Below are 54,674 nucleotides of genomic sequence, written 5' to 3'. Positions count from 1 at the left end.
AGCTGTCCTACACTCTCACTGTCGCAACCGTTGGTGCGGGCGATACCGTCTCTGAAGTAGCATCAGTGACCTTTAAAAAGTAGCTATTGGAGCGTCCCAACTGAGTGTTGAACCTTATGCTGTGCTGCCCCTACGGCACTCTAAGTGGCTGTGTAAGCGCCTTTTCCCGTCCACTTCTGTAGAAGTTGTTACCTCACGCACAGGCTCCTTGAGCCTAGGTGATGGATGGAAGTCCCTAGGCTTTCGTATGGCTATTATGCCAGGGTAGAACTCTGCCCGTAGGGACTAATTGCGTTGGAGAAACGTTGGCGATCCAGTCCAACGTCGAAAGGTTATTAACGTCATGTTTCGGTGGACTAATCTCTTGGGGGTTTGCTTGCTGCTCCTGCTCTCCAACCTCCCTCCTTCCCGAGCTCAGGCACCAGAGCGGCGGCGCACTGTTGGCTTGGCGTTAGGAGGAGGCAGTGCCTTAGGGATTGCCCACGCGGGCGTACTGCAGTGGTTGGAGGAACACCGGATTCCCGTAGACTATATCGCGGGCACCAGTATGGGGGGGTTAGTGGGGAGTGCCTATGCGACGGGAATGTCCGCGGAGGAGATCCGTAGCCTGTTGGAAGGGCAAGACTGGAGTTCCACACTCGCAGCGGGAAGTGGTTACACGAACCTCACTTACCGGCGCAAAGAAGACCTTCATGACTATCCCTCCGATATTCGGCTGAGTCTGAGCAAGGTGGGCCAGTCTGCGAGTGGAATCAATCCCGTTCCACGCGTTGCCCTGTTCCTTTCGCGGATCGGAGCACGCGCTGGCATCCTCAGCGACTTTGACCGTCTTCCCATTCCCTTTCGCTGTGTCGCAGTAGATCTGAGAAGTGGTGACACGGTGACGCTCTCTCGTGGAGATTTGGCGACGGCATTGCGCGCCACCATGGCACTTCCAGGATTGTTTCCTCCTGTGGATCGCGAGGGGCTCCTGCTAATTGATGGTGGGGTGGCAAACAATGTCCCCGCAGATGTCGCGCGTTCCATGGGGGCGGACACGGTCATTGCCGTCGACGTAGGAGATGGGTTTGCACGCCAGGAACAGTTCGGTGGTCTTATAGATATCCTAGGGCGAACCCTCAGCGTCCTGACGAACAAGTCGAACCAGAAAGGAATAGCGACTGCCGACCTTGTTCTTCACCCCGACTTAAAGCCCTACACTGTTTTGGACTGGATTGCAGCACCGGAGCTGATTAAGCGCGGGTGGGCGGTGGCTGAGGCGAACAAGGAGAAGCTGCTTCTGCTTGCACTGAGTGAGGAGCAGTGGCTGGCGCATTTGGCGGCACGTCGTGCTAGGCTTCCTAGCGGGATTTTTATCCCACGTTTCTTTGAGGTGACTGGTACTAGAAGCACACGCCAAGCCCGTGCGCTCCAGCACTATCTTACGCCACTCGCAGGTCACCCTTTAGACCCCGAGGCTCTGGAAAATGCTCTCTCCCTTGCCAGCGGCAACGGCTTCTTCGCCAGCCTGACGTATGTCCCCGTTCAGAAGAACGGAAGACTTGGCATTCGTGTTATCGCTCAGGATAATCCTAGTGCCCCCCCCTCTTTTGTTTTGGCACCAATTATCAGTAGCAACCAGCCGCGCACTGTGACAACCCGGCTAACAGGTCGCATCACGCTAAGTGACCAGGTTATCCGAAACAGCGAAACCCGGCTTGATTTCGGCGTGGGGAGTACGCAGTACTATGCAGCTGAGTATTTTCTCCCCTCCGCGGGGTTCTTGGCACTGAAGCGGGCACAGGTATTTGTCGCACCGCGCACCTACTACTACGATACCTCCCAATCTCTCTTCGTGCAGGGAACCCGTACTGCGGATTACCTGGTTCGCACCTCCTCAACAGGCATGGACTTTGGCTTTATTGAGGGACGCACCCGTGAGCTACGTTTTGGCTGGGAACAGGGCCATCAGGGAGCGAATGTTCTAGTTGGTGCGCTGGAGTCTCCCAATCTCACCGGGTCAACCCGACAGTTCCATGTCCGCTACACCTATGACGGTCAAGATGCCCCCGTCCTGCCACGGAATGGTCTGCGAGCAAGCGGTAATTTCGAACGGATCTATAGGGCACCTGGCGCTGCATCGTCGTACGACCGGATCGAGGTTACCTCCAGCTGGTTCACCCCCCGCTTAGCGAAAGACACTCTCTTTCTGGGGGCATCCGCAGGAACCATACTAGGCAACAGCTACTCCCCACTTTCCGAGTTTTCTCTCGGGGGCCTGATGCGGCTCAGTGCGTATGAACCGAGTGAGTTCGTGGGGCGCCGCTACTACTTTGCTTCAGCGGGCTACCTGCGACAGGTCGCCCCTGGAAACTTTCTATTTGGCGGACGTACCAGCCTGGGAACGTGGATTGAGCTGGGCGATACCAGCGGTAGCCAGGTGGTACGAGCTAGTAGTGCCTATCCTTTCTGCCTGTCCACAGGTCTCGTCGTTGAAACCGCTTTGGGGCCAGTGATCGCGGGAGCCAGTCTCGGCCACAGGGGAGAAACCCGAGCGTTTTTCTCCATTGGGCGGTTTCTGTATTAACCACATCTTGCCGTCAGAAAGGTAAAGAGATGAGTTGAACCAAATCGGGCAGTCGTGCTTTAGCCCTCCTGCCTTGTGCTGAATTGAATCCTCGACCGGCTCCTATTAAGGCAATGGCTTGATCACGAGATTTGAGACAGGAGGAAAAGCTTTACTGAAATACCCCGCCCACATCGCTGAAGATGGGCAGGTAATCGCGCCAGACGGCGTGGCGGGTGCCGGAGACGTACTTGTTCAGCGCGATGTAGGGCGTGTAGCGCGGACGGCGTGGCTGGCGCGTGAGCTTCATCCCGCACTTCTCCAGCGGCTTGTCGCCCTTGCGCGTGTTGCAGCGACGGCAACACGCCACTAGGTTCTCCCAGCTCATCGGGCCGCCGTTGTGCTTGGGAACGACGTGGTCAATCGTGAGCTCTTTGCTGACCTGGCCGCAGTACTGGCACGTGTAGTTGTCACGCGCGAAGATGCTACGCCGGGAAAGCTTCAGCTCCGGGAGAGGGCGACGGACATGCTGGCGCAGCTTGACGACCGAAGGGTGCGCGATACTCTGGCCCTCAGCGGTAAACCATGCCTCTGCCGTGCGCATGTCTTCCTCACCGTGCGTGTGCAAAATATCGGCCTTCCCTAGGTAGACCAGCACAATCGCCCGGCGGACGTTGCAGACATTCAGCGGCTCGTAATCGCTGTTTAAGACCAGAACCTCTTGACCCATTTCGGTAGACACTCCTCTCGTGAAACAAAAAAGCCCGCTTGCTCACGAAGAAGCAGGCGGGCTCAGAGACAGCAAGTGACCGGGCGCGTGTAGACCATGTGCCGATGCAGGCACAGGCCATCCACCCCCCGCTGTAGATGCCTCTCAAAGCCGACCCAATACTGCCGATAACGATACATGTAAGGGTATGATAACGCGAGACGATTAATCCGTCAAGGACAGATAAAAACGCCATGACCGCTATCCCTTCTTGGAACCTCACCGACCTGTTCCAGAGCCCGGACGATCCCCGGCTCCTGGACACACTTGCCCAGATCACCCGGGCCGCACAAGACTTCGCGGCGCACTACCAGGGCAAGATTGCCACCCTGAATGCCGCCGCGCTAGCCGAGGCACTGACAGCCTACGAGCGCCTGCTACAAGAAGGTAGCAAGCCCGCGACCTACGCGGGCCTTCGCTTCGCCGCCGACACCGCTCCCGAAAATGGAGCACTGGTTCAGAAGCTGCGTGAGAAGACCACCACGGCACTCCTGCCGGTTCTCTTCTTCCCTATCGAGCTGGCACGCCTCGATGGTAAACAACTGACGGAATTTGCTGCGACGCCCGAGCTGGCGAACTGGCAGCGCTACTTGCTCCAGGCCGCCCGCACCGCCCCGTTCATGCTATCGGAAGGGGAAGAGAGAGTTCTCGCACAGAAAGCGAACACGGGCAGCCGGGCCTGGGTACGGCTTTTTCAGGAGCTAACCTCCAGCCTGCGCTTCGCCTACGATGGCAAGAGCCTCAGTCTGTCGGAGATCTCTGTCCTCCAGTACGATCCCGACCGTGATGTGCGTCGCCACAGCACCGAAGTTCTCACGGAAGGCTTACGGCCCCATGCACGGACGTTGGCCTATATCTACAATACGCTCATCCAAGATAAAGCCGTTGAAGACACGCTCCGTGGCTACACGCACCCCGAGCAGGCACGGCATCTAAACAATGAACTGACAGCAGAGATCGTCGCCGCCGTCACCGACACCGCCGAAGCGGGCTACCCCCTGGTGGGCCGCTACTACCGCGCCAAACAAAAGCTACTAAGGCTAGACTCTCTAATGCACTACGACCGCTATGCCCCACTCCGCAGCGACGAACCCACGGTCCCTTTCGCAGCGGCGCGCGACGAGATTCTCACCGCGTTTGAGAGTTTCGAGGGAGGCTATGCTGCCGCCGGGCGCGCCTTCTTCGAGGAGGGCTGGATTGATGCCGCACCGCGCCCGGGCAAGCAAGGTGGTGCCTTCTGCTCCTACATTACCCCGGACCTGCATCCCTACATCTTCCAGAGCTACCTGAACCGTGCCACGGATAAGAACACCCTGGCGCACGAGCTCGGCCACGGTATCCACTCGTTTCTCTCCCGGGGCCAGAGCTACCTGAATTTTCACGGCACGCTACCCATGGCCGAAGTTGCCTCAACCTTCGCGGAGCTACTGGTCTTCGAGCAGGAGCAAGCACAGGTCACAGGGGAAGCGCGGCGCGCACTCTTTGGGCGGGTTCTGGAGGACTCTTTCTCCACAATTCACCGCCAGACCGCGATGTATCGGTTTGAGCAAGCCGTCCACGCAGAGCGTAAGCAAGGCGAGCTCTCCGTGGAGCGTCTCAGCGCACTCTGGCAAGAAAAAGTCAGTGCGATGTTTGCGGGTGCGGTAACCCTCGGTGAGGATCATGCGCTCTGGTGGAGCTACATCCCTCACTTTATCGGCACCCCGTTCTATGTCTATGCGTATAGCTTCGGGAAGATGCTGGCACTCGCCCTCTACTTCCGCTACCGCCGAGAAGGTGCCCCGTTTGCCCAAAAGTACGTTGCCCTGCTCTCGCGGGGCGGCTCGCAGTTCCCAGCGGAGCTCGTGGCCCCGCTTGGGGTGGATTTAAAGGATCCTCACTTCTGGCAAGGTGCCCTGGATATTCTGGAGGACTGGGTGACGGAGTTTGAGGCCCCCCGCTAGATTTACCTGATTTACACGGTGCTATGCAGTGCGGCACGGGGCTTGCAATTTCCCACAGTGCACGAGAAACACCTTAATATTGCCCGGCACGGCGAAAGCGCGTTGTCCGGGCATTTTTTTTGCGTTCCGCCCCCTGAACGGAGCGAGCCTAAGGTGCCCAGATTTCGTCGGGGGTGAGCGAGGCGCAAACCCGTGCAAGAAGCTCCGCACAGGCATCGGCATCCGCGAGCGAGATGATCTCACAGGGCGTGTGCATGTAGCGCAGCGGCACCTCCACCAGCCCGGTACAGACTCCCGCGAGCGCGATCTGCATGGCATTGGCATCCGTACCCGTTCCGCCTGGAGTTGCCTGTAGCTGCACAGGAATGGCAGCAGTCTGCGCCACTTCCACGATCCGATCCGCGAGCTTGCGGTTGGCATTGGCACCGCGAAGTACCCCCGGACCGCCCCCGAGCTTCATCGGGCTTACTTTGCGCTTGTCCATTGAGGGAAAGTCGGTTGCGAAGGTCACATCCACCGCGATTCCAATGTCGGGATTGACACCGTGGGTGGCCGCGTGCGCTCCTCGGAGGCCGATCTCTTCCTGCACCGTCGCAACGGCAAAGACCGCCGCTTGTGGGTTGAGCGCTTTCACACGCCGCAGCGCCTCCGCGACAACCCAGGCTCCCACGCGGTTATCCATTGCGCGGCCCGCCACGCGATCGCCCAATAAAGGCTGCCAGCCATCGGCATAGACCGTCGGGTCCCCGATCTGCACACCGGCATCGAGCGCCTCTTGTTTGTTCGTGACGCCCAGATCAATCCAGAGGTCTTCGAGCTCGATCTTCTTGCCACGCTCATCTGCTGTGAGCAGATGAACAGGCTTCTTACCAATAACACCGTGCACGGGTCCCTTGCGGGTCTGCACCACCACGCGCTGGCCCACGATATTCACGTTATCATGACCACCGATCGTCCTAAAATAGCAAAAGCCCTCATCGTTGATGTAGTGAATGAGAAACCCGATCTCATCAATGTGGCCTGCCAACATCACGCGCGGGCTGCCCGTGGGATTCACGACAGCGATTACGCTCCCGAGGGGATCTGTAGTCACTTCATCTGCAAAGGCGGAGACATAGTCACGAAAATTCTTCGCATTGGGTTCCTCAAACCCGGAGGGTGAGGCGGTTGTAATCATTCGTTCAAGAAATGCAAGCGCATTATCAGTAATCATCGCGAGCTATTCTACCCCAAGCGCTTCCAAAATTGTATGGATCGCCGCCACAACCTCAGGGTGCGTGACATCGCGTGGGCGGGGCGCTTTTAGCACCAATTCCTGCTGAATAGTCGCCGGGCGCTCCGAGAGTACCAGAATACGGTCGGCGAGCTGGGCGGCTTCCTCAATATCATGGGTCACGAGAATGGTCGTGCAGGGGCGCTCCGCCAGTAATCGGGCGAGCTCGGCACGCAGCTTCAGGCGAGTGAGATAGTCCAGCGCGGAGAACGGCTCATCTAGCAACAGTACATCCGTCTCCCCGGCCAGAGAACGGGCAAGCTCGGCACGCTGGCGCATGCCTCCGGAGAGCTGGCGCGGGAAGTACTGCGCAAACTCCGCCAGCCCCACCAGAGTGAGCAGCTCCGTCACCCGTGCCTCGCGCTGGCTTGTGGGCAGCTCGCGCACGCCCAGCGCAATATTTCTCCGAACCGTCAGCCAGGGAAGCAAGCCATCGGCCTGGTAGACCATACGCGTCTTCCCGCCCCGCTGGATCCCCCCCTCGCTTGGAGGGAGTGCTCCCGAGAAGAGATTGAGCAGGGTGGTCTTTCCCGCCCCGCTGGGCCCGACAATCGCGACAAACTCCCCTTTTGCCACACGGAGCGAGACTCCCGAGAGAACTTCGGTTGCATCGTAGCGCAAGGTGACATTCTCAAGCTCGATCATCGCTCGTAGCCCCAGCGCACGGCGGGCAGGCGGCCCAGTAACCCGAGCAGCCGATCCGTCAGGATCCCGAGGGTGCCGATGGCTATAATCCCCACAATGGCTAAGTCAAGCATCTGGCCATTGCGTGCATCGTGGATCAGAAAGCCCAGCCCGCCCTCGCGCGAGACCATCTCCGCCGCGACAATCACCACCCAGGCCAGCCCCGCCGTCACGCGCAGTGTTGTAAAAACCTGTGGCAAGATCGCGGGCAGCGTGATCGCAAACGCACTGAGGCCGTAGTCGCGGCCCACGCGAAAATAGATCTGCGGCACGGCAAGAGTCGCCGCCATTGTCCCCAGCACGAGCGGCGGAAAAGTCGCGCCAAAGACTAAAAAAATCACGGGCGGATTCCCCAGGCCAAACCAGAGAATGGCGAAGGGAATCCAGCTTAAGGGCGAGACAGCACGCAGAAAGTTTACCACCGGCAGCAGCGCCTCCCGTAGCGGTGCCACGCGTCCCAGCGCCACGCCCAGTGGCAAACCTAGAAAGGCTGCCAGTCCGTACGCGACGACCACGCGCCAGAGCGAGGTCCAGGTTTCTTTCAGTAGCTCCCCGGAGGAGACACTCCTCATAAATGTCTTCCCCACCTCCAGAGGCGTCGGAAACGTCTCGCCGCCGGGTAGCCTGCGCGTGAGGGCCGCCAGCAGAAAATACAGCGCCCCCGCCGTCACCACGGGGAGGACAACCGCGCGCAGACGGGCTGTTGGGGAGGAGTTTTGCATGCCGGGAAAGTATATCGCCCCCAGCCCACCTGGCCGACGCCTCGCCGCCCGAAGGCAGGGAGGATTTTCTCTCTCCGAAGCCGTATACCCAAGTGTGAAGCGATCTTATCTCAGTATCCTTTCTCTCTGTGCCCTGATCCTGGCTCTCTCTGCCCTGCTTATCGGCACCGGCTGCCCGGGTGGCGGCTCCAGCGATCCCAGCGCGGCGATCTCCCCGTTTTATGTGGGCACGCTCGCGCTCCAGACCGGTGAGAAGAACCATCCGATTCCGAGCCTGGAGAAGGCGCTGAAGCTCGCGCCCGACGAGCCCGCTATCGCGGCCAATCTCGCGCTGGCCTACATCCGCAACAATGAGTACCCTAAAGCGGTCGAGCCTCTGGCGCAGGCCAAGAAAGGTGCGCCGGACGACCCGGGGATCGCGGCCATTGAGGGCCTACTACTCGAAAAACAGGGTAAGTTCGCGGAGGCGATTGTCGCCTACCAGAGGGCGGTGGACAAAAACCCGCGCGATGTCAAGACGCTTTATCTGATTGCCGAGCTAGCACTGCGCCAGGGTGGCCCCGAGAGTGAAGCGGCGCACCGAAAAGCCCTGGAGACCCTTCTTGCCGCCGCGCCCAATAACCTTGTGACACAGCTTCTCCTGGCGCAGGCACTTGCCAGGACGGGCGATGCTCCGGGCGTGGCCCGCCTTCTGGCGCTGTTCGAGCTGCGCAAGAGCCGCTGGACCCCGGAGACTCAGGCGCGCCTTACCCAGCTTAAGGCTTTGACGGGCAGGAACCAGGCTATTGCGCTTATCAAACTGGCAAATCTTCTAGGGCGCACCCGTGACTACTTCACCGGTGTCTTCGATCTGCACAACTTCCAGGTCGCTCCCGGTGATCCCCTCCAGCGTTTTCTCAAGCTTGCCAATCCGCCTGCCACTCCTGCTAAGCCCGATACAGGACTTAGCTACGGCGCTCCGACGAGCTCTCCTGGGACGCTCGCTCTAGCCCTGAGTGCCGAGAGCAAGCCCGTTTTGTTTCCGCTGCCCGCCGGAGCCACGGCGGTGGTCGCTTTCGATTTCGACACCATGCGGGGGAACTTCGAGGGGGAGGAGAAAGTGGGAGCAAAGCACCTCACCGACGACCAGCGCGACTTTCGCGTCGAGCTCGCCGCCGCCGGGCCGGGCGGGCTCAAGCTCTACGAAGACGGTAAACCACTGGCGACCAAGCTTCCGCTGGGCCCCTGTACGGGAGTCTGGGCAGTGGATATCGAGACCGACGGTGATCTTGATCTGATCGTCTCGCCGCCATCCGGCAAGCCCTACGTCTTACAAAACAATGGCGACCGGACATTCACTGTTACGCCGCCCAAGTTCGAGGGGGTCGCCTGCTCGATCCGCGCCTTTGCCTGGGCGGACTTCGACGGCGATGGCGACACCGACCCGGCGTTTATAGATGCCAACGGTAAGCTGGTGCGCTACACCAACGAGCGCTCGGGTTCGTTTGTGCTTGCCAAGAATCCCGAAGTCAGCGGTCTTGTCGCGCTGGCCGTGGCCGAAACAAACGGCGACACGGTTCTGGACTTGCTCGCTCTGACCAAAGACGGGCAAGTTGTTGCCTTTGCTGAGGGCAAGCAGACCACGCTGCTCAGCGCGAAGCTCACCGATGGCCAGGCGCTCTTCACCGCAGATTTTGATAACAACGGCGCGACAGATATTCTGATTGCGGGCAAGAACGAGAGTGAGATCTGGCTCAGCGACGGCCCGGGGAAGTTCGCCAAGGAGCCTCTCCCCATCCCGCTCAGTGTCACCAGTATCGCGGATCTCAATGGCGATGGCCTGCTCGATCTGGTGGGAACGGTGGCAGGTAAACCCGTTCAAAGCCTGGCGTCCGGGAAAGCGGGCTATGGCTACCTAACCATCAGTCTCAAGGCCAAGCAGCCCGACAACCCCGCCGATAAGATCAATAACTTCTGTGTGGGTGGCGCGTTTGAAGCTCGGGCGGGGCTACTCTACCAGAAAGTTGCCGTCACCGGCCCGCAGATGCATATCGGACTGGGAACGTACGAAAAACCCGAGGTCGTTCGGATGATCTGGCCTAGCGGACGGGCGCAGAGTGAGTTCGCGGAGAAGCTCGTTGCAGGCAAGCCACTTATCGCGGATCAGGCGCTGGGCGGCTCGTGTCCGTTTCTGTTTACCTGGAACGGCAAGGAGTTTGTCTTTGTGACGGACTGCATCTGGCGCTCGCCCCTCGGGCTGAAGATCAACGCGCAGGACACGGCGGGTGCGACCCAGACCGAGGACTGGGTGAAGGTGCGCGGCGAGCAGCTTGCGCCGAAAAATGGCTTCTACGAGCTCTCGATCACCGCCGAGCTCAACGAGACACACTACTTCGACCACCTCTCGCTAGTGACGGTGGACCATCCCGAGAACACCGAGATATTTATTGATGAGCGCTTCAACCCGACCCAGCTGCCGCTGCTGAAAATCATTCCGACGGGCCCGACGCGGCCTTTTGAAGAAGTGCTCGGCTGGAAGGGTCAGGACGTAAGCGAGGTGGTGGCCGAGCGCGACACGCGCTATCTGGATGACTTTGGGCGCGGCAAGTACCAGGGAATCGCGGGCGACCACTGGGTGGAGCTGGTGCTGCCCGAGAGTGCGCCGCGCGGCAAGCCGCTGTACTTAATCGCCCACGGCTGGCTGCACCCCACTAACACGTCGCTCAATGTCGCCATGAGCCAGGACAAGACTCAGGGGCCACCACAGGGGCTCTCACTCTGGACACCCGATAGCAAAAACAACAAAAACAAAGAGAACAACAAAGACGGCTGGGCCAAGCGCCGCGAGGCTCTGGGCTTTCCGGCGGGAAAACTCAAGACCATTGTGCTACGCATTGACGATGTCTTTGCGGCCTCGGCACCGGGTACGCCCCGTCGAATGCGCCTTCGGACGAACTTGGAAATCTACTGGGATCAGCTCCAGTGGGCTGAAGCCCACCCCGATAGCATCCTAAAAACACAGCGCCTGAGCGCTCAAGAGGCGACCCTGCGCTACCGGGGGTTCTCGGAAGTCAAAGCCGTGGATGCCTCGTCGCCGGAGCTGCCCACCTCCTACGCGAATCTCGCCGGACTCGCTCCGCGGTGGCGCGATCTCACGGGCTATGTGACGCGCTTTGGCGATGTCAAGCCACTGCTGAGCCGTGTGGATGATCGGTACGCCATTCTCAACGCGGGGGACGAGCTTTTCTTCCGGTTCCCTGCAAAGACCGCGCCCCAGACGGGATGGAAGCGTGACTACGTCGTGATCAGTGATGGTTGGGAGAAAGACGGCAATATCAACACGACATTTGGAAAAACAGTCGGCCCCTACCCGCTCCATGCTCTCAAAGACTATCCGAGAAGCTACGAGCAGCTAGAGGCCGATCCGGCCTTCAAAAAACATCCAGATGACTTTGCCATCTACCACACCCGCTTGATCACCACGGAGGCTTTCGAGAACGCCTATCTACCACCCCGCTAAACCGAACACGTGTCGGCTATCTTTTCTTCTTGACCGGAGGAGCGACTTTTGCGGGGCGACGCACAAAGCGTACGACATCGCCTATCTTAAACTCAGTCCCCTCAGTTGGGACGGCAACAGAGAACGACTGCAACGGGGGTACGGACTTGATCCGGCACTGCCCCACGTGTTGTTCGTCGCGCCCCAGAAGCTTGCCGCTCACCGGATCGCGAACCTCCTCGCCTAGCCGAAAGACCTCTAAAACATCGTCAGGCTCCAGGCCGGTCCGGGCACCTTCCGTCAAAAAGAGCGAGAGGTTCTCCCCCTCACCACTCACCCGAGCGACCCGTGCTTCCCAGGGTGAACTATCAGTCTGCTGACAGATTTTCACCACCGCGTTGCGGATTGCAAGTCGCACTGCCTGACCAAGCGGGTTCTCATCCACTTTGGTTGTGCCAAAGTTAGTGACATCTTTTATGGTCAGGTTTAAGAATGATTTCGAGGAGGTCACCCGTCCCTCCGCCTGGTAAGCCGCCACGACCTCCCCCGTAACACTCTCGGTGAGGCGTATGTCTAAGCGCACAATGGCTTCTGTCTTTGCCCGACCTCCCTCAAACGGGCTAGGCGGTAGTCCACCCTGCCCCCCCCCGCCAAGTGCCTGCGCGGAGCTACGGAAAGAAAGGGTCGTGATCGCTCCCCGTACCTGAGTTCGGGAAGGAGGGGGCAGAAGCTGTGCCGCCGGTGGTGCGGCGGCGGCGGCGGCTGCCGCCGCTAGCGCTGCTGCCTGCGGGTCAACAGGGGGGGGATTCCCCGTAGGAGGAGGAAGATTCCCTCCAGGTACGGCACCGGGAAGCAGCTCTGCCGCAGAGGCTTCCAGCACGACAAAGCGCCCGGTCTGGAAGAGTTCCGTGATGAGCACCTCCGTCAGCCCCGCACCGAACTCACTAGGCAGATCAAGCGGTTTCTCCTGAGTTGCCCCCGAAGGCAGCGGGATCTGAATACTGGCCTTCGTGACTTTAATATCTATCCCCATCACCACCACGGGTTTTTTGGGGCCAACGTAAGGGGCTAGCTTCGTCAGAGGATTCGGAGGGCCCGTTTGCTTGTCGTCGCCCCAAACCCCGGTCAACACCCCAACTGTGAGACTGCCAACAAGCAGACCACAGCGCATGCTCCGTACAAGTTTATGCATATCGTTTATTCTCCTCGACGAGTTTTATCGCCGTGTCCCTAGTCCAAGCAGGACAACCGTCTCCGGCTTGCTCCCTGGCCAGAAGCTACGGTCAGGCACGACCAAAGTGAAAGTTAACTCCTGATCACTACGCAGGCGCATCCCCCCCTGGAGGGCATAGCGCCGAATTATGGGACACTTATCCTGCCCAACAGCGGGCCCTGTACCCCCTCCCTGAGAAAAAATCAGGGGACGCGCTCCATCCACCCGAGTCTCGACACCGAATCGCAGGACATCAGTGGGGTTCCAGTCCACCCGAATATTCCCCTGCCAGGGCGAGACATTGGAGAGAGGGAGACGCGTCGCCGCCTCACCCTCTGTCTCACCACTGGTCTCCGCCAGGGTTCCCCGTGCTTCCTGCCAGCGTACAAAGCTGCTCAAACGAACCCCTTTTTTCAGTGCAAGGGCAGCACTTGTCTCCAAGCCACTGGACCGGGTGCGCTTCCACGCAACAAGATCCAGCGAGGGCTCAATACGCGGATCGCCCGATACCGTCCCCACATTGCGCAGCTCACGGTGAAACGCCGTGGTCTCCCAGGTCAGGCCGTGCTTGTCGTCCTGGCGCAGTCCGATCTCGTAGGCAACCCCTTGTCCACTGGGGCCGTAGTAGAGTGTTCGCGCACCCAGCCGGTTGCCCGTCGCATCCATCCCCTGGAAATTGCTATCAGCATCCAGCACGCGCGATGAGTCTCCGGGCTGGAAGACCGCCGCTGTCGAGCCGACCTGCGGGGTCACGGAGACGCGCAGTGTCTGTCCTGCTCGGGTGGGGTAGGCCCAGTCCGCGTAGGGTAGAAACGCGCCGGAGTAGGAAGGCGTTGTGACGCCTACCGCGCGCGTGCGCTTCTTGCTCGAAAAGAGCAACCCGGGTGCTCCCGCCTGACTTCCAAAGACCGGTCCAAATGTCAGTGTCCGCCCCAAAACGGGGTAGCGCAGCAGCGCGTGTGTGGTCCACAAGCTCGTGGTGCCCGCAGAAAAGACCTGATCAAAAGGCTGGTTGGGTGCGAAGAATCCCGCGCCCGCCAGGTCCGATCCCGGCGGTGGCGTCCCCTGAGTTCGCTGGTTCTGGAGCCACGATCCCCCCACCTGCAAAGAGAGCTGGGGGGTTAGTCCGCGTAGCCACTGTGCCTCACCGCTGAGCTGCTTGTCGTTGAGAGGGCTGTAGCGTGCCCCGGATGTCTGAGAGCGCAAATCGGTGTCACTCTGTCGCCAGCGTCCCATCACGTGCAGCTTTGATGTCGGGGAAAAGCGTGTGTTGTGCAGCAGATCCACCTTGGTCTGCCCCCGCCCGGTACGCCCCGTTAGCCCCAAGGCGAGACCACGGGTATCCTGCTGCTCGCGCCGCATGGCACTGAGCAGCGAGTCACTTTTCTCCGTCATCTTTCCCACGACCAGCCGGGCCTGGTTCAAGCGCTGATCGGCTTTCGTATCTCCCTCGACACTACCCACATCTCGAAGAATCTGGAAGTTCCCCCCGATCCCTGCCTTAAACCCTTGGCCACTGAGTTGCTGCCAGTTATCACGCCCTCCCCCGCCGACACTGGGCTGCAGATGCCCGGAATCAAAGCGGAAGGCGTTTGCGACAAACCCATTCTGCGCGAGTGCCTGGAGATAGTCGCGCTCTGCCTCTAAGAACTTACCTTGCTGCTCATGCACCTGAGTACGAACAAAGGTTGCGTAGCCATGGCCCGGCTCAAGCTCCAGTGCCCGGCGAATGTACTCCTCCGCCTGTCGTGTGTTCCGTCGCCGCAGGCTGGCCTCCGCGAGCGTGGCGTAGAGATTGGCATTTCGCGCACCATAGACCAGCGCGACACGCCCGATCTCGTCGGCTTTGCCCGGCTGCTGTTTCGCCAGCCAGACCAGGGCGCTATTGGCCCAGGGTGCCCCCCACTCAGGCTGGAGTCCTGCGGCTTTATCCAGAACTTCCATCGCCTCTTGTGTCTTGCCCTGAAGCAGCAAGACCGCTCCAAGGTTGTTCCATGCCGATGCCTCGCCAGACTCCAGGCTGAAGTGGACACGCAGCTGCCCTAGCTCCGTAGGTAGTGTCTCTGTCGAGGCAGCGAACGGCTTCCCGGCACTCTGTTGTGCCATTTGCCGCAGTGCCAGTTCGGCTCCAGGAAGGTCTCCCTTTGCCGCAAGCAGTAGCCCTTCCAGAAGCGACTCAGGCTTTGGCATCGGTACCACAAGAGCAGGAGCGACCATCGGTATGACAAGAAATGTGAACATCAAGATTATCCTTAAATTCGGGAGCGATTCCTGAAAAGATACTACCAGAATGTTTTCCCGTATGGGGATTTTAACACAATGTTTTGTTGATACAAGCAGTGCTGCTCAAAAATGTCTCTCATTCTCCTCAGAGCGCTCTTCCTCGCGCTGACGGGCTATGGCGGCAACAAAATGACGGCAACCAAACGCGATAGCTTAGAGCAAAATATAGAGTCCTTGCCCGGCACGCGCGGCGGCTTGGAGCATTGTCAGCACGGGGTCAATCACATCGGCCTTCTGGCGATGCTCCGCCCGGAGCCGCTCTAAAATCACGACACTCTCCGCGACATAGCCTGCGGACTGAAAGTAGCCCTCGGGAACCCCGAGCGAGCCGCCACCTACAAAGACACGGCCCTCGGGGTAGAGATCCATGAGTGCAAAGCGGCACTTCTGCGCACTACTGCCCAGTCCGGTATTTGCCGTCGGGTCGTAGAACGCCGTCAGCGCCAGCGCCGCTCGCCGCACAACCCCCTCGTTCTCCGGTTCCTGACGCCAGCTCAGCTCCAGTGCTGTCCCCGTCTCAGGATCACGCAGCCGTGCCCGATGATCGTTGATAAAGCTCTCCAGTGCTGCGTCCGCCTGCCGATCCAGTAGCGGAGCCAGCTCACGCCGAAACGCGCCCTCATCGAAAACAAACGCCCGGTGAAGATTGCTCATAGCGAATTCTATCCCATCATCCGGCGACTTGGAGTTCCGCCTCGCCTCTTCCCCACAGAGTATAATCCCACCATGAGTTTTGCTACTCCCGCCGAACACGCCGCGTGGCTACGAACCGAGCTTGCCCGCCACAATATTTTGTACTACATCCACGACTCGCCCGAGGTCAGCGATGCGCAGTACGATAAGCTCTACCACGAGCTGGTAAAGCTTGAGACTGAGAACCCCAAGTTCATCACCCCTGACTCCCCGACGCAGCGGGTCGGGGCGATTCCCGCCAGTGCGTTTGGTTCAGTGACACATAAAAAACCGATGCTCTCGCTAGGCAATGCCTTCTCCGAGGACGGACTACATGAGTTCGACACTCGTGCCAAGCGGCACTTAGGGCTTGCAGAAGACACGGACGAGAAAATTACGTACCTGTGCGAGCTCAAGCTGGATGGGCTTTCCGTCTCGCTCACCTACGAGAACGGCGTCTTTGTGCGCGGTGCAACCCGAGGCGATGGCACAACCGGCGAGGAGATCACGCAAAACCTCAAGACCATTCCCTCGATTCCGTTACGGCTTGTTGGGGAAAATCTTCCGGCACTGATCGAGATTCGTGGCGAGGCTTTCTTAACCCACAGCGAGTTCGCCCGCATCAATGGCGAGCGTGAGGCCAGCGGCGAGGCGACCTTTGCCAACCCACGCAACGCCGCCGCCGGGAGCCTGCGCCAGTTGGATCACCGCGTGACAGCCTCACGCAAACTCAAGGTCTGGTTCTATGCCGTCGGGGAGGCATCCGGCTGGGAGCCTGAGAGCCAGCTCGGGTGGCTGGAACAGCTCAAGGCGTGGGGGCTGCCGACCAACCCGGAGCGCCAGCTCTGCGTGGATATCAATGAAGTCGTGGCGACCGTGGCGGCGTGGTCCCAGAAGAAGAACACCCTCGATTATGACACGGATGGAGTCGTGGTCAAAGTGAATGACTTCACGCTCCAGCGTGAGCTAGGCCAGGTGAGCCGCGCCCCGCGCTGGGCGATTGCCTATAAATATCCCGCGTTACAGGTCGAGACCGTCGTGGAGGAAATTCTCGTGCAGGTGGGCCGCACCGGTGCCATCACGCCCCTGGCACGCCTGACTCCCGTCTCCGTGGCCGGGGTTATCGTGAGCCGCGCGACCCTGCACAACCAAGATGAAATTGACCGAAAAGATGTGCGGGTCGGCGATACTGTGGTGATTCAGCGGGCGGGCGAGGTGATTCCCGAAGTCGTACAAGTAGTGACAAGCAAGCGCCCCGAAAACACTCTACCGTTTAAATTGCCCGCCGTTTGCCCGTCGTGCGGCACCCCAACCCTTCGAGCGGAGGGCGAGGCGGTCACACGCTGCCCCAACACCCAGAGCTGCCCGGCGCAGCTCCAGACCCGCTTAGAGTACTTCGTCAGCCGCAACGCCCTCAACATAGACGGTCTCGGAGGCGAGAGATTAGCACAATTTATCGAAGCAAAACTGGTCACCGATGCCGCCGATCTGTTCACGCTCACCAAAGAGCAGATCTTGCCTCTGGAGCGCATGGGCGAGAAACTGGCCGCGAATTTAATTGCCGCGCTGGCGGCGGCTAAAAATACGACATTGGCGCGCCTCTTGGTGGCTGTGGGCATTCGGCACGTGGGCGAAGGCGGCGCCTCCCGGCTGGCGCAGGGCTTTGGAACACTGGAGAAGCTCCGTGAAGCCACCGTCGAGCAGCTCGCCCAAGTCCCCGATGTCGGCCTGACCACGGCCCAGAGTGTCTTTGACTGGCTAGCCAGCAACACGGCGTTTCTAGACAAGCTGATCGCAGTCGGTGTGGTCGCGCAAGGCGATGATGCCGCGCCCCTCTCGGATCACTTCGTAGGCAAGAGTTTCGTCTTCACCGGAGGACTCACCCTCTTCACCCGCGAGGACGCCGAAGCGCTCGTGAAACGCCTTGGCGGGCGGGCGACGGGCAGTGTCAGCAAGCAGACCAGCTATGTTGTCGCCGGGCCGGGTGCGGGTAGCAAGCTCGCCAAGGCGGAGCAGCTCGGCATCACGGTGCTCACTGAAGACGAGTTTGCGGCGCTGCTCCCCCCCTCTGCCCCCGCTTCGCGGGAGGGAGAAGCCGTATAATAGTCGTATGGCTCTCATCTCCCTTGTCTTCCCGATCTTCAACGAGGAAGCGGTGCTCCCCGTGCTTATTGCACGGCTGGAGGCGCTCCTGCCGACACTGGAGCTTAACGGCGATCAGATAGAAGTGCTCTTTATCAACGATGGCTCCCGTGATGGCTCGCTCGGACAGCTTCGGGAGCTGGCACAGACACGCTCCTGGGTGCGGGTGCTCTCGTTCTCGCGCAACTTTGGACACCAGGTGGCGGTGACAGCGGGGATGCACCATGCACAGGGCGCTGCCGTGGTGCTGCTAGATGCGGATCTTCAAGACCCCCCCGAGCTGCTCCCTGAGATGATCCGACTCTGGCGCGACGAGGGCTGGGAGGTGGTCTATGGCAAGCGCCGCAGCCGTGAGGGAGAGACCGCCTTCAAGCTCCTGACCGCCGCGATTTTCTATAAAACACTCCAGCGCCTCACCAGTGTGGCCATCCCCGAGAACACTGGGGATTTTAGGCTCATGGACAGAAAAGTCGTGGATGCTCTCAACACGATGGGCGAGCAACATAGATTTCTGCGGGGAATGGCTGCCTGGGTGGGGTTTAAACAATACGCGCTGGAGTACGACCGTCCGGCCCGTGCGGCTGGGGAAACCAAGTACCCGTTTCGTAAGATGTTCAAGCTCGCAATGGACGCAGTCACAGGTTTTTCCTACGCCCCTCTCAGGCTCTCCCGTGATTTAGGGATATTTATCGCCCTCGCGGCAATTGTGTATGGTGTCGTCCAGGCCGTGCGCTACGCGATCGCCCCCAATAGCTTTGAGCCTGGCTGGACCAGCATTATCGTCGTGCTCTCTCTGCTCTCAGGGGTACAGCTTGTCACCCTAGGGCTCATCGGGGAGTACATCGGGCGCATCTACGATGAAGTAAAGGGCCGTCCGCTCTATCTCCTCTCGGAAAAACTCGGCTTCCGTGACGAAGATCCGAGTCTGAGTCAGAGCACGAATTCCAAGCCGTCGTAGGCGACCGAGATCCCGTGGGGTTCGCAGCGCTCTTCCATTTCCTCGTGCAGGAGCAGGCCCGTGTGGCAGATGTGGGTTAAGTAGACCGGTGCGCCAGGTGCCAGTCGGAGCTTGTTCTTGAAAGCGATGCACTCCTCAAGGCTTAAGTGGCCGTCGTAGGGATTGGCCGAGATACCTTTACCACACTCGATAATGGCACCGTCCAGGGAAACGCCCTCCAGAAACTCCCAGGTGGGGGGGGCGTACCAGCCCGTGTCCGAGGCGTAGAGCAGATATCTCGCATTCTCGGCCTGCCCCTCACGAAAGAGATAGTTCAGGCACAGCTCATCGGTTTTATGGTGCGCCGTGAGGGGTGTCACAAAAAGATGCCCGATCGGCACTTCCTGAAACGGAGTCAGCGGACGGCAGCGCAGTGGTGGCTCCTCAAAGAAAGACTCCAGCTGTGCCTGAAGTTTGGTCAGCGCATAGTCTGTCGCCCAGACCTGAAGCGGCTGCTCCCGATCCGGCGCGAAGTTGCAGGAGAGATACTGGAGCTCACGCACGGCGAAATGATCATCGTGGGTATGAGTGAAGAGCAAGTGCTCAATTGCCGTCAGATCACGCTCCGGGTACTTGTGCACCTGTGCCAGCGCATCAGGACAGAGATCCACACGAAGGGTCTCATCCAGTAAGATGCCCGAGCGCAACCGCAGGTTCTTCCCCCCACGGCGAAGCGCTTCTTGATTGATAGGAGTCCGACTAAACAGTGCGGGAAACCCTTCTGCTGCTCCGGATCCTAGAAAAAAAACTCTCACCCAACCACTCCCACTTTGGATTATAACCTCAAGACATTTTCCTAGCAGTAGTATCGGTAAGATTGTCTATAAATTCTCACCCTCTCTAACACAGGTACAATAGCCAGTAGATGACGATTCGTGAGATCATGGTGGGCTACCCGGCCTCCAAGGACATCAACCTCCACCCCTACTACCAGGGGCGGGCGGGGCAGTGGGTCTGGCGTTTCTATCACTTTCGATTCACTCGGGCAGGGCGCTGGTTTCTGGGGCTGACGGGCACGATTTTTTTTGTGATCGCTCTTTTCTGGAGCTTGGACACACAGACTGTGCCCTTGGCACTCTATGCCTCAGGGCTCTGGTGTCTCTCCCTGGTGGCTTTTTTACCACTTGGTGTCCAGACCCAGGTGCGTCATGCGGAGCGGATCACCGCCGGTGAGACTCTCATGGCCGAGGTCACCGTGACCAACTCCGGGCGGCTACCGCTAGTGGATCTGACACTCCAGGGCTGGGGGCTCCCGCTGCAAGTGGAGGCACTCCCCGAAGAGGGAGTGCCCGTGGGCAACTTGCAGCCCGGAGAGAGCCGCCAGGTTGCGTTTCCGCTGCACTGTCGAGACCGAGGTGCTTTTATTTTGGGAGGCTACCGGCTCCTCAGTGACTTTCCCTTTGGGCTTCTCCAGGCCTATCGGATTCAGCGCCAGCCCAGCCGCCTGATTGTCCACCCCAGCTTCCGCCCCCTGACCCGCTTCACGCTACCCCGTGGGCGACGGTTCCAGCCTGGGGGGATCGCGATGGCGTCCCAGGTGGGCGACTCCTTTGAGTACCTAGGCAACCGGGAGTGGCGCGACGGCGACAACCCGCGCGATATTGACTGGCGCTCCACCGCGCGGCTTGCCGGAGCGGCGGGTGCAGCGCTGGTGGTGCGCGAGTGGCGCGAGGAGTACTTTCTGCGAGTCGGCGTGGTGCTTGATACCCACGTTCCCGCGCGAGGCTCCACTCTTGCCCGACAGGCGGCTCTGGAGCGTGCGGTCTCTCTCTGTGCTGCTGTCAGCGATGCACTAGCGCGCGAGGACTATATCGTGGATGTATTTGCAGCGGGGCCGATGGTCTATCATCTCACCGCGGGCCGCAGCCTGGCGTACCGGGAGCAGATCTTAGATATTCTAGCCTGCGTCGAAGGTAGCTCCGAGGAGCCGCTCGCGGGTATTGCCCCGCGCCTCCATGAGCAACTAGACCGCCTGACCACGGTCGTCTGCATTGTCCTAGACTGGGACGAACGCCGTCGCCACTTTGTCGAGAACCTTCGCCAGCGCGGCGTCGGGGTGAAAGTGCTCTGGGTCTCCGAGGCGGAAGATGCCCCGCCCACGGACGGGGACATGCAGGTTCTTCCTCCTAGCGCCTTTTCCCAAGGAGGAGTGGACACGCTATGAAGCCGTCCTCCCCTCCACTTCCTATCCCCGTCGCGCTTTTTGCGCTGGTCTGCTTACTTGCACTTTTTCTCACGTCCGGCGGTACCCTCTGGCTCGCCGCGGCTCTGGGGGTGCTGGTGCTGGCCTCGTATGTCCTGAACCTGCGGCTTCCGACGGCCTGGCTCCCGAGCCTCCTGTTTGGAGGGATCTTGCTTGCCCTGGCGATCCTTAGTACGCCACAGGATGGCCCCGGCTCCCCTTCGACCGTCATTCCCCCGCGCCCCATCTTTCTCTTTGGCCAGGCAGCAGCAATCCTGATGACGCTGCAGTTCTACCGCCCTACCCCCAAAGACCCCACACGCCCTCGCCTTTTCACTCTCCTGGGCGGCGTGCTGCTTCTCATCGCCGCCAGTAGTACTTTTGAGGAAGGTCGTCTGGGGCAGCTCATCCCTATTCTGGTTGTGCTGCTTGGGATCTCACTACGGACACTGCGGGGCAGGCTGACACCCCATCGCCTGACTTTTGTCGTACTGGGCAGTGCGCTTCTGGGCTCTCTGGGCGTGGGCTGGCTGAGTGTCAAGGGGATTCGCGACAACCGGGAAAAGATCACGGAGTGGGGCAATCGCCTCATGAGCGAGCACCCTCCCCTGGAGCAGCTCGGCATGTCCCAGCAGCCCACTCTGGGCAACACGTTTGGTGCACGCGGCTCAAACGCCCGTGTGCTCCGCCTGGAAGGGGCGCTACGTTCCCCGCACCTGCGTGGCGCTGCCTTCGATACCTACAGCGAGAACCGCTGGGGGCCTCCGCTCAACAGCCGTACCTACGACTCTATTGAAGCGCCCCAGCTCAACCTGCCACTCCCCCTTGGCATGACTTCCCACTCGGTCTCGGCCACCCGCCTGCAAAGTGGTAACCCCGTGGTATTTTTCCCCCTGGAGACTTTCAGCCTGGAGCTGGGTGATGTAGAACAGACAGGGTGGGCACGGGATGACAGCGGCCCTATACGGGTGCGTGCGGCGCAGCCCTACACCTACGCTTACCGGGAAAGCACAGAGGGGGCGCAGGGGCTCATGGCGCTTCCCGGGCTCCGCAGCGCGGCAGAGAAAGAGCGCTATCTCCAGCTCCCGGAAAACCTCCCGAAACTGCTGGTTCCCCTGGCAAAGAAAATCACGAAAGACGCCGCCACGCCCGCCCAGAAAGTTGATGCCGTCACGCGCTACTTGCTGAAGAACTATCCCTACAGCCTGACCTTCGATGCGGGGTTTCTCTTTCCCAAGGATGCTAGCAACAACATGCAGCGTTTTGTGGAGGGAAAGCGCTCGGATTTCATCGCCCGCTTCCTGCTCTCCGAGCCAAAGGCAGGGGCACACTGTGAGTTTTTCGCCTCGGGAGCAGCGCTCCTGCTGCGCTGCGTGGGAGTGCCGACGCGTTATGTCACGGGCTACTTTGCTCATGAGCAAGAAGGGCCCGACACGCTGCTCGTCCGGCAGCGCGATGCCCACGCCTGGTGCGAGGCCTGGGTGGAGGGCAAGGGCTGGATAACGGTCGAGGCCACTCCCCCGACAGGCTGGCCGGAGCAGAACAAGACCCCGCTGGAGCCCTGGCGCCGTGCCTGGGAGTGGCTAGAAGACCGCTGGCTCGGGCTACTGAGCTGGCTGGCGGAGGCTGAGCCCACTCAGCTCGCCCTGGCACTCCTGCTGCCGTTTGGGGCAATCGGCCTGGGAGCACTCTGGCAGTACCGCAAGCGCCCGTCTCGTGTTGTTCTCACAATAACAACGCTCGCGCCACCGCCCGAGCTGGCCACACTCGCTAAGCGCTTCGAGGCCGCTCTGCACAAGAACAACCTGCCCCCCGCGCCGTCCCAGCCCTGGTCGGAGCAGCTTGCCGCCCTCCCCGAAGCCGCCCAGCCCGCCGCCCGTCAGTTTGTCATACTCTACCAGAAAGCACGCTTCGGGGGGGAAAGTGCCAACAGAAATACCCTGGAGCAAGCCCTTCAAACCATCGAAGAGGCACTGACGAAGCACCACGCATCGCGCTGAGCTTATGGCACAACACATAGCGAGAGAGCGCCCGAATAGACCATGCTATCGCTGATGAACCTGCCCAACCCCGGCGAGTAGTAGCGGTTTCTGGCGTAGACAAGCCCTGATGCGTCGTGCTCAAGACCCGTGAAGCCGTACGGTTGACCGCCGAAGCCGTTGGAATTCACCGACGAGATAACCTGACCGAACGGGTCGAAGCTGTTCTGCTGAGCGGGTGCGCCCGAACTGTTGAGAAGTGTGACCACGCTGCCGAGGTGGTCGGTGACGGTTGCGTTGCCGCCTAAACTCGCGTGGTTGTCTACGCCCGTGGTCTTCGCAAACACGCCGCTGCCCGTGCCGCCGTGACTGCTCCAACCAGACCACTTGTAACTTCTCGCATTGCCGCCACTCACATTTTTGGAGATGCGCCGGTTGTACAGATCATAACCAAACGTGCTGCTTTGACCACCGGAAGTCATGGAGGCAAGCTGACCGCGCACATTCCAGCCAAGGTAGTCCGAGCCAAGACGCGTCATGTTCCCGTTCGCGTCGTGATCCGCCGTTAAAGTTCCACTGCCGCTGGTCATTGAGGTCAGGCGGTTGGCCCAGTCGTAGGCGAACGCACGGGTGGACGTGGCATTGTTCGTGAGGGTCTCGCCAATGCGGTTGTTGGCATCATCATAAGAATAATCGTAGGTACTACCGCCCCGAACGGCCTTAGTCAACCGCCGGAGGCCATCATACGTATAGCTCGCCAACACCTGGGAGCCGTCTAGATTCTTCTCCTGGGAGATCGCTCCGCTGGCATCGTAGCTATACTTGCGCCCACGAACCAGGGTGCCATTGAACTTGGTCTGCGTCGTCTCCGCACGCCCTATGGCATCGTAGCCTGTTAGTTGCTCCAGCCCGTTAGGCTTCGTCACTTTGGTAGTCTGTCCCAGGAAATCGAACTCCATGGTAGTGTCGCCCACAACCGAGTTCTCCGTCTTCCAGATACGCCCTAGATCATCGTAGTTGTAGAGAGTGGTCTCGGTGCCGTCCTCGACAACGCGCTTGAGGCGGTCAAGTGAATCGAACTCGGCGTAGTTCTTGGTTCCCAGCGGGGTGACAATAGTGCGAAGACGGTGGACACTGTCATAGCCGAAGTGGTAGAGCTGCGGGGTGCCGGTTGCGGGTGGCAGGTCGCTGATGTCGTTTAACTGGTACTTGAGCTGGGGATCGTAGGCATAGCTCGTCGAGGAGACAATAGTGCCCGTCACATCTTTGTAGGTTGTCTGTGCAAGCCTATCCCCGGACATGTAGCTATTCGTGAGTACCTGACCGCGTGCATCCGTGGCTGCTTTGAGTTCCCCATTGAATCCCCAGAGACTATGAGAAACCTGGCTGAGTGGGTTGTATGTCAGGATAGCGCGATCCATCTTGTCATAGCCAAACCACCAGCTATACCACCGACCATTCTTATATCGAAATCAGAACTATAATCAGCGTAATCTGAAACACTATCAGTGAAATCAGAAAGCTTATCAAAAAAATGGGGAACTTTTTCAACAAAATAATAGGTACTGTCAATATATCAAGGAATGATCTCAGCAGATCAAGGAGATGAAAAATGGATACACTAACCTCTGTCGCGCCACGCAAGCGTGGTGCCCTCAATAACGACATCCTCAAGAGCCTGCAAACCGCTCTGACTATCGCACAGGCCGCACAGCGCGAACCCTTCGTCCTGCAACTGACCGAGATGCAGCTCCCTGCGGTTTTTATCAGCTCGCTCCTCAGCGGTATTGCAGAGTGCCATGCAACACTCGATACCGCTTTCGATGCCGATCAGGAAGTGAAGGGGAGTACGCAGGCGGAAGGCACGGCACGGGGCCGACTCAAGGCCACGATTCGACGGATTCAGGCCGCTGCGAGTCAGAAGTACGCCCGTGACCCGGAAAATAAGCACAAACTTGCCCTCTTTGGCATGGGGATCAACCTCGATGCCAGCCGTGCCCTGCTTGCCCAGCACGCACCGGGGATTCTTTCACACCTAAGCGACGACTCTTTGCCGGGCCTCAGTGCGGCGTTCCAGGGAGAGGCGGCGCAGGCACTCGCCGACTGGACTGCTGCCGACAGTGTGCAAGCTGCCGCCCAGCAAAAAGCGACCCAAAAACGCTCAGAGGCCGAGGTACAGTCCAAAGCCATAACAGACCGACGGATTCAGGTGCAGTACGCCATCGAGGGGCTTTATCCTCACACGCTCTCGGAGAATGCGGCGGCGCGGGCGGCGTTTCTCTTGCCCAAAACACGGCCTTTCCGGGGCTAGGTGCGCTGGGCGATGCCGCGTGCAATCCGGCCCACATCGGCACCGGCGAGGTTGGCCAGGACAATCACCGCGCGGTCGCTGTCGAGCTCGCGCCAGAAGTGGGTGGCGAAGCCGGGGCGGCTCCCTCCGTGCTCAGCGATGCGCTTGCCCGCCTCGCCCGAGAGGTTCCAACCCAGGCCGTACGGGTGGGGTTTGCCATTGTTCAGAATCACGGGTTCGAAGAGGCGAGCACGGGTCTCGGGTTTGAGAAGCTGGTCACTGCGGAGCAGCGCGTCCCACTTTGTCAGGTCTTGCACCGTGCTCAGCAAGCCGCCGCTCGCAAAATCGCGGCTCCAGGACGCCACATTGACCGTGGTATCGGACTCAAACGCGTAGCCGTCGGCGCGGTTCATAACAACGGTGCGCAGGTTGTGGCGACGGGTCGCGCTCATTCCGAGCGGCACAAGAAAGCGGGCAGTGAGAAACTCATCCCAGCGCTGGCGCGTGATCAGGCGGATCACCTCACCCAGGAGCAAGTAACCAAAGTTGCAGTAGCTCCACTTTTCCCCGGGCGCAAAACGTAGCGGCAAGGGCCGGGCGGCGGCGATGGCATCGCTCTCGGTGTAGGTGCGGCTTAGCTCCAGCGGCTCATCCGTCACCAGCCCCGACGTGTGGGTGAGCAGGTGCCGTAGCGTGATCTTCTCCCAGCTCGCGGGCGTGTTCGGCAAGTGCTTGCTGAGAGGATCCGTCAAGCTCAGCTTGGCCTCTTGCTCCAGGAGCAGAATGCAAGTGGCAATCACCTGCTTTGTCACCGATGCGAGCTGATACACCGTTTCGGGCGTGGCGGGTGTCTTTGTCTCCAGGTTCGCCAGGCCATAACCCGCCGTCTTGAGGGCTTTGCCCTTGCCCACTAAGGCGATCGAGAGACCCGGAATCCGCAGCAGGCTCCGCTCCTGCTCCACATAGCTATCAATCGGATCATCAAAAAAACGCGACATGGCCTATCTCCCTTCCCGGACGATCCAGCCCAGGAGCCCGGCCATTTCGTCCCAGGCCAGCGCCGCTGCACCGGGCTCACCCCGCTGGCAAATATCCACGCGCTCACGGGCCGTTGTCCTGCCAAGCTCCGCGTAGAACGGGTGTGCACCAGTCATTCCCACCCAGTAGCGCGTGTTGCCCCAGTCGCCCTCGCGCCGATGGACAAGCTGATGGATGTAGTTAGCCGTGCTATCGTCCTCATGCACCTGCACGAGCTTATGCGCCGCGTCGAGATCGTCGTTGAGCAGGTGGAGTAGTGCCCGGAGATTGTAGGAGCCCTCGGTGACTCCCAAGAGCAATGCGGGCTGCCAGGGCACTTTGGGGCAGAGCGAGGCATCGGTGCGCGCGAGCAGAGTCGCGGTGCGTGCAGAGAGCGGATGGTTTTGGGGAAGTGGGTTCATGAGGGTAGGTATCCAAAGAGGCGCACGGAGCCGTGGGCCAGGGAGTTCGCCGGAAGCGGCGCGGCATCTTGCGGCGAGGGAACGGCCAGCTCCAGCACCAGAGTCAGCTCGGAGGTATGCAGCACCTGAGCGCGGTAGACAGCCAGCGGCAGCTCACCCCAGGTATCCGAACGCTGACTGAGCAACCGCCCAATCACCACGTAGTCATTTTCAAGCTGCCCCTCATGCACCAGAGTGACGGTATCAGGGGGCACTTTATCGGCATCGCGGAGCTGCTCCTGCATCGCCTCCACCCCACCCGGAGCCAGAGTCGCCAGCCCGTAGAGCGCCACCTCGATGGTCTTGCCAATCGCGGCTTTGTAGCGCTCACCGTGGATTGCCTGATCTGTGGTGCAGAAGACAAACCGCTGGCTACCGACTCCCAGTTCCGCCAGCGGCAAGCCCTCCTGTGGATCGCGCCAGAGCCGCCGCAGTGTCCCGGTGAGCCGTAGCTCCGTCCGTAGATCCGGCAGCTCAGCGCTATCCGAAGTGACGGTTGAGAGAAACGCCTTGCGCCGCTTGACACTGCGCACGACCAGTGCTCCAAAGCCCCCCAGAACCAGCAACAGCGCAACCGGCAGGAGGGTTTCCACGCCGCCCACAGCCGCTACCGAGCCATCTTGAGGCGGTTATTGACCTCGTCCCAGTTCACGACATTCCACCACGCCTTGAGGTAGTCAATCCGCTTGTTCTGGTACTTCAGATAGTAGGCATGCTCCCAGACATCGTTGCCTAGAATCGGGACGCCGCCCTCAAGCAGCGGGGTGTCCTGGTAGGGAAACGATGCCAGCTCCAGCTTGCCCTTCGTCAGCGAGAGCCAGACCCAGCCACTCCCGAAGCGCTTCAGGCCCGCGTCCTCGAACGCCGCCTTGAACTTGTCAAAGTCGCCAAAGCTGCCTTTAATCGCATCGGCGATCGCGCCCGTGGGAGCGCCGCCGCCATTGGGTTTCATGAGGGTCCAGAAGATCGTGTGGTTGACATGACCGCCCGCGTTGTTGCGCACCGCCATGCGGCTGTCCTCGGGAATGCGCGCTAAGTTCTTGAGCAGTGCCTCCGCAGACATCACGCGGCTGTTCGGGCCATAGACTTTGGCAATGGCTACATTTAGGTTAGTGATGTAGGCCTGATGGTGCTTATCGTGGTGAATCTGCATGGTCTGTGCATCAATGTACGGCTCCAGCGCGGCAGGTGGATAGGCCAGTGCAGGCAGCGAAAACGGACCGGTCGGTGGGGCGGCGGGTTGTTGATTGTTGGGTGTCATTTGGTTATTGTCCAGGTATCGAGTTCTTTGCCGTCGGCGGCGACTTGCCGGGCGACGAGCTTTTTATCCGTGAGGTCAACGATAGTGAGTGAGTGGGTATCGTCTATGTACTTGGCGGTAAAGTCTTGGAGCTTACCTTTTTCAATATTTTTATAGAGCCCCGCTCCCCCCGCACCGGAGACGATATAGATCGGAGCGGTGGGTTTGGTATTTTTCACGCCATCGTAGACTTTATCAAGCGTGATTTTACCCGCCACATCGCCTTTTTCGCCGCGTGGCTTCTCGGGCAGAAACGTCAGAGGATAGCTGCGCTGGTAGTCGTGGACATGGCCGGACCAGACCACGGCGACGCCGTACTTCTCAAAGAGTGGTGCAAGCACGCGCATCCACTGGTCGTTGAAGTGCTCTTTGTTGGAGTTAAACGGCGGGTGGTGAAACGCGACAAAGCGCCAGGTGGCTTTCTGCGCCGCCTTCAGATCGCTCTCGACCCACTGTTTCAGCGCGGCATCGGTCCAGTCCATGTAGCCGTTGGCATCCAGAACCGTCCAGTGTGCGTTGCCGTAGTCGAACGAGAAACTCGCCATGCGCGGGTAGTGCTCACCTGCTGCCGCCAGAAACGCTTTCGTGTCCGTGCTCCCCAAGGGCGAGGCGAACTTGGTGCTGGCGATCATCGGGCCATTGAGCGGCTGGCTCCAGTAGTAAAAATAAGAAAATGCATCGGGAGTCTTCTCCAGTGTCGAGGAGCGGATATCATGGTTTCCGGGGGAAGCCAGCGTCAGCGTGGAGCGCAGGAGTGGCACACCCTCGGCAGTAGCCGTCTCGGCATTGTAGATGGGCCAGTAGTTTTTGACGTACTCACTGGCCAGGCCTTTTCCATAGACAATATCGCCTGTGATAAAGACATAGTCCGGCTTGGCGGCCATGGTCTGGGCCGCGACTTGTTTCTGGCCGGTCGTATTCTGCCCACAGTCCCCAAAGAGCACGAAACGCTGCGGCTCCTTTGCGGTCTTGCGGGCACGGGTGCGGGCGGCAAAGACGGGCTTATCGGCCTTGGAGATGCGGTAGTCAAAGAGCTTGCCAGGCACGAGCCCGTCCAGAGGCGCGCTGATGACAGTCTGCGGCTCGATCACGCCCACGGCGATGTTTTTCGCGCCGAGCTTCCCGGCAATCTTCTTCCAGACTCCTCCGGCAATCGCGGGCCGGGTCTCCACACTCCACTCTTCCAGCTTAGCACCCGCGGGCGCGATCCAGAGCAGCTCCAGCCCCTCGGTCTTGTTGCCCAGCGCCGGGCGATTTCCTAGCTGTAGGTAGGGCGGCTGGACAAAAGTCTTCTCGGGGGTTTGGATCGCCTCAAGGGGCGGCAGCGCGGCATCGGCGGCGGCGCCCGGCGGCAGTCCCGCGACGGAGCGCCCCCCCAGCCCTCCGCCCAGCGACGGTGTCTGCATCTGGGGTGTCGCAAGGTTCGGGCTCGTCCCCGCACACCCCGCCCAAATAGCACATCCCCCCCCCATAAATATCAATCCTGCCAGAGATAACTTACTTACTCGCATCACGGTGACTGTCTCCTTTCTCATTGTACACCATGCCTTTGTGGTGAAGTTTCACGAATTGTTAACCCACGCGCTGTCGTGCCAGCGGTATCCTTCTAGCGTAACGGGAAACGATCTCCCTCTACACAATATGAGACATAACTACCCCTCGCGTGTTGCGAGGAGCTGCGGGCAGTCGCCCGCAGCTTTTTCTTTTTTCACATGTCTTAGTGAGCCTTTTTCAGCAATGGGAAATTTTGGTAGTCGCGGAGCGACTTTTTGGCGGAACGCCTATTGATGCCCACGTTCTGTGGGCAGTGAAGGGCCTCCCCGCAAAAGGCCCCACTATGTAAACTTAATGTTAAATCTTTTCGGAAATCCTTGCTTTTTTTTCGCACCGCCTAGATACTGTTCCGTAGTACATCTCACTCTCTGGAGGAACTCACTCTTGTCATCAAAAGACACTCTCTCGGAAACAGGCGCTGCTCTGACGCGTGCAGGCGGAACTCTCTCCGTCCTCAGTGGGGTTGCCCCAGAGTTCCTAGCCGCCGCGCAGGTAGAGCTAGATGCCTACCGTGATGCAACAGCCACTCTCGAAACCAAAGCCAAAGCACTGGAGGAGCACTTAAACGCAATCGTCACACTGCTCCCCGAAGTGCGAAAAGAGACCCGAGCGCTCAAGCAGCACAATAAGAAAGCCTACGCACTTCTCCAGAAAGTGCTCCACGGCAAGTCCATTGCGGCACGCACCGCGCCCAAGGCAAAGCCCATCCCGCCTGCTCCCACTGAGAGTGCAGTGATCGAAGGCACGGCGAGCGAAACGCCCGCTCCCAAGAAACCCACAACCACACGTCGCAAACCCCCAACCAAAACTTCTTAGTCTCTTCCTTGCCCCACGTCGGACAGGGCGCACGGGCTAGCTTGTCACACTGTCCCCGTACTTGTCACACTGTCCCCGTATCAGACGTTCATCACGTACAATGGGACAGATGCGACAAAAAGCGGTGAGTGGGTTCTTCTGGCGGGTGTGGCGACGACCGCAGGGTCTGTCGTCGCGCCCTCGAACGGAAGAGGAGCTTCTGCTTCTGCTCCACGACTCCTCTCTGAGTGAGACGGACCGTCAAGCGGTGGAGGAGCAGCTCTTTTTGCTGGTCAAAGAGCGCATTGGAACTGCTGTGGATGGGTTCTGCGGGGCACTCGCGGGCATGGAGCGCGACGACATCATCACCGAGGTCTGGCTCAAGCTACGCCGGGCTGCATCGCCGGATCTGCGCACAAGCTGTCTGCGCCGCGTCGCGCGCCAGATTATCCAGAGTAAGCTACGTCTTAAGGGAACACAGAGCTACCGACAAGAGCCACTAACGGAGAGCGGAGATAGAATCACACGCGCGATTGAGAGCCTCACCGAAGAAGTTCCCTCCCCGATTGAGCAGCTCTGCGCCGCCGAGCTCATGCAGCGGGTGCGCCAGCAGCTCGGACAAGAAAACGCCGCGCCCCTGATCCTCAACTCGGTCTACGGTTGGGAGCATCAGGAGATCGCGGCGTGGCTCGGGATTCACGAAGAAGCGTCTAAGAAGCGCGCTCAGCGGGCCGCCGCCCGCCTCCGCAGCCTGGCGGAGACGGACGAGACATTCCGGGCACTCCTAGACGAATCGTCTACTTCTTCTTAGCCGGGGCTTTCGGCTTGGACGCAGGCTTTGGCGTATTGTAACCCTTGCAGCACTCGCCTGCCTTCTGCATCTTGCTGTGGCAAGCCTTGTTACAGACATGGTGCTTGTCTTCACCCGTCGCATGTTTGCACTTCATCCCCTTGCAGCACTTAGGCTCATGGAGCTTCTTGGCCGTCCCCTGTGCAAACCCAAACGCAGTGCAGCTCAATAAAGCCACCGCCACAAACATCATCTTCTTCATACTCAAACCTCCAGCGAACATTCTACACAATTTATGCCAGAATTCCTAGGCAATAATTTCTTTGATGGGCTCCGCGCCCTCCACTCCAACAAGCTTCTGGCTGAGACCGCCGTAAAAGTACGTCAGGTTATTCGGATCGAGGCCGAGCTGGTGCAGAATCGTGGCATGGACGCGCTTGACCGGGGTGGGATTGATCGCCGCCGCGTAGCCCAGCTCGTCGCTCTCGCCGTAGCTTGTGCCACCCTTAATTCCGCCACCTGCCATCCACATCGTGAAGCCGTAGGAGTTATGGTCGCGGCCATCTCCTGTGGCATGGGCCGTGCGCCCGAACTCGCCCCCCCAGACCACCAGAGTCTCGTCGAGCAAGCCGCGCTGCTTGAGGTCCTTAAGCAAGCCGGCGATTGGCTTGTCCACCCGGCCCGCATTACGATTGTGGTTAGGCACCAGATTGCCATGCGCATCCCAGAAGTTTAGAAAGTCCGTGTTGCCGCCACCCGCGTAGAGCTGGATAAAGGGAACGCCGCGCTCTACCATGCGCCGGGCCAATAAACACCGGAACCCGAAGTCTTTGGTGTGCGCCTCATTGAGTCCGTACATTTCTTTGATACTCTCGGGCTCTTTGGAAATATCAACGGCCTCAGGAGCGGTGCGCTGCATCTGAAACGCCAGCTCGTAGCTCGCGACTCGGGCGGCGAGATTAGAGTTGTCCTCGCGGGGCTTGCGGTGCACCTGGTTGAGATCGCCAATCGCATCAAGCAGCTCACGCTGGAGATCCGGTGCCATGCCGCTAGGGCGAGAGAGATCCAAAATAGGATCGCCCGCCGAGCGCAGCACCGTGCCCTGGAACTTGGCGGGCATGTAGCCGCTCGCCCAGTTCTTCGCGCCAGAGATCGGGCCGCCGGTGGTGTCGAGCATGACCACAAAGCCCGGCAGCTCTTTCGCATCGAAGCCCAGGCCGTAGTTCACCCACGTCCCCAAGCTCGGCGAGCCTGAGAGAATCTTGCCGGAGTTCATCTGGAGCATCGCGGAGCCATGAATGGGCGAGTCAGAGTAGACCGAGTGCAGATACGCAATGTCATCGGACATGGCCCCGACATTAGGAAAGAGATCGGAGACCTGCTTGCCACACTGACCATAGGGCTTAAACTTCCACTTGGGTCCCATGAGTGTGAGGGGAATGGTCTTGCCCGCATTGCGAAAGCTCTTGATATTGACTGTCTTGCCGTCGCCCTTGACCAGTTCGGGCTTGTAATCAAATGTGTCTACCTGGCTGGGGCCGCCGTACATGAATAAGAAAATCACGCTCTTGGCTTTTTTACCCCCCAGCCCCCGCCCGGCGGGGGGGAGGGGGCTGGCTTGTGCCTGTTTAGGAAAAAAGCCATCGGTGCCTAGTAGGCCCGTTAGTGCCAGCCCCGTAAAGCCCGCACCGGCCTCCCATAAAAACTCTCGTCGTGTTCGTTTACAAAAATCGCGCATCCATCCCCCCCAGGCCCCTTCCTTCGCTCTGATCCACGTTCTGTGGGACGAAGGAAGGGGGAGAATACGAGCCTATTTTATCCCATAGAACGGGTACAATGGGTACGCTATGCGCAAGAAAGTTTCGATTATCGGTGCGGGTTTTGTCGGCTCGACCTGTGCCCACTGGATCGCTTCCAAAGAGTTAGCCGACGTCGTATTAATTGACATCTTCGGGGGTGTCGCCAAGGGCAAGGCACTGGACTTGCTTCAAGCCGGGCCGGTCGAGGGCTACGATCTGAGTATCACCGGCGGCGATGACTTCGCCGCGATGGCGGGTTCGGACATTGTGATTCTCACATCGGGTGCGCCTCGCAAGCCCGGCATGACCCGCGAGGACTTGGTCGCCGTGAACGCGGACATCACGGCCAGCAATGTGGAGAAGATTAAAGAGTTCGCTCCAAACTCTATTGTGTTAATCGTCAACAACCCCATGGACACGATGGCAACTCTGGCATGGAAAGTCTCGGGCTTTCCCAAAAACCGCGTCATCGGCCAGGGCGGCGTTTTAGACACGGCGCGCTACCGGACATTTCTGGCCAAAGAGATCGGCTGCTCCGTGGAGGACATCCAGGCCATGCTGCTGGGCGGCCACGGTGACGAAATGGTGCCGCTTCCCAACTACACCACCGTTGCAGGCATCCCGGTGACGCACTTCATCCCCGAGGAGAAGCTGAGCGCCATTGTCGAGCGTGCCAAGAAAGGCGGCGCGGAGATTGTCGCGCTGCTCGAAAAAGGCTCGGCCTACTACGCCCCTGCCGCCGCCACCGTGCAGATGGTCGAGGCCATCTTAAAAGACAAAAAACGCATCCTCCCCTGCTCGTGCTTGCTAGAGGGCGAGTACGGCGTCTCGGGGACGTTCTTTGGCGTCCCGACAATGCTCGGAGCAAATGGCATCGAGAAGATCATCGAAGTGCCCCTCACCGACGAAGAAAAAGCCGGGGTCGCCAAGTCCGCCGCGTTAGTTCGCTCGTCGTGCCAGGTGCTGCAAGACAAATACAACCTCTTCGGGTAGTTTTTTCGCCCCCTTGAACGGGGGCGATTTCAGAGGAGAAATCAATGCACAAGAATACTCTCTATGCTCTTGGGCTGGCACTGACTGCCGGAACGACTTTTGCCATTGCGCGGCAGACCGCCCCCAAGGCCAACCCGGACTCCCAGTACCGCCTCGGCCCGGACTCGATGCCACAGGAAGGGGTTCCGAAAGGCGAGATCAAGGGGCCGTTTGTGCTGGAAAAGTGTAAGTCCTACCCCGGGACGCAGCACACCTACTGGGTCTATGTCCCCGCCCAGTACGACCCGAGCAAGCCCACGGCGCTCATGGTCTACCAGGACGGCCAGGCGTTTAAGAACGAGACAGGCGATCTTCGCGCCCAGAACGTCATGGACAACCTCATCTACCGCCGCGAGATTCCCGTGATGCTTGCGGTCTTTATCAACCCTGGCCGCACGCCCGAGCAGCCCGAGCCCAGCCCGCGCGACTGGGGTGACCGCACGACCAACCGGGGCACCGAGTACAACTCGCTCGACGATAAGTACGCAAAAGTCATCACCGATGAGCTACTACCCGCTCTGGAAAAAGACTATAATCTCTCCAAAAACCCCGAACAGCGTGGCATCGGTGGCTCCAGCTCCGGCGCGATTGCCGCCTTTACCGTGGCCTGGGAGCGACCCGATGCCTTTCGCAAGGTGCTGAGCAATGTCGGGAGCTTCACCAATATTCGTGGCGGGCACCAGTACCCCGACATCATCAGCAAGAGCGCCAAAAAGCCCCTTCGTGTCTATCTGTGCGACGGGCGCAACGACAATCGTGGCATGCGCGGCGGGGTCTACGACGAGAAGTGGGACTGGTTTTTGCAGAACGTGCGGATGCAAAAAGCGCTCACCCAGAAGGGCTACGACCTGAACTACACCTGGGGGATGAACAACCACGGGCAGAAATACGGCGGCGCGGTCTTCCCCGACATGATGCGCTGGCTCTGGCGCGACGGCCCCGTCTCCGCCGATCCCAATGACCTAGTCGAGCGCGACTTCCGCCAGCCGGTCAAACGCTAAACGTAATGTCGTTTCGCGCAAGCGCAAACAAAGTCCGTAACGAGGCGCTGTCCCCTTGGCAGCGCCTGGTTTCCTGCTTCACGATGCACATGGAGATTGCCCTTTGTCATACTCGATAGCCCGGGGGCCTATCGTCTAGGTTCACGATAAAATACCCGCATGGCTTACTCAGACTTCACGCTTGCAATTGCTTTGGAGAGGCTCTCACTTTCGCTGCGGCAGCAGGAGTCGTTGTTTGCCGATGTTGCCGGGGCAGAGCCGAGCGCTCTGCTCTCGGAGGTGCTCAAAGACAACGTGCCCACGGCGCTGGCGATTCATACAGAGAAGGCACGCTCGGAGCTGATTGTGATGCCGGTGCTGATGGAGATTCGCAAGCGCACTCAGATCGGGCTCTTCTCGGGGATTGAGTTCAATGTGGACGATGCCCAGGGCTTGCGCGGGGTCTGTGATTTTTTGATCTCGCAGACACAGAACTCGTTTTTTATCGAAGCGCCCGTGCTCTCGGTGGTGGAGGCGAAGAACGATAATATCAAGTCCGGCCTGGGGCAGTGCGTGGCCGAGATGGTGGCGGCGCGGCTCTTCAACGAGCGCGCGGGCAAGGGGCCGAAGGTGGTCTATGGGCTGGTGACGACGGGGAGTATCTGGCGGTTTCTGCGGCTGGATGAGGGAGTCGTGGTGCTGGACTCTGTCGAATATTATTTGGATCAGTTGCCAAAAATTCTGGGGATTATACTAAGCATCTTACAAACAGAGCCAGGGTAAATCACGGTAGACATGCCGGGGTGATCGAGCTGCTGCCCGCGCTTGGAAAGACGGAAAAAGGCGACGGTGCGACGGTGACGGAGCCTGCGCACCGGTTCGAGGGTGACTACTGGACCCGCGCCGAGTGGCGCGAGATGCCGGATACCGCGCGGCGGGTGCGGCTGGCGCTGGGAGTGGAACCAATTGCCGTCCTCCCGCATCTCATGCCCGCTGTGGCGCTTCCCCCCGCGCCCAAACCCCTGCCGCTCGGGCCGCAACCTGGCACCTGCCTGCTCGCCGATATCGCCGACACGCAGCCGATACCCCACGAGGCACTGGTGCTTGCCCTGCGCGGAATAGACCTGATGACCGGGACGCTTTGGGGCTTTCAGCACGGCGGGTGGCACTTGCTCACGCCCGAAACTGTCCGTCAGCGCCCCACTTATCAGGCGCTCACTCTCGCATGGGAGCTACTGGAGCTACCGGGCAGCTCACTCGCGGAGCTAGCCGCCGTTGCTGCCCATGCCCTTAGAGCTACCCACACCCTCGCCGAGCGCCTCGGAGCCGCCGTCACCCGCGAGGAAGCCCCCGTGGAGGCAGCCCGCCGAGCCGCGAGCCTGGTGCTCCTCAAGGCACGTTTCGCGCGTTCGGTGGAGCTGCGCTTGCTCGCGCCAGGCACTCCGTTTCCCTCACGCAGGGCCTGGCGAGCTGCGTACGGACTCGGTTTTGGCTGGGGGCATCTGGATCTGCTCCACTGGCCCGCTGCCCCGCAGCGTGCGCTCTTCACCCTGACCAGCGCAGGCAAGCCCAGCTACTTCCTCCCCGAGCGCGCCGCCGAGGGCGAGGGCATTCCGGGCCTAATTCTGAGCTTCGAGCTACCGTCGTGCCCCGCCCCACTGGAGACTTTTGATGCCATGGCGCTCGCCCTCGCGCATTTCAGAGAGCAGCTCGGCGGTCACCCAACCGACGAGGGAGGAAGAGAGCTTGATCTAGAGCGCCTCGACGCGGAGCGAGAGAGTGTGGCGGCGGCAGTAACCCAATTAGAGGCGGCAGGCATCACGCCGGGGAGCCGCGAGGCGCTGGAGCTTTTCTGAACCCACACGTTTCGAACCCACCCGCCTCCGCTCATTCTTCGCTCCGGCACCCTCCCTGCCGCAGGGAGGGTGGATGCGAGCGGTGCGAGTAGGCGGGTGGGTTGGAAAGGCAGGGAGGATGGGTTACTTGATCCGACAAGAACGCACAAGGGTATCGAGCAGAGGCCACACCTGAGTCCTGTGCTTTTTTAAGTATTGCACGTAGCAAAAAATTTCCATCTTCGGGTTGGGACAGAGGTGGTCGGGAATACGGAGGATGTAGTAGTACCAAGTAGGGTCTGTACTATTGAGAACAAACCCTGGCACTGCACCAAAACCTTTGAGTCCTTGGTGTGCCTGAATATCCACAGCGCCATAGCGAGGCCAGTTACGGCCACGACCTTCCAAGGTTATATCAAGCTCAAAGCTCACCCCGTGCCTAGAGATTTCCCAATTAATCCCGATCTTGGGCCAATGCTTGATCCATCCCTCTGCTGATCCATAGGCACGAATCGATTCCTTACTGTCGTACAAGCCATCCTCAGCGGCCCAGCCGCGCGGCAGAGTGAAGAAGACCTGCTTACCCATCAGGTGCTTATGGGGCGGGGAGAAGATCTCGGTCTTGCTGTGGAGCACGAGAGGCTTCTTGCGCCGGGACTCATCGCTCATTTTGCTTCTCGCTTTCTTTCTTTGGGAGACACAGCGCTGTCGTGGGGGAGACTACTCCGTCCGCACGTCGCGCAGCCACTTGGCGTGGCCGTCTAAAAACAGCCGATTGCGTCCGCCCATGTGCACAGCGCGGCCTTTGAGTGCGGCGGGAACGGTGGCGATGGTCTTCGGGAAGTACGGATCCACCGCGAGCTCGGCATCCGCAACACTATCGGGGAGTCCGGCCTGCGGGTTGTTGGCCTGGCGTAGCTCGTCTACGGCCTGCTCAGGAGTCTTGCCCCAGAAGTTGTCGAGGGGGGTGGGATTATCCGGGCGGTCGAAGCGCCAGAGCCAGTAGCGCGCCCCGTTTTGCTCCACTTGAGTGACCCCCGCCATCTTCCCGGCGACACTCGGACAGCTCAGAATTTCCCGATTCTTGAGGTAGGGATCGAGCACAGGCGCAACCCAGCCCGCACGGGGATCACTGGTGGGCCACGCCGCTCCCCACGGCTTGTAGCCCAGAGAGTTTTTCAAGTCGCGCCGGTCGGGCAGGCGCTCGTCGTAGTCCTGCGTGTACATCGCAAAGCCAAGGCCAAGCTGACGCAGGTTCGAGACACAGGCAGTCTGACGGGCTTTCTCGCGGGCTTGCGAGAAAACCGGGAAGAGAATGGCGGCCAAAATGGCGATGATCGCGATGACCACGAGAAGCTCGATCAAAGTAAATGCGCGATGCACCATGAATATCCTATGCCCGAGGCGGGATTCGAACCCGCACGCCCTTACGGACCGCAGATTTTAAGTCTGCTGCGTCTACCATTTCGCCACCCAGGCAGGTGAGGATTATTTTACGATGTTCTGGTAAGAGATGCCAACTCTAAAATAGAAAACCGGTTTATATTGTGGTATTCTAGAAGGCACAGGAAAACTATGAGGAAACCAACCACACTCAAGGACGTCGCGGGGGCGCTGGGCATGCACAAGTCCACGGTCTCTCTAGCACTCTCCGGCAAAGGGACAATCTCGGCAGAGACCCGTCGCCGGGTGACCCAAGTAGCCCACGAGCTGGGCTACGAACCCAATGTCTTAGCACAGCGGCTGGCACGCGGCACCGAGACAGCCACCGTGCAGATTCTTAGTGGCGTGCTCGATGTGGGCATTGCGACGGAGAAAATTCTGCTGATCCAGCAAGAGCTCAGCGCCCATGGCTTTGAAGTGCCGCTCTACACCTGGCACTCTCACAGCGCCTCGAAAGAAAATAGCGAGCGGCAAGCGGCTCAGGTGCGCGGTCTGTGCCGTCAGCGACCCCGTGCGATTGTCTGCGCCGTGCAGCGGCTCCCCGATGCGATCTTGCAAGAACTTGATGCCTACCAGGCGCGTGGCGGAATCGTGGTTAGCTACGACACCGAAGTTCCCTACGAATGGGATCAGATTGTCTTTGACCGCGAGGAGAATGCCTACCGCGCTGCAAAGCATCTGCTTGAGGCGGGCCATCGGAAGCTGGGGCTGGGAATGTCCCACCTACGCGAGCCCCACAGCCCCACCGACCCCCAGGTGCATCGGCTGCGAGGCTTCCAGAAAGCACTGGCTGAGTTTGGGGTGCCCTTCCAGTCCCAGTGGTTCTTTCACACCAGCACCTACGAGCGCGGCGGCGCGGAGCTGGCGAAACAGTTCCTCGCGCTGGAAGATCGTCCCACGGCTCTGGCGATTGTCAATGACTACATGGCCATGGCTCTCATGACCGAGCTCACCCGTGCGGGAATGCGCCTCCCCGACGACCTGAGCCTGATCGGGCATGATAACCAGCCTATCGCCGCCTACTGTCCCGTTCCCCTGACCACGCTCACACAGCCCACCGATACCATTGCAGAGGCGGTAGTAGCGCAGCTTCGGGAGCGGCTCCAGGGCACCAACGCCCCGCCCGCGCGCATTCCCATCGAGAGCGTTCTTGTCAAACGCGAGAGTGTTACCCCACCCAAGGAGCGCGTATAAATGTTCCGTCAGAATGTCACTTGGAAAACTATCCTGGCGCAGCCCACCGCCTGGTACAAGAGCCCTGAGGCGCAGAAAATAGCGGCCAATGTCTTGCTCTACCAGCATTCCAATGGTGGCTGGGAGAAGAACCTAGATATGGTCAAGCCTCCCAAAACACCGCCCAAAGAGACAACTATTGACAACGGGGCCACCACTACGCAGCTCACGTTTCTGGCACGCGTCGGAACGCCGGAGTGCCGGGCAGCGGCGCTCAAGGCGATAGAGTATCTGCTCGCGGCCCAGTACCCCAACGGCGGCTGGCCGCAGTTCTGGCCGCTTAAAAAAGGCTACTATACGCACATCACCTTCAACGATGATGCCATGGCTCGTGTTCTCACCGTGCTCCGCGAGATCGCGCAGGGCAAGCCAGACTATGCCTTTGTGGACGCGGCACAGCAACAAAAATGTGCGACAGCCGTCACAAAAGGCGTCGCCTGTATCCTCAAGTGCCAGGTCGTGCTTCAGGGCAAGAAAACACTCTGGTGCGCTCAGCACGATGAAGTGAGCTTCGCTCCTGCTAAGGCCCGCGCCTATGAGCTTCCCAGTCTCTCGGGTAGCGAATCAGTAGATGTTCTGCGCTTTCTGATGGGCGAGAAACCCACACCACCGGTTGCGGCAGCCATCGAAGGCGGTATCGCTTGGCTTAAAGCAAACCAGCTCACGGGCATCCGCATCGAGAAACAAGGTGACGATAAAGTGGTCGTCAGCGATCCCAGCGCCGATCCTTGCTGGGGCCGTTTCTACGACTTAGAGACCGGCAAGCCATTTTTCTGTGGGCGCGATGGCATCAAGAAAAATAGCCTCGCAGAGATCGAGAAAGAGCGCCGCACAGGCTATTCCTGGTACACAAATCGGGGAAACCAGCTTCTCAAAGACGACTATCCCACTTGGAAAAAGAGAAAACACTAAATCATCTTAGACTACCATGAAGGTAATAAATTCAATGAAAAATCGAGCCTTTACGCTCATCGAGCTTCTTGTCGTGATCGCGATCATCGCGATTCTCGCCGCTATCCTCTTTCCGGTCTTTGCTCAGGCACGCGCCAAAGCCCGCCAAATCGCCTGCCTCTCCAACCAGAAGCAGATCGGGACGGCGTTTATGATGTACATCCAGGACTACGACGAGACATTTCCTTTCTCCGATGGCGGAATTAGCGGAAATGCCGCCGATTATATTGTCTGGCCCTTTTTGGTCGAGCCCTACATCAAAGGCGGTGTCCAGGGAACGACGAATAAGAACCAGAAAAAATCCATCTTTGTCTGTCCGGATAACGGCGCGGGCACACCGGATTCTTTCTTTGCCGGAGGAGCCGCCGCGCGTGGTCTGCTCAACTACAATGTGAACCGCCACCTAATGGAGGCCAACCGAAACAATCAGGGACTCAATGCAGGACTAAGTGTCCAGAGCCTCGCCGCCGTCGAGGCACCCGCCAGCCTGGTGATGATGTGCGAGGCGATCGGCACGCTCCCGGAGATCCAGGGTCGTGATAACCGCTACAGCACCAGTGCGGATCAGCACAACGCGGGCTACATGAATGCCCGCACCCGGCACAGTGCCGGTGCCAACTTCACTTTCGCCGATGGACACTCCAAGTGGTTCAAGGCACCCCAGAACTACCAGGCACGTAGCCTCAACGGGGTGATCTGGACCAAGTGCGATGGCCCTCTGGGGGCTAATGGTACCGGTTGGTTCCAGCCGCTCTCGGGAACCCTTCCGGTCACAAACTCCGCCTGTCAGTAAATCTACGGTGCTTCCGGAAGCCGCCAGCTCCCAGGAGCGGGCGGCTTCGCCGGGTCGAAGGGCCGAATGTCAGCGGCGAGCTGGTGCTTGAGAGGAAGCGTGCTCGTCCGCAATGCCTCCACCACACACTGCGCTAAAAGCCAAGCTCCGTAGTTTGAGAAATGCGTGTCGTCTTTGATCGTCTCGGTATGGACAAAAGCACGTTTGGAGAGCTCAGGGCCGAGCGCCTCAAAGAGTGTCTTGCTGTGTGCGTTCAGATCAATCAGCACCACACTCTCCGCTTTGGCAAGCTGGCGCATCGCCTCGGGATAGTCGCCCAGTGTATTGATAAGTTTCCCAGCAGCATCAAATCGGCGGCGGTACATTGAAGTAACGAGCACCGGAATTGCGCCCACCTTCTGTGCCACGGCCATAAAGCGCCTCAGCTCCTCTTGGTAGGTAGTGAACGGCTCGACGAAGCTGGCACCGGGCTTCTGGTCGTTGTGAGTGAACTGGATAAAGAGATAATCGCCTTTGCGGATCGTACTCTCGATCTTGGCGAGCCGCCGCTCGCCCACAAAGCTTTTCAGCGACTCACCCGATTCGGCGTGGTTGGCAATGGCGATACCGGGCTGAAAGAAGCGTGGCAGCATCTGTCCCCAGGCCGCAAACGGGGCTTTGCTCTGATCGGTCACCGTGGAATCTCCCGCGACGTAGAGCGTGGGAGCTTTTGGATTGGGCGTGACACATAGCTCCTTGAGGCACCCCGGCGGGCAGAGAAACTCCAGATTGAGAAGCTCATCCCAGTCCAGGTGCCCGATCTCGTCTTTTTTGAGGCGCACCAGCTCGCCGCTCGGAAGCTTCGGAGTGCGCACATTGAGCGTGCACTTAACCGTCTTGCTCTCACCTGCCGCCAGCTTAGTCGGCTCCAGCACCAGGCGGCGCATCTCCGCCTTGACACTCACCTCGCCAGGGCCGGTGAGATTGAGCTCAAAATCGTAGTTTCCCTCGGGCACAGCGACCGCAAAGCTCGGCGGCTCCGGGCGCGTGAATCCAAAGCCACGCACCATCTCGAACGCATCGCCGTGAGTCAGCTCATGGCGTTTCCCCTGAAAATAAAAGACCATAATTGCTCTCCCGATAAACCGGTTGATAAATCACGAATACTATGCTATTATACTGCCGTCAACCGGTTTGTGCCGCGCGACGCACTCACCGTACAGGAGTATTTAAATCTATGAAGAACCGTGTCTTTACGCTTATCGAACTCTTAGTGGTTATCGCCATTATTGCCATTCTCGCCGCCATTCTCTTCCCCGTCTTTGCCCAAGCCCGTGAGAAAGCCCGTCAGACAGCGTGCCTCTCCAATGCAAAGCAGCTCGGCACCGCGACGATTATGTATGTCCAGGACTACGACGAGACCCTCCCACTCATCAACATGGCCGATCCACAAACGGGCAGTGTGAACTGCTACGCCAACCACAAGTGGCAAGACGGCCTCTACCCTTACATCAAAAACGCGGGAATCTTCACCTGTCCCAGCGATGCGGACCCCAACAAAATCTGGCGCACCCAGCCCGAGCGTTTGGCGCTCTCGCCTGCCTGTAACACGGGACGATCCCCCGGGGGGAGCTACTCCGCCAATGCCTGGTACGACCATGTGCCTGTCACAAACGGAGCCAGCGCCCCATTTCGTGCCAGCATGGCACAGATCGAAGCCCCTGCCGACACGATCTTTGTCTCCGAGACCAATCCCAACGTGAATGGCCAGCTCTGGACAACCGCGCCCGTTCTCGCGGGGCTGTCCACCACCGTTACCACCACCCTGCGTCAGATGATCATTGCTCCGAGCGCCCTCCCCCCCGTCTTTGGCTACACTGACGGCGCGGGCCGAAAGTTCTGGGTGCTGGGTCGGCATAGCGAGTTCGCCAACCAGATCTTCTGCGATGGCCATGCCAAAGCCATGAAGATCGGACAGCTCGCCACGCGCCGTACAAACTCCGTAGGAGTCATGGTATACCCTTACTGGACCAATGAACAGGACTAAAAACACCACGCTGAACCGTCGTGAACTCTTACTGACCGGGTTGGGACTCGCCATCGCCCCCGCTGAGCCGCCGACCCTCTGGCTCATCGGGGACTCGACGGTTCGTAACAACACAAAAGGACAGCAGGGCTGGGGAAGTGCCTTGCCGCCTCTTTTCGATGCCAGTACGCTCAAGGTGACAAATAAGGCGCTGGGAGGCCGTAGCAGCCGGACATTTCTGACCGAGGGGCTCTGGGACGCTGTGGCCAAGGAGCTGAAAAAAGGCGATACGGTCGTGATGCAGTTCGGGCACAACGACGGTGGCGATAAGTTCAAGGGCACCCGCCCTCGCGCCTCACTCAAAGGCAACGGCGACGACACCGAGATGGGAGTCGTGGAGGCCACGGGCAAAGAGGAGATCGTCCATAGCTACGGCTGGTATCTCCGAAAATACATCACGGAGGCTAAAGCCAAGGGCGCGACTGCGGTGGTCTGCTCCCCCATTCCCCGTAATATCTGGAAAGACGGCAAGGTGGGGCGGGCGGGTAACGACTACGGTAAGTGGGCCAAAGAGGCGGCAGCGCAAGAAAAAGTCCACTTTCTCGATCTGAACACCCTGATCGCGGATCGCTACGAAGTGCTAGGCGAAGAGAAAGTGGCCGCGCTCTTCTTCGGCGACCACACCCACACCAGCCCCGACGGTGCAGCGCTCAACGCCAGCATTGTCGCCGAGGGCCTCAAGAAACTTCTTAAGCTCCTCTAGTAGCCCTTCCTGTGGGCGCTTGGGTCGTAGCCCTTGAAGTCGCGGCAGAGCGTGATGTACCACTGCTTGACGGGGCCATTGTAGCCGGGGCGCGTGAGCAGAATGGGCTTCAGTGGCTCGACAGAAGCAAAGTATTTCCGGGCAACCGGAAGGCTCTCTTTTTCATCGTCCACATCGTTGACCAACACAATGCTCTTTCCGATCAGCGCCTTTTGATCCGTCCAGAGCCTGTAGTTATCCCAGCGGACATTGAAGTACAGCCCGTTGGTCTGCGGTTGGCCGGGCAGATAAAATGCCATCGCGGAGTTCACGCGATAGGTGACGCTGGCATAGGCCACCTCGCGGCCTTCTGCCTTGAGTGTCTCGCCCGCCGCCGCCGTCTGCGCCATCAGCTCGGGCCAGCCGTAGGGCTCGTTGAGCTTGGTGAAGGGCTGTGCAGGAAGCGTCAGGCCGAGCTTGCCCGGTGCGCCCGGAAAAAACGCCAGCAGGCAGAGAAAGACATTCAGAGCCATACTTGCCAGCGGAAGCGCTTTTCTGCCGTCGCGCCAGAGCCGCTCAAAGAGCACCGCCACGGGCAGCAAGCTCGCTAGGTGCATGGTCGTGGGCCAGTTGATCTCCAGCTTGGAGCGCAGCGACGTCCAGATGCAGACGGCCAGGAGTGGCAGGGTGAAGGCCAGCACAAAGGCGCGGGATTTCTCGTCGCAGATAATTGCCTTCAGCTTCACCAAGCACCAGAGCTCGGCTAGCCAGGCGATAAGGCCCACAAAGAGCGCCTGCCCTCCAAGAAAGTCCAGGAACCAGCGACCAAACGCGGCATCGGTATGGCGGCGAGAGAGTGTCTGGATATGCAGCGAGAACATCTGCTCGTGCTGCCGATCCCAGAGCGCGTAGGGCAAGATCCCCAGCAAGGCAATTCCAAATGCAAGATACGGATGCGGCGTACGGAGCCACTTACGGTAGTCGGGCACCAGCGCCAGGAACAGTAAAACGCCGGGCGCGAGCATCAGCATGGTCAGCTTTGAAGCGATTCCCAGCGCCACGCTCACGCCCACGGCGTACCAGAGCGCGGGCTTGTTTTCTTGTAGCGCCTTGGTCAGTAGCCAGAGTGCCAGCGCCCAGCAGACCACCAGAGGGCTGTCGTAGGTGGCGAGCAGGCTCCCGGCGGCGTAGAGCGGCGCGAGGGAGAGCAGCACGAGCATCCACCAGGCCACTGCCTCACCCAGCCAGCGCCGCGCCGTCAGAAACGTCAGCCACGAGCCCAGCGCCGCGAAGACAATCGGCATCAGCCGAACACCAAGGTGCGTGTGCCCCGCGAGCAGTGTCCCCAGCTTAATACAGTACGCAATCCCCGGCCCCTGGTCGTAGTACGACAGATCCAGGTGACGGCTCCACTGCCAGTAGTACGCCTCATCCCAGGCGAGGCCGAGCTGCGCCCCGTAGAAAAGCCGAAAGAGTGTCAGCGCCCCAATAAGCAGCAGCGCCGAGCGTGTGGTGCGTGTCATAGACACTGATTGTACCCGCCCTCATAAAGCCACACATTCCCTTAGACTACCGCACCTGCTGGCATCTCGACAGTGAATTTTGAGACACAAATCCTATGAAATATTGCACGGAACCCAATACAAACCACCGCTCGTCTATAAAGACAAGTTTTGCAAGAAAGGCAACAAACATGAAAAAGCATTTAGCACAACAAATCACCTTCGCGACTATGGTTATAACAATAATGGCAACATCAGCAGCACAATCAAACGCCAGTCAAACCTCTCCACAACAGCAAGGTTTAGTCGGACTAGGAGGTGAGACTCTCTTTGTCTTTAAATCTGACTCAGACTTAAATAAAGACATAAAAACTCGCGTTAATGATTCGCATGATCGCCTACGATTTATTTTAAACAATCCCAATCTAAAATCAAAAGATATTCTAGTAAAACCATTGGGGAATTACGGTGCAAAAATCACAGCCAATGGCCAACTGATAGTCCCTATTGGGGTTTCAGAGGCATCCGCACACGGATCAACTCCTATGCAACTTGCAAAAGACTGGGCATTTCACTTACGTCAAGTCCTTCCAAAGCTCACGGCGCGCCCGGATCTTTTTGCTCGGAGCTATTCCCTGCTTTCCAAGCGCTCTCTCACCAGGCGCTAACAGCACTTCCCCCACCCCCTTCACTTGACTTACCTAAAGGAATAAACCCATGAAAACCAGACGTTTCATCATCACTTTGACCGTTTTGAGTACCACGCTATTTGCCCTCTCAGGCTGTAGCGGCGGAGGCAGTATCTCTGCGGAGGCGGGTCTCTCGGGCGGCCTCTCCAGCGGTAGTGACTCCACCAGTGGTAGCCTCGTTGGCGGTGTAGGAGGGAGCGCAGGCGGCTCAGGCGGCACGTCCTCCTCAGGATCAGGAAGTGGCAGTGCCTCCTCCAGTACCACGGGTAGCGCCAACGCTCACTAGATGCAAGCTAGGAAAGGAATAAACCCATGAACCGGAAGATGATACTACGCACTCTGAGCCTACTGACTCTGCTTCCCACCACAGCCGGTCTGGCTCAGACAACACGTCAGGAAGACAAGAACCTGATGCGAAATCTAGGAGTTGGCCTGGGAGCGGTCGCCCTCCAGAAAGCCGTGCAAGGCAAGCATAAAGATGCCGCCCTCTATGGGGTTGCAGCCGCCTATGCGGGGAAGAAATACGAAGACCGGCGCAAGGAACAGCATGTCTGGCGCAGCTACCGCCGTAAAAACGGCAAGCGCGTCGGCTACTGGCTCATGCGTGGGGAGCGCCGCCTGCGCTACGTTTCCCTAATCTAGCCTTTTCTCCCTCACGTGGCTTTGGCGATGTGAGGGACTTTGTTTTTGAGGAAAAAACGATGTTTCGACAGCCCCGGAATTTGGACCGCCCGATTGTGGTCTCCGCACGCTTTTACACACCCAAGCAAGAAAGCCACTTTCAGCTCTACCGGATCAATCCCGATGGCTCGGGCAAGCAGACACTCACCCATGCCGATGCGGAGGACTACACCCCACGCTGGTCACGCGATGGCAACCATATTCTCTTTGTTCGCTCGTTTGAGCGCCTCAATCCTGTGCGTCTTGAGCTGCACCAGATCACTCAGGATGGGGCTCAGGACAAAAAGCTCTGGGAGACGACCTCGGAGTACAAGCCCTCATTCTATTTTGATGAAGACGATGTCATCCTGACTATCGGACGGAAAAAATATGTCATCCAGGCAAGTACAGGTCGGCAGATCGCCCTCACGGAACGCCCCGTGGGGCTGCTCTCTCCAAGTGGGAAGTACCGTGTCCTAGACAACCGTATCCTCCACGATACGAACAAAACAGTCCTGCTTCCTCCGGAGCTGGAGGCAATGGGCTGGTTAGACAACGCGACACTGCTCTGTGCCACTCGGGAGCGCCCGGAAAATCGCTACCAGCGCCCTCCCTTGCTGCACCTGCTTGAGACCACGGGGCGTCTACGGCGCTCTTTCCGCGTGATCTATGAGCAAGGCGCAGAGGCGCTTGTCCGCCGGGAGGGGCCAGGACGCTGGCGCAAAGCGCTGCCGGTTCCCTGGAATCACGACCAGGCACTCCTGGGCTGCGAGCGCGGCGATACCCTGGCGGGTATGTGGCAGGAGTCACTTTTGCTAGATCTGACTTCAGGAAAAGCCGCCCCTTTTACCCAGCACGGCAGGCTCGCCTTGGCTCCCAACGGCTACGAGTATGTCACAACCTACAACCAGACACGCCGTGCCTACCAGGGACGGCAGATCACACTTCAAGCACTGTATGCCGGAGACCGCCGCAAGCCCACTGCCCAGCGCTCCCTTTTGGGCAGTGAGGTGGAGGTAAATAGCGCGGACTGGTACGGTGGAAGTGAGCTGCGTATCGCTAGCTAGACCTACTCAACGACAAGCTTGAGCTGATCGGGCCTGGCAAGGACGATCTCAGGGCTGCCTTTGAAGTCGTCAAACTTGCCAGAGATCAGTACATGCTTGCCTTTGAGGCTCTGTATGTCCGGGAAATCGGCGTAGTTTTTATCGAAGTTTAAGATCACCAAGCCGTTGCTGCTGGGCGAGAATACTTTTACGACCGTCCCCTCGAACGCCCCGTCTTTGCCGACCAGCTTCTTTGCCCCCGCCAGATCCGTGGCTTTCAGCGCCTTGGTCACAGAGCCATCGCCTGCCTTGAAAGAAAGACGTAGCTTGAACATATCCCTACTGTACTACAACGATCTCGCGCAGCGAAATCCGGTGTCATTTCAGGTGGCTTTCGCGCCCTCGATCCCGCGCTCGTACGTGCGGCAGCCGCGCTCGCCGTAGCCCACCGCGCCGCCTTTGAGAATGCGCTGCTCGGGGTTACCATAGGGGTGGCCTTGCACCCACTCCCAGGCATTGCCCGCCATGTCTCGGCAGCCGTAGGGGCTCGCCCCCGCAGGCACAGAGCCGACCGGACGCACGCGTGAGTACTTGCCACAGGCTAGTTTCAGCGTCGGTTTGGGCGCACGGGCCGCCACTTTATTCCTATCCCAGGTAGCGCCCCAGGGAAACCGACGGCCATCCGTGCCACGCGCCGCTTTCTCCCACTCATCCTCAGTAGGGAGCCGCTTGCCCGCCCAGTGCGCATAGGCTTCGGCATCGGCGTAGGTCACGCCCGTGGCAGGGAGTTTTGCCTGGCCAGAATCGAATGTGTGCGTGGGGCGGAAGCATGCAAACTCGGCGTTGGTGACTTCGTCGCGATCAATAAAAAATGTGGGAAGAAAAACCCGGCGCTGGGGACGGCGCTCCTCATCGGTGTCGGGATCATCCGTTCCGATCAGGGCTTCCCCCGCAGAAATGAGCACCATTCCCTCCGGAGTCGGTGGGAGGCGTGTGGGCAGTGTGGCAGACCGACAGCCGCTCAGAAAGAGCACTAAGAGCAGTGCCGCACCGTCTCGTAGAGAAGCTTGCATACTCTCTCTACAAACACGGTGCGGCGGAAAGTTCCGGTGCCCTGTTTTAGTTCTTGCGGCGACGCGCAAGAGGAAGCAAGCCAAGTAGTGCCAGGCTCAGAGTTGCAGGTTCAGGAATACAGTTCGGAGCATGATGCTGGGGATCATTCCCCGCGTAAGCAGGAACAGTGACAGCAAGACCAATAACCATGGCCAAAAGGACCGCTCGAATGTTCATTTAGATTTTTCTCCAGATCGTTGGATACGATCAAAAAAACATTCGCAATTTTCTAGCCAGAGCTGACCCCCAAATACATCTGCCTATTTCCGCGACTATAAACTGGTAATTTTAAGGGTTACGTTAGCCTCGACCGGTGTTAGAAATGTCAGAAGCACCCGCACGAGCCCGGGGGCGATCTCGGCATCGCGCATTGCCCACATCTGGTGGGCGCTGGCTCCCGGCGAGATCTCAATGACATCACGGCCATAGCGCATCCGTCCCGTGCCGCGTTTCAAAAAGATCACCTGCCCTGCGAGGGGCTGAAGGGCGGTATCATCGGTCTCCCAGATGCCGCCGGGGGCAAAGTCCAGCGCGATTTGCGCCGGGACACGGTCCATGCCATCGAGTGTTTTGTAGTGCAGGGTGATGCCGCCCTCGATCTCGCGAACCGTCAGCTCACTGAGACAGTAGGGCACGCGGCGCAGTGTGCGTTCTGCGCGTAGCTCCGAGTAGCGCTCCAGTGGCACCGGGCGCCCCAGAGGCAGCTCGTAGCCAGGCCGATAGGGTGACAGCTTTCCCTCGGAGCGAAGAATCACCGCGCCGTCGTCTTCCCGAATTGAGTCCCCCACGAAGCGCCCCACCCCAAAGTACGACTGGCTGATCTTCACGCTCACTAGCTCCACCTGCCCGGCGACCAGATGCAGCAGCCGCGCTGTGCTCCCAAAGACTGTGGCGCTGAGTGCCCCGCGCCGAATCCGATGGGCCTGCAAGACGGGATAGTGGCACGTATAGCTCTCTGGCAGCCTCGGATCAATCGGCTCAGGCTCCCCGAACTTCCTTAAAAACTGTACCAGTGAGTAGCCATCGGCGGGCGCCTTTACACTCAGAAATGCAGCGGCTTGCAAGAAGCGCGGCTCGTTTAAGAGAGTCCCCGCCCAGAGGTAGGGAATAATCAAGGCGGAGGGCACGGAGCGTGTACCGTGGTCCTGCCGCCGTGATAGCCCGGTCTCGATGGTGCCGTCGGCATGGAACAGGTGCAGGTTCAGCGCTAGATTACGATCTACCGCCGCCAGGCAGTTTTCTTTTTCGTAGCCGCACTCGGCCAGAATCAGCAGCGACTTAACACAGATCGCATCGTAGACCCCGGCACTGCGCTCGATCCACGCGCCGTCGGCGTTGAGGTCGAAGCCCTCCGCGAGATAGCTCTCGATCACGGGCTTGATCTGCTTGGACAAATCCGGGAAACACTGCTCGGCCAGCGCGAGACCAGCGCTCATGACCCAGCGGTGATTGGGCGTGTGAAAGCCTCCGGTGAGTGCTCCCACGACCATGCGACGGAGGAAGGCTTCAACTCTACCCTCTAGCCCCCGCCCGGCGGGGGAACTCCCCCGTTGGACGGGGGGCGGGGGGTAGGCGGGGCACATCGCTTGCAAGATAAATCCCGCATCGGGGCTGGAGTCGAAGTTGCAGTCGCGCAGATCCGTGAGGCCACTGGGTCTTTGATAGGCTTCCAGGTAGTCCAGAGCGCGGGCAGCTGCATCTAAATTCTGACCCGTGTAGAGGCAAAGCGCCACCAGCGAGCACGTCCCACCCGGATCGTCGAGGCCCCAGTCGGCGCGGTGAATCGCACCGTCGGGGTGCTGGAGAGCCACGTAGGAATCACACTGGGCTGCCAGCTTTGGCAGCGCTGCGTCAAGAGAAAACATGGGGGGCGTATTCACCGCGATGCAGGAAAAAACCTCCCTGAGCGGGAAAGATACGCGCATGTCACGAACTTCATTCGCCCTCCCAGAGGCGCTCCATACCTACCTACTTGCTGTCGGCACACGCCCCGATGCCGTGCGCCTTGGCCTACGAGAAGCCACCAATGCCCTTCCCAACTCGGGGATGCAGATTAGCACCGAGCAGGGTGAGTTTATGGATCTGCTCATCAAAGTCACCGGCGCGACGAAATGCTTGGAAGTGGGAACCTTCACTGGCTACTCCGCGCTGGTCACGGCGCAAGCGCTCCCGGAAAACGGCACGCTGATCTGCTGCGATGTCTCCGATGAGTACACGGCGATTGGCAAGCCCTTCTGGGCCAAGGCGGGGGTGGCGCATAAGATAGACCTGCGCATTGCCCCCGCTACCGACACTCTCGACGCGCTCTTAGCCGACGGCCAGGCGGCGACTTTCGATTTTATGTTCATAGACGCCGATAAGCACAACTACGACTCCTACTACGAGCGCGGCTTGCAGCTTCTGCGACCTGGTGGGCTGATCGGGATTGACAACACGCTCTGGAGCGGAAAAGTGATTGACGACGAGGCACAAGACGCGGACACCGTGGCGCTGCGGGCCCTCAATGCGAAGATCCACGCCGACGCGCGCGTTCAAGTCTCGATGCTCCCCATCGGCGATGGCCTGACGCTCTGCCGCAAGGTGTAGACTCGAACCGGAGCCGCCCCACTGCCCGTTTATTCGGAGAAGTTGAACTTGTGGTTCTCGAAGAACCGAAATGAGTCCCGATCTACCTCACTCAGAGAGACATCAAGTACCGCGATCGCTTCTGGCTGAGCGTCGTCCCATACAGCGACAAGGTCCACTTTATGCCCGTCAGCTAACATTCCCACAAGGACATCGTAGATAGCCTTTGTCGCTTCGATATCATCCGCATCCTCCGGACACCACTCTTCTGGAGGGGCGAAATCCCAATCGTTTCCCTCACACAAATGCCTGAAATGGCAGCTACATCCACCGTACTGACATTCAAGGAACCACTGCCTAGGATGGCCTAGCAGCTTGACAAGGGCCGGATCACCCTCGTTTGAGAGCGGTAGAAAGTGATAGAGCGCGGAGGGAAGCTGACCGAGGTCTTCCCAACTTGTGGTTGAGAGATAGACTAAGTAGCACATACAGCTTACTTAAACGTCACGGGGCGCTTGACGTAGGTGGCGATCTCATTGGCGAGCGTGAGGGCCTCGCGCTCATCGTAGACCTCGTAGATCGCCTGCTCGTGGCCGTCGGTGTGGAGCAGGCTCAGGGCGTAGAGATAGCGCCCGGCGGGATCGTGGCGCTCCTGCACCCTGATGCCCTCGACGCGGCGAAAGCGTGTGACGAGCTCGGCATTACGAAAAATCGTCCCGTTGCGCGCATTGAAGACAAACGTGATCGGGGCTTTGTAGACGTGCTTCAGGTAGAGGGGGAACCCGATCAGCAGCCCCAGGGTAGAGATCAGCCAGAGGAAGCCAAAGTGATTTTTCTGAGGGGTAAAAAAATCGGCGGAGGAAACCACATTCCACTGCGCGGATTTGAGTGTCGCGATGAGCCCTAGCACGAGGACACTACTTGCCATGAAGGCAAAAAATCCCAGTGCGTTCCAGGTAAAGTTTCCCTGGTGCTGGAGTGTCACCGTGAGCTGCTCCGGCTGCCGCTCGATTAGAAACGAGCCAATGGTTCGCGCGGGCACGGGTTTAGTGAGGGCCATAGTAGCCACTACGGAGGGGGAGGGGGGCCGCCTCCCCCTTTAAAAGGAGTGGGTGTGGATCGGATCGTGATAGGCCCCGAATCCTTGGTCTCCAGCGTCGTGCCGCCCGCGCCACAGCCTGCCGCCAAGAGGAGCAAAAGGAACCATACGAAAGAGCGTCTCATGGCTATGGTTTACCCCAATTTAGAGGCAGATGCAACCGGCCTCCGCTCACACGATATTACGTCGAATTTCCAGCCGCATCTTCCTCCTCCTCAGATTCAAAAATACTGGTAGGCTGGTCGTGAGAGTGGAGGCGAATCGGGTCGCCCGCAAGGCTCATGGCGGCGGGAATATCAAGCCGTGTGTCAATTTGGTAGGGGTTTGGAGCAACCGGAGCGGCGGCATCCAGCACGGAGCTGAGCAGACGCAGCAGCAAGCGCCGCGCCCCCTCTTCGTCACCCAGAGTCGCCCGAACGCGAATTGCTTGCTCGGGAGGAAGGTCAATGATGATACGCACGGCGAATTATACCGTCAACCATGGAGATAACACGGACAGAGGCGGCGTCTCGATTGCGCTTTGCGCGGTGGCGGGAGAGCACTTGCTGCTCATCGGGCCACCCGGGACGGCAAAGTCTGAGGCAGCGCGGCGCATGGCAAAAACACTGGGCGGGAGCTACTTCGAGTATTTTTTAGGGCGCTTCACCGAGCCCAGTGAGCTTTTCGGCCCGATTGATCTACGGCGCTTGCGTGACGGAGTCGTCGAGACCGAGACCAGCGGGATGCTACCCGAGGCCGAGCTGGCGTTTCTCGATGAGATTTTCCTAGGCTCCACCGCGATTCTGAACACCCTCTTAGCCATCCTCAACGAGCGGACATTTCGGCGTGGGAGCAGGCAGCTTGCGGTGCCACTCCGGCTCTGCATCGGAGCATCCAACGCCCTGCCCGATGAGGGTGCACTGGCGGCGTTTGCAGACCGTTTTCTGGTACGTCTCTTTCTTGACCCCGTCGCCGATGCGCTTTTGGAGGACTTACTGGAGCAGGGCTGGAACCGACAAGGCCTTGCGCCGGAGCCCCTTGCCACGCTCGCCGACTTAGATAGCCTCAGCGCCGCGTGCGCCTGTGTGGAGCTGGCAAGTATTCGCCCGATACTGGCTCAGGCGCTCCGCACGCTCCGTCAGGCAGGCGTGACACTCAGTGACCGGCGCACCGTACGCACCCAGCGCCTGATCGCCGCTGCCGCTACTCTGGCGGGTCGCACCAGGGCGACCCCCGCCGATCTCTGGCCGCTGATCTACGCCGTGCCCACGCGCGACGAGCAAGCGCTCGCCCGCGAGGCACTCAGGCCCCTACTCGCCGAGACAGAGAACGTTGCGCTCCCCCACGCCGCCGAAGAAGCATCGCTTGGGCCCCTCGCGCGGGCACAGCGCCTCTCAGGGGGGATAAAGAAGCTCCTGGCCGCGCCGCCCGACACCCCCGATGCACTGGCAGCCTGGAAGCTGCGGCTTGAAGGGGCACTGCGCGAGATAGACGCGGGCTTCGCTCCGGAGAGGCTCCCTGCGGACTTAGCACAGCTCCGACAGAAACTCATCGAGTGGGTGCGCGTGTGAGCCTTGCGCTGGAGTGGGAAAACCGCGAGCCGCCGCTCGCCCCGGTGGGCATGGTAGCGTTTGGCTCCGATGCCGCCTTGCTTTCCGAGCGCCTGGCACGGCTGGACGCGAGTGTGACGAAGCACCTACGGGGGGTTAGAGGGAAAACACTCCTCGCCCTCCTCGGCCCACACGACTGGCTGCCGTGGAGCCCTGGCGTGATCTACCTCGCCCCCGATCCCACCGTGTCGGCGCTGTTTCTGCCAACCACACAACGGCCCACGGTATCGCCCGCGCTCGTGCTCGCCGCTCTTACCCAGTGCTTCCCAGAGCTTCGTCCCCCACTGGCACTCCTCCCGACCTGTTGCTTCTCGCTCGCCGAGGCATCCCTCCCCCAGCCCCTCCCTTCGCCTGAAACCCAACTTCGTTGGGGCGAAGGGAGGGGAGCCAGAGGGGTGGGTATGGTGGCTTCACCCCCTCTCCTCCCACGGAACGTGGATAAAGAGGGAGAGGGGGTCGCGCAGTGAGGAACGAACAAAGCGGGGGGAGTGCACAAAGCGGGGGGAGTG

General features: G+C 59.6%; 55 protein-coding genes and 1 tRNA gene (1 of these 56 running past the window's edge). 27 read left to right on the top strand and 29 right to left on the bottom strand.

Features of this window, described 5'->3' with window-relative positions:
• Both ACH2ED_RS13725 and ACH2ED_RS13720 read left to right on the top strand, forming a co-directional pair.
• Positions 1 to 83 carry the 3' end of a stalk domain-containing protein gene (locus tag ACH2ED_RS13725; RefSeq protein ID WP_395092047.1) on the top strand. It extends 1,270 nt beyond the left edge of the window, so the window shows 83 of its 1,353 coding nt (coding positions 1,271-1,353); the start codon falls outside the window, past its left edge; its stop codon occupies positions 81 to 83.
• A 260-nt stretch (positions 84 to 343) separates the two neighbouring features.
• The gene (locus ACH2ED_RS13720) at positions 344 to 2,566 is read left to right on the top strand and encodes a patatin-like phospholipase family protein (RefSeq protein WP_395092044.1); all 2,223 of its coding nucleotides are present in this window, start codon (positions 344 to 346) and stop codon (positions 2,564 to 2,566) included.
• 151 nt (positions 2,567 to 2,717) lie between these two features.
• On the opposite strand, the gene ACH2ED_RS13715 is transcribed toward ACH2ED_RS13720, so the two are convergent.
• A complete protein-coding gene (locus ACH2ED_RS13715) occupies positions 2,718 to 3,275 on the bottom strand; it encodes an HNH endonuclease (protein ID WP_309691165.1) in 558 nt (185 codons plus the stop codon).
• 233 nt (positions 3,276 to 3,508) lie between these two features.
• Between ACH2ED_RS13715 and ACH2ED_RS13710 the strand changes: the two genes are divergently transcribed.
• Positions 3,509 to 5,257 (top strand): M3 family oligoendopeptidase, encoded by a 1,749-nt coding sequence (locus ACH2ED_RS13710; RefSeq protein ID WP_395092041.1) that lies wholly within the window; start codon positions 3,509 to 3,511, stop codon positions 5,255 to 5,257.
• A 148-nt stretch (positions 5,258 to 5,405) separates the two neighbouring features.
• On the opposite strand, the gene ACH2ED_RS13705 is transcribed toward ACH2ED_RS13710, so the two are convergent.
• The 3 genes from ACH2ED_RS13705 to ACH2ED_RS13695 are packed head-to-tail and all read right to left on the bottom strand — an operon-like array spanning position 5,406 to position 7,936.
• The gene (locus ACH2ED_RS13705; RefSeq protein WP_395092038.1) at positions 5,406 to 6,470 is read right to left on the bottom strand and encodes a M42 family metallopeptidase; all 1,065 of its coding nucleotides are present in this window, start codon (positions 6,468 to 6,470) and stop codon (positions 5,406 to 5,408) included.
• Positions 6,471 to 6,476: 6 nt separating this feature from the next.
• The gene (locus ACH2ED_RS13700; RefSeq protein ID WP_395092036.1) at positions 6,477 to 7,175 is read right to left on the bottom strand and encodes an ABC transporter ATP-binding protein; all 699 of its coding nucleotides are present in this window, start codon (positions 7,173 to 7,175) and stop codon (positions 6,477 to 6,479) included.
• Positions 7,172 to 7,936, bottom strand: coding sequence for an ABC transporter permease (locus ACH2ED_RS13695; protein WP_395092033.1), 765 nt, complete (start codon positions 7,934 to 7,936; stop codon positions 7,172 to 7,174). The genes ACH2ED_RS13700 and ACH2ED_RS13695 overlap by 4 nt, the downstream gene beginning before the upstream one ends.
• A gap of 94 nt (positions 7,937 to 8,030) precedes the next feature.
• On the opposite strand from ACH2ED_RS13695, the gene ACH2ED_RS13690 reads away from it, so the two are divergent.
• The gene (locus tag ACH2ED_RS13690) at positions 8,031 to 11,435 is read left to right on the top strand and encodes an FG-GAP-like repeat-containing protein (RefSeq protein ID WP_395092031.1); all 3,405 of its coding nucleotides are present in this window, start codon (positions 8,031 to 8,033) and stop codon (positions 11,433 to 11,435) included.
• A 16-nt stretch (positions 11,436 to 11,451) separates the two neighbouring features.
• Here ACH2ED_RS13690 and ACH2ED_RS13685 read toward each other — a convergent pair whose 3' ends face one another.
• From ACH2ED_RS13685 to ACH2ED_RS13675, 3 genes are all read right to left on the bottom strand, one after another.
• On the bottom strand, positions 11,452 to 12,606 hold the full coding sequence (locus ACH2ED_RS13685) for a CsgG/HfaB family protein (protein WP_395092029.1): 1,155 nt from the start codon (positions 12,604 to 12,606) through the stop codon (positions 11,452 to 11,454).
• Between the two features lie 24 nt (positions 12,607 to 12,630).
• Positions 12,631 to 14,868, bottom strand: coding sequence for a tetratricopeptide repeat protein (locus tag ACH2ED_RS13680; RefSeq protein ID WP_395092026.1), 2,238 nt, complete (start codon positions 14,866 to 14,868; stop codon positions 12,631 to 12,633).
• 195 nt (positions 14,869 to 15,063) lie between these two features.
• Positions 15,064 to 15,564 (bottom strand): hypothetical protein, encoded by a 501-nt coding sequence (locus ACH2ED_RS13675; RefSeq protein ID WP_395092023.1) that lies wholly within the window; start codon positions 15,562 to 15,564, stop codon positions 15,064 to 15,066.
• A gap of 72 nt (positions 15,565 to 15,636) precedes the next feature.
• Between ACH2ED_RS13675 and ligA the strand changes: the two genes are divergently transcribed.
• Entirely contained in the window at positions 15,637 to 17,685 is a 2,049-nt protein-coding gene (ligA, locus tag ACH2ED_RS13670; protein ID WP_395092021.1) for an NAD-dependent DNA ligase LigA, read from the top strand.
• Positions 17,686 to 17,692: 7 nt separating this feature from the next.
• Positions 17,693 to 18,682: a glycosyltransferase family 2 protein gene (locus tag ACH2ED_RS13665; RefSeq protein ID WP_395092018.1), complete on the top strand. Its 990-nt coding sequence runs from the start codon at positions 17,693 to 17,695 to the stop codon at positions 18,680 to 18,682.
• Here the strand turns inward: ACH2ED_RS13665 and ACH2ED_RS13660 are convergent.
• Entirely contained in the window at positions 18,655 to 19,476 is an 822-nt protein-coding gene (locus tag ACH2ED_RS13660; RefSeq protein ID WP_395092017.1) for an MBL fold metallo-hydrolase, read from the bottom strand. The two genes, ACH2ED_RS13665 and ACH2ED_RS13660, sit on opposite strands and share 28 nt — an antisense overlap.
• Positions 19,477 to 19,586: 110 nt before the next feature.
• On the opposite strand from ACH2ED_RS13660, the gene ACH2ED_RS13655 reads away from it, so the two are divergent.
• Both ACH2ED_RS13655 and ACH2ED_RS13650 read left to right on the top strand, forming a co-directional pair.
• A complete protein-coding gene (locus ACH2ED_RS13655; protein ID WP_395092015.1) occupies positions 19,587 to 20,885 on the top strand; it encodes a DUF58 domain-containing protein in 1,299 nt (432 codons plus the stop codon).
• Complete coding sequence (locus ACH2ED_RS13650; RefSeq protein ID WP_395092013.1) at positions 20,882 to 22,903, top strand: transglutaminase domain-containing protein; 2,022 nt, start codon at positions 20,882 to 20,884, stop codon at positions 22,901 to 22,903. The genes ACH2ED_RS13655 and ACH2ED_RS13650 overlap by 4 nt, the downstream gene beginning before the upstream one ends.
• A 2-nt stretch (positions 22,904 to 22,905) precedes the next feature.
• Here the strand turns inward: ACH2ED_RS13650 and ACH2ED_RS13645 are convergent, their stop codons facing one another.
• Complete coding sequence (locus ACH2ED_RS13645) at positions 22,906 to 24,303, bottom strand: RHS repeat domain-containing protein (RefSeq protein WP_395092010.1); 1,398 nt, start codon at positions 24,301 to 24,303, stop codon at positions 22,906 to 22,908.
• 191 nt (positions 24,304 to 24,494) lie between these two features.
• On the opposite strand from ACH2ED_RS13645, the gene ACH2ED_RS13640 reads away from it, so the two are divergent.
• Positions 24,495 to 25,193, top strand: coding sequence for a hypothetical protein (locus ACH2ED_RS13640; RefSeq protein WP_395092008.1), 699 nt, complete (start codon positions 24,495 to 24,497; stop codon positions 25,191 to 25,193).
• On the opposite strand, the gene ACH2ED_RS13635 is transcribed toward ACH2ED_RS13640, so the two are convergent.
• From ACH2ED_RS13635 to ACH2ED_RS13615, 5 genes are read right to left on the bottom strand one after another with little or no spacing between them, the layout of a single operon-like run.
• Positions 25,190 to 26,170 (bottom strand): serine hydrolase domain-containing protein, encoded by a 981-nt coding sequence (locus tag ACH2ED_RS13635; RefSeq protein ID WP_395092005.1) that lies wholly within the window; start codon positions 26,168 to 26,170, stop codon positions 25,190 to 25,192. The two genes, ACH2ED_RS13640 and ACH2ED_RS13635, sit on opposite strands and share 4 nt — an antisense overlap.
• 3 nt (positions 26,171 to 26,173) lie before the next feature.
• Positions 26,174 to 26,611, bottom strand: a complete 438-nt coding sequence (locus tag ACH2ED_RS13630; RefSeq protein WP_395092002.1) for a hypothetical protein — start codon at positions 26,609 to 26,611, stop codon at positions 26,174 to 26,176.
• Positions 26,608 to 27,243: a hypothetical protein gene (locus tag ACH2ED_RS13625; RefSeq protein ID WP_395091999.1), complete on the bottom strand. Its 636-nt coding sequence runs from the start codon at positions 27,241 to 27,243 to the stop codon at positions 26,608 to 26,610. The genes ACH2ED_RS13630 and ACH2ED_RS13625 overlap by 4 nt, the downstream gene beginning before the upstream one ends.
• Before the next feature lie 14 nt (positions 27,244 to 27,257).
• Complete coding sequence (locus ACH2ED_RS13620) at positions 27,258 to 27,911, bottom strand: superoxide dismutase (RefSeq protein ID WP_395091996.1); 654 nt, start codon at positions 27,909 to 27,911, stop codon at positions 27,258 to 27,260.
• Positions 27,908 to 29,485 carry a metallophosphoesterase gene (locus ACH2ED_RS13615; RefSeq protein ID WP_395091994.1) on the bottom strand — a complete coding sequence of 526 codons (1,578 nt, stop codon included), beginning with the start codon at positions 29,483 to 29,485 and terminating at the stop codon, positions 27,908 to 27,910. Before ACH2ED_RS13615 ends, ACH2ED_RS13620 begins: the two co-directional genes overlap by 4 nt.
• A gap of 403 nt (positions 29,486 to 29,888) precedes the next feature.
• On the opposite strand from ACH2ED_RS13615, the gene ACH2ED_RS13610 reads away from it, so the two are divergent.
• Both ACH2ED_RS13610 and ACH2ED_RS13605 read left to right on the top strand, forming a co-directional pair.
• Entirely contained in the window at positions 29,889 to 30,320 is a 432-nt protein-coding gene (locus ACH2ED_RS13610) for a hypothetical protein (protein ID WP_395091992.1), read from the top strand.
• Positions 30,321 to 30,429: 109 nt separating this feature from the next.
• Complete coding sequence (locus tag ACH2ED_RS13605) at positions 30,430 to 31,110, top strand: RNA polymerase sigma factor (RefSeq protein ID WP_395091989.1); 681 nt, start codon at positions 30,430 to 30,432, stop codon at positions 31,108 to 31,110.
• Here ACH2ED_RS13605 and ACH2ED_RS13600 read toward each other — a convergent pair.
• Complete coding sequence (locus ACH2ED_RS13600; RefSeq protein WP_395091987.1) at positions 31,097 to 31,351, bottom strand: hypothetical protein; 255 nt, start codon at positions 31,349 to 31,351, stop codon at positions 31,097 to 31,099. The two genes, ACH2ED_RS13605 and ACH2ED_RS13600, sit on opposite strands and share 14 nt — an antisense overlap.
• A gap of 45 nt (positions 31,352 to 31,396) precedes the next feature.
• Complete coding sequence (locus ACH2ED_RS13595; protein WP_395091984.1) at positions 31,397 to 32,827, bottom strand: DUF1501 domain-containing protein; 1,431 nt, start codon at positions 32,825 to 32,827, stop codon at positions 31,397 to 31,399.
• Positions 32,828 to 32,936: 109 nt separating this feature from the next.
• Here ACH2ED_RS13595 and mdh point away from each other — a divergent pair, with 109 nt between their 5' ends.
• From mdh to ACH2ED_RS13575, 4 genes are all read left to right on the top strand, one after another.
• Entirely contained in the window at positions 32,937 to 33,881 is a 945-nt protein-coding gene (mdh, locus tag ACH2ED_RS13590; RefSeq protein ID WP_395091981.1) for a malate dehydrogenase, read from the top strand.
• A 44-nt stretch (positions 33,882 to 33,925) separates the two neighbouring features.
• Positions 33,926 to 34,921, top strand: a complete 996-nt coding sequence (locus ACH2ED_RS13585; RefSeq protein ID WP_395091979.1) for an alpha/beta hydrolase — start codon at positions 33,926 to 33,928, stop codon at positions 34,919 to 34,921.
• 159 nt (positions 34,922 to 35,080) lie between these two features.
• Positions 35,081 to 35,683, top strand: coding sequence for a hypothetical protein (locus tag ACH2ED_RS13580; RefSeq protein WP_395091977.1), 603 nt, complete (start codon positions 35,081 to 35,083; stop codon positions 35,681 to 35,683).
• Between the two features lie 20 nt (positions 35,684 to 35,703).
• Positions 35,704 to 36,756: a cell division protein ZipA C-terminal FtsZ-binding domain-containing protein gene (locus tag ACH2ED_RS13575; RefSeq protein ID WP_395091974.1), complete on the top strand. Its 1,053-nt coding sequence runs from the start codon at positions 35,704 to 35,706 to the stop codon at positions 36,754 to 36,756.
• A gap of 123 nt (positions 36,757 to 36,879) precedes the next feature.
• Here the strand turns inward: ACH2ED_RS13575 and ACH2ED_RS13570 are convergent, their stop codons facing one another.
• From ACH2ED_RS13570 to ACH2ED_RS13560, 3 genes are all read right to left on the bottom strand, one after another.
• On the bottom strand, positions 36,880 to 37,404 hold the full coding sequence (locus ACH2ED_RS13570; RefSeq protein ID WP_395091971.1) for a hypothetical protein: 525 nt from the start codon (positions 37,402 to 37,404) through the stop codon (positions 36,880 to 36,882).
• 51 nt (positions 37,405 to 37,455) lie between these two features.
• The gene (locus ACH2ED_RS13565) at positions 37,456 to 38,121 is read right to left on the bottom strand and encodes a type II secretion system protein (protein WP_395091968.1); all 666 of its coding nucleotides are present in this window, start codon (positions 38,119 to 38,121) and stop codon (positions 37,456 to 37,458) included.
• A 10-nt stretch (positions 38,122 to 38,131) separates the two neighbouring features.
• Positions 38,132 to 38,214 (bottom strand) — tRNA-Leu (locus tag ACH2ED_RS13560).
• A gap of 96 nt (positions 38,215 to 38,310) precedes the next feature.
• On the opposite strand from ACH2ED_RS13560, the gene ACH2ED_RS13555 reads away from it, so the two are divergent.
• The 3 genes from ACH2ED_RS13555 to ACH2ED_RS13545 are packed head-to-tail and all read left to right on the top strand — an operon-like array spanning position 38,311 to position 41,155.
• Complete coding sequence (locus ACH2ED_RS13555; protein WP_395091966.1) at positions 38,311 to 39,372, top strand: LacI family DNA-binding transcriptional regulator; 1,062 nt, start codon at positions 38,311 to 38,313, stop codon at positions 39,370 to 39,372.
• Positions 39,373 to 40,323, top strand: coding sequence for a pectate lyase (pelA, locus tag ACH2ED_RS13550; RefSeq protein WP_395091964.1), 951 nt, complete (start codon positions 39,373 to 39,375; stop codon positions 40,321 to 40,323).
• A gap of 34 nt (positions 40,324 to 40,357) precedes the next feature.
• Positions 40,358 to 41,155, top strand: a complete 798-nt coding sequence (locus ACH2ED_RS13545; protein ID WP_395091962.1) for a DUF1559 domain-containing protein — start codon at positions 40,358 to 40,360, stop codon at positions 41,153 to 41,155.
• Positions 41,156 to 41,157: 2 nt separating this feature from the next.
• Here ACH2ED_RS13545 and ACH2ED_RS13540 read toward each other — a convergent pair whose 3' ends face one another.
• On the bottom strand, positions 41,158 to 42,261 hold the full coding sequence (locus ACH2ED_RS13540; RefSeq protein WP_395091960.1) for a rhamnogalacturonan acetylesterase: 1,104 nt from the start codon (positions 42,259 to 42,261) through the stop codon (positions 41,158 to 41,160).
• A 110-nt stretch (positions 42,262 to 42,371) separates the two neighbouring features.
• On the opposite strand from ACH2ED_RS13540, the gene ACH2ED_RS13535 reads away from it, so the two are divergent.
• Positions 42,372 to 43,181: a DUF1559 domain-containing protein gene (locus ACH2ED_RS13535; RefSeq protein ID WP_395091957.1), complete on the top strand. Its 810-nt coding sequence runs from the start codon at positions 42,372 to 42,374 to the stop codon at positions 43,179 to 43,181.
• Entirely contained in the window at positions 43,168 to 43,923 is a 756-nt protein-coding gene (locus ACH2ED_RS13530) for a rhamnogalacturonan acetylesterase (protein ID WP_395091954.1), read from the top strand. The genes ACH2ED_RS13535 and ACH2ED_RS13530 overlap by 14 nt, the downstream gene beginning before the upstream one ends.
• On the opposite strand, the gene ACH2ED_RS13525 is transcribed toward ACH2ED_RS13530, so the two are convergent.
• The gene (locus ACH2ED_RS13525) at positions 43,920 to 45,425 is read right to left on the bottom strand and encodes an ArnT family glycosyltransferase (protein ID WP_395091951.1); all 1,506 of its coding nucleotides are present in this window, start codon (positions 45,423 to 45,425) and stop codon (positions 43,920 to 43,922) included. The genes ACH2ED_RS13530 and ACH2ED_RS13525 overlap by 4 nt on opposite strands.
• Before the next feature lie 170 nt (positions 45,426 to 45,595).
• On the opposite strand from ACH2ED_RS13525, the gene ACH2ED_RS13520 reads away from it, so the two are divergent.
• Genes ACH2ED_RS13520 through ACH2ED_RS13505 form a run of 4 tightly spaced genes read left to right on the top strand, consistent with a single transcriptional unit; the run spans position 45,596 to position 47,820 of the window.
• Positions 45,596 to 46,072: a hypothetical protein gene (locus ACH2ED_RS13520; RefSeq protein WP_395091949.1), complete on the top strand. Its 477-nt coding sequence runs from the start codon at positions 45,596 to 45,598 to the stop codon at positions 46,070 to 46,072.
• A gap of 49 nt (positions 46,073 to 46,121) precedes the next feature.
• Positions 46,122 to 46,379 (top strand): hypothetical protein, encoded by a 258-nt coding sequence (locus tag ACH2ED_RS13515; RefSeq protein WP_395091946.1) that lies wholly within the window; start codon positions 46,122 to 46,124, stop codon positions 46,377 to 46,379.
• Positions 46,380 to 46,405: 26 nt separating this feature from the next.
• On the top strand, positions 46,406 to 46,735 hold the full coding sequence (locus ACH2ED_RS13510; RefSeq protein WP_395091943.1) for a hypothetical protein: 330 nt from the start codon (positions 46,406 to 46,408) through the stop codon (positions 46,733 to 46,735).
• A gap of 59 nt (positions 46,736 to 46,794) precedes the next feature.
• On the top strand, positions 46,795 to 47,820 hold the full coding sequence (locus ACH2ED_RS13505; protein WP_395091940.1) for a TolB family protein: 1,026 nt from the start codon (positions 46,795 to 46,797) through the stop codon (positions 47,818 to 47,820).
• 2 nt (positions 47,821 to 47,822) lie between these two features.
• On the opposite strand, the gene ACH2ED_RS13500 is transcribed toward ACH2ED_RS13505, so the two are convergent.
• The 4 genes from ACH2ED_RS13500 to ACH2ED_RS13485 form a co-directional block, all read right to left on the bottom strand.
• Positions 47,823 to 48,134 (bottom strand): hypothetical protein, encoded by a 312-nt coding sequence (locus ACH2ED_RS13500; protein WP_395091938.1) that lies wholly within the window; start codon positions 48,132 to 48,134, stop codon positions 47,823 to 47,825.
• Positions 48,135 to 48,182: 48 nt separating this feature from the next.
• Positions 48,183 to 48,872, bottom strand: a complete 690-nt coding sequence (locus ACH2ED_RS13495; protein ID WP_395091935.1) for a formylglycine-generating enzyme family protein — start codon at positions 48,870 to 48,872, stop codon at positions 48,183 to 48,185.
• A gap of 46 nt (positions 48,873 to 48,918) precedes the next feature.
• A complete protein-coding gene (locus ACH2ED_RS13490) occupies positions 48,919 to 49,089 on the bottom strand; it encodes an MYXO-CTERM sorting domain-containing protein (RefSeq protein ID WP_395091933.1) in 171 nt (56 codons plus the stop codon).
• A gap of 95 nt (positions 49,090 to 49,184) precedes the next feature.
• Positions 49,185 to 50,777: a hypothetical protein gene (locus tag ACH2ED_RS13485; protein ID WP_395091930.1), complete on the bottom strand. Its 1,593-nt coding sequence runs from the start codon at positions 50,775 to 50,777 to the stop codon at positions 49,185 to 49,187.
• A gap of 58 nt (positions 50,778 to 50,835) precedes the next feature.
• Here ACH2ED_RS13485 and ACH2ED_RS13480 point away from each other — a divergent pair, with 58 nt between their 5' ends.
• A complete protein-coding gene (locus ACH2ED_RS13480) occupies positions 50,836 to 51,498 on the top strand; it encodes a class I SAM-dependent methyltransferase (protein ID WP_395091927.1) in 663 nt (220 codons plus the stop codon).
• A gap of 29 nt (positions 51,499 to 51,527) precedes the next feature.
• On the opposite strand, the gene ACH2ED_RS13475 is transcribed toward ACH2ED_RS13480, so the two are convergent.
• From ACH2ED_RS13475 to ACH2ED_RS13460, 4 genes are all read right to left on the bottom strand, one after another.
• Positions 51,528 to 51,683: a hypothetical protein gene (locus ACH2ED_RS13475; RefSeq protein WP_395091925.1), complete on the bottom strand. Its 156-nt coding sequence runs from the start codon at positions 51,681 to 51,683 to the stop codon at positions 51,528 to 51,530.
• Positions 51,684 to 51,970: 287 nt separating this feature from the next.
• Positions 51,971 to 52,537 (bottom strand): hypothetical protein, encoded by a 567-nt coding sequence (locus ACH2ED_RS13470; RefSeq protein ID WP_395091922.1) that lies wholly within the window; start codon positions 52,535 to 52,537, stop codon positions 51,971 to 51,973.
• Between the two features lie 8 nt (positions 52,538 to 52,545).
• A complete protein-coding gene (locus tag ACH2ED_RS13465) occupies positions 52,546 to 52,701 on the bottom strand; it encodes a hypothetical protein (RefSeq protein ID WP_395091920.1) in 156 nt (51 codons plus the stop codon).
• A 56-nt stretch (positions 52,702 to 52,757) separates the two neighbouring features.
• On the bottom strand, positions 52,758 to 53,036 hold the full coding sequence (locus ACH2ED_RS13460) for a hypothetical protein (RefSeq protein WP_395091918.1): 279 nt from the start codon (positions 53,034 to 53,036) through the stop codon (positions 52,758 to 52,760).
• Between ACH2ED_RS13460 and ACH2ED_RS13455 the strand changes: the two genes are divergently transcribed.
• Positions 52,999 to 54,126, top strand: a complete 1,128-nt coding sequence (locus ACH2ED_RS13455) for an AAA family ATPase (protein WP_395092054.1) — start codon at positions 52,999 to 53,001, stop codon at positions 54,124 to 54,126. The genes ACH2ED_RS13460 and ACH2ED_RS13455 overlap by 38 nt on opposite strands.
• On the top strand, positions 54,111 to 54,632 hold the full coding sequence (locus ACH2ED_RS13450) for a hypothetical protein (protein WP_395091915.1): 522 nt from the start codon (positions 54,111 to 54,113) through the stop codon (positions 54,630 to 54,632). Before ACH2ED_RS13455 ends, ACH2ED_RS13450 begins: the two co-directional genes overlap by 16 nt.
• Positions 54,633 to 54,674: the final 42 nt, after the last annotated feature.

This window comes from Armatimonas sp. (assembly GCF_043757465.1).
In the GTDB taxonomy this organism is placed as follows: domain Bacteria; phylum Armatimonadota; class Armatimonadia; order Armatimonadales; family Armatimonadaceae; genus Armatimonas.
This window is presented reverse-complemented; position numbering and strand designations above follow the sequence as displayed.

What these genes read in the sequence shown, in the direction of transcription:
- ACH2ED_RS13720 (WP_395092044.1), top strand. Translation starts at nt 344, where the DNA reads ATGTTTCGGTGGACTAATCTCTTGGGGGTTTGCTTGCTGCTCCTGCTC.
- ACH2ED_RS13715 (WP_309691165.1), bottom strand. Translation starts at nt 3,275, where the DNA reads ATGGGTCAAGAGGTTCTGGTCTTAAACAGCGATTACGAGCCGCTGAAT.
- ACH2ED_RS13710 (WP_395092041.1), top strand. Translation starts at nt 3,509, where the DNA reads ATGACCGCTATCCCTTCTTGGAACCTCACCGACCTGTTCCAGAGCCCG.
- ACH2ED_RS13705 (WP_395092038.1), bottom strand. Translation starts at nt 6,470, where the DNA reads ATGATTACTGATAATGCGCTTGCATTTCTTGAACGAATGATTACAACC.
- ACH2ED_RS13700 (WP_395092036.1), bottom strand. Translation starts at nt 7,175, where the DNA reads ATGATCGAGCTTGAGAATGTCACCTTGCGCTACGATGCAACCGAAGTT.
- ACH2ED_RS13695 (WP_395092033.1), bottom strand. Translation starts at nt 7,936, where the DNA reads ATGCAAAACTCCTCCCCAACAGCCCGTCTGCGCGCGGTTGTCCTCCCC.
- ACH2ED_RS13685 (WP_395092029.1), bottom strand. Translation starts at nt 12,606, where the DNA reads ATGCATAAACTTGTACGGAGCATGCGCTGTGGTCTGCTTGTTGGCAGT.
- ACH2ED_RS13680 (WP_395092026.1), bottom strand. Translation starts at nt 14,868, where the DNA reads ATGTTCACATTTCTTGTCATACCGATGGTCGCTCCTGCTCTTGTGGTA.
- ACH2ED_RS13675 (WP_395092023.1), bottom strand. Translation starts at nt 15,564, where the DNA reads ATGAGCAATCTTCACCGGGCGTTTGTTTTCGATGAGGGCGCGTTTCGG.
- ligA (WP_395092021.1), top strand. Translation starts at nt 15,637, where the DNA reads ATGAGTTTTGCTACTCCCGCCGAACACGCCGCGTGGCTACGAACCGAG.
- ACH2ED_RS13665 (WP_395092018.1), top strand. Translation starts at nt 17,693, where the DNA reads ATGGCTCTCATCTCCCTTGTCTTCCCGATCTTCAACGAGGAAGCGGTG.
- ACH2ED_RS13655 (WP_395092015.1), top strand. Translation starts at nt 19,587, where the DNA reads ATGACGATTCGTGAGATCATGGTGGGCTACCCGGCCTCCAAGGACATC.
- ACH2ED_RS13650 (WP_395092013.1), top strand. Translation starts at nt 20,882, where the DNA reads ATGAAGCCGTCCTCCCCTCCACTTCCTATCCCCGTCGCGCTTTTTGCG.
- ACH2ED_RS13645 (WP_395092010.1), bottom strand. Translation starts at nt 24,303, where the DNA reads ATGGATCGCGCTATCCTGACATACAACCCACTCAGCCAGGTTTCTCAT.
- ACH2ED_RS13640 (WP_395092008.1), top strand. Translation starts at nt 24,495, where the DNA reads ATGGATACACTAACCTCTGTCGCGCCACGCAAGCGTGGTGCCCTCAAT.
- ACH2ED_RS13635 (WP_395092005.1), bottom strand. Translation starts at nt 26,170, where the DNA reads ATGTCGCGTTTTTTTGATGATCCGATTGATAGCTATGTGGAGCAGGAG.
- ACH2ED_RS13630 (WP_395092002.1), bottom strand. Translation starts at nt 26,611, where the DNA reads ATGAACCCACTTCCCCAAAACCATCCGCTCTCTGCACGCACCGCGACT.
- ACH2ED_RS13620 (WP_395091996.1), bottom strand. Translation starts at nt 27,911, where the DNA reads ATGACACCCAACAATCAACAACCCGCCGCCCCACCGACCGGTCCGTTT.
- ACH2ED_RS13615 (WP_395091994.1), bottom strand. Translation starts at nt 29,485, where the DNA reads ATGAGAAAGGAGACAGTCACCGTGATGCGAGTAAGTAAGTTATCTCTG.
- ACH2ED_RS13605 (WP_395091989.1), top strand. Translation starts at nt 30,430, where the DNA reads ATGCGACAAAAAGCGGTGAGTGGGTTCTTCTGGCGGGTGTGGCGACGA.
- ACH2ED_RS13600 (WP_395091987.1), bottom strand. Translation starts at nt 31,351, where the DNA reads ATGAAGAAGATGATGTTTGTGGCGGTGGCTTTATTGAGCTGCACTGCG.
- ACH2ED_RS13595 (WP_395091984.1), bottom strand. Translation starts at nt 32,827, where the DNA reads ATGCGCGATTTTTGTAAACGAACACGACGAGAGTTTTTATGGGAGGCC.
- mdh (WP_395091981.1), top strand. Translation starts at nt 32,937, where the DNA reads ATGCGCAAGAAAGTTTCGATTATCGGTGCGGGTTTTGTCGGCTCGACC.
- ACH2ED_RS13585 (WP_395091979.1), top strand. Translation starts at nt 33,926, where the DNA reads ATGCACAAGAATACTCTCTATGCTCTTGGGCTGGCACTGACTGCCGGA.
- ACH2ED_RS13580 (WP_395091977.1), top strand. Translation starts at nt 35,081, where the DNA reads ATGGCTTACTCAGACTTCACGCTTGCAATTGCTTTGGAGAGGCTCTCA.
- ACH2ED_RS13570 (WP_395091971.1), bottom strand. Translation starts at nt 37,404, where the DNA reads ATGAGCGATGAGTCCCGGCGCAAGAAGCCTCTCGTGCTCCACAGCAAG.
- ACH2ED_RS13565 (WP_395091968.1), bottom strand. Translation starts at nt 38,121, where the DNA reads ATGGTGCATCGCGCATTTACTTTGATCGAGCTTCTCGTGGTCATCGCG.
- ACH2ED_RS13555 (WP_395091966.1), top strand. Translation starts at nt 38,311, where the DNA reads ATGAGGAAACCAACCACACTCAAGGACGTCGCGGGGGCGCTGGGCATG.
- pelA (WP_395091964.1), top strand. Translation starts at nt 39,373, where the DNA reads ATGTTCCGTCAGAATGTCACTTGGAAAACTATCCTGGCGCAGCCCACC.
- ACH2ED_RS13545 (WP_395091962.1), top strand. Translation starts at nt 40,358, where the DNA reads ATGAAAAATCGAGCCTTTACGCTCATCGAGCTTCTTGTCGTGATCGCG.
- ACH2ED_RS13540 (WP_395091960.1), bottom strand. Translation starts at nt 42,261, where the DNA reads ATGGTCTTTTATTTTCAGGGGAAACGCCATGAGCTGACTCACGGCGAT.
- ACH2ED_RS13535 (WP_395091957.1), top strand. Translation starts at nt 42,372, where the DNA reads ATGAAGAACCGTGTCTTTACGCTTATCGAACTCTTAGTGGTTATCGCC.
- ACH2ED_RS13530 (WP_395091954.1), top strand. Translation starts at nt 43,168, where the DNA reads ATGAACAGGACTAAAAACACCACGCTGAACCGTCGTGAACTCTTACTG.
- ACH2ED_RS13525 (WP_395091951.1), bottom strand. Translation starts at nt 45,425, where the DNA reads ATGACACGCACCACACGCTCGGCGCTGCTGCTTATTGGGGCGCTGACA.
- ACH2ED_RS13520 (WP_395091949.1), top strand. Translation starts at nt 45,596, where the DNA reads ATGAAAAAGCATTTAGCACAACAAATCACCTTCGCGACTATGGTTATA.
- ACH2ED_RS13515 (WP_395091946.1), top strand. Translation starts at nt 46,122, where the DNA reads ATGAAAACCAGACGTTTCATCATCACTTTGACCGTTTTGAGTACCACG.
- ACH2ED_RS13510 (WP_395091943.1), top strand. Translation starts at nt 46,406, where the DNA reads ATGAACCGGAAGATGATACTACGCACTCTGAGCCTACTGACTCTGCTT.
- ACH2ED_RS13505 (WP_395091940.1), top strand. Translation starts at nt 46,795, where the DNA reads ATGTTTCGACAGCCCCGGAATTTGGACCGCCCGATTGTGGTCTCCGCA.
- ACH2ED_RS13500 (WP_395091938.1), bottom strand. Translation starts at nt 48,134, where the DNA reads ATGTTCAAGCTACGTCTTTCTTTCAAGGCAGGCGATGGCTCTGTGACC.
- ACH2ED_RS13495 (WP_395091935.1), bottom strand. Translation starts at nt 48,872, where the DNA reads ATGCAAGCTTCTCTACGAGACGGTGCGGCACTGCTCTTAGTGCTCTTT.
- ACH2ED_RS13490 (WP_395091933.1), bottom strand. Translation starts at nt 49,089, where the DNA reads ATGAACATTCGAGCGGTCCTTTTGGCCATGGTTATTGGTCTTGCTGTC.
- ACH2ED_RS13485 (WP_395091930.1), bottom strand. Translation starts at nt 50,777, where the DNA reads ATGTTTTCTCTTGACGCAGCGCTGCCAAAGCTGGCAGCCCAGTGTGAT.
- ACH2ED_RS13480 (WP_395091927.1), top strand. Translation starts at nt 50,836, where the DNA reads ATGTCACGAACTTCATTCGCCCTCCCAGAGGCGCTCCATACCTACCTA.
- ACH2ED_RS13470 (WP_395091922.1), bottom strand. Translation starts at nt 52,537, where the DNA reads ATGGCCCTCACTAAACCCGTGCCCGCGCGAACCATTGGCTCGTTTCTA.
- ACH2ED_RS13465 (WP_395091920.1), bottom strand. Translation starts at nt 52,701, where the DNA reads ATGAGACGCTCTTTCGTATGGTTCCTTTTGCTCCTCTTGGCGGCAGGC.